At 68.1% G+C, this 54,258-nt stretch carries 59 protein-coding genes and 1 pseudogene (1 of these 60 only partly in view); 29 read left to right on the top strand and 31 right to left on the bottom strand.

Annotation, left to right across the window (positions count from 1 at the left end; all coding sequences use genetic code 11):
- On the top strand, positions 1-1,033 hold the 3' portion of the coding sequence (locus J0J01_RS28235) for a hypothetical protein (protein ID WP_296386938.1). It extends 668 nt beyond the left edge of the window; only the last 1,033 of its 1,701 coding nucleotides appear in the window; its start codon lies off the left edge, out of view; it ends in the stop codon at positions 1,031-1,033.
- 22 nt (positions 1,034-1,055) lie between these two features.
- Here J0J01_RS28235 and J0J01_RS28230 read toward each other — a convergent pair whose 3' ends face one another.
- Entirely contained in the window at positions 1,056-1,442 is a 387-nt protein-coding gene (locus J0J01_RS28230) for a hypothetical protein (RefSeq protein ID WP_296386936.1), read from the bottom strand.
- Positions 1,443-1,646: 204 nt separating this feature from the next.
- Positions 1,647-3,452: an ATP-binding cassette domain-containing protein gene (locus J0J01_RS28225; protein ID WP_296386972.1), complete on the bottom strand. Its 1,806-nt coding sequence runs from the start codon at positions 3,450-3,452 to the stop codon at positions 1,647-1,649.
- A 68-nt stretch (positions 3,453-3,520) separates the two neighbouring features.
- On the opposite strand from J0J01_RS28225, the gene J0J01_RS28220 reads away from it, so the two are divergent.
- Positions 3,521-4,429, top strand: coding sequence for a hypothetical protein (locus J0J01_RS28220; RefSeq protein WP_296386933.1), 909 nt, complete (start codon positions 3,521-3,523; stop codon positions 4,427-4,429).
- 15 nt (positions 4,430-4,444) lie between these two features.
- On the top strand, positions 4,445-4,783 hold the full coding sequence (locus J0J01_RS28215) for a DUF1491 family protein (protein ID WP_296386931.1): 339 nt from the start codon (positions 4,445-4,447) through the stop codon (positions 4,781-4,783).
- Between the two features lie 8 nt (positions 4,784-4,791).
- Here the strand turns inward: J0J01_RS28215 and J0J01_RS28210 are convergent, their stop codons facing one another.
- The 3 genes and pseudogenes from J0J01_RS28210 to J0J01_RS28200 form a co-directional block, all read right to left on the bottom strand.
- Positions 4,792-5,604: a M23 family metallopeptidase gene (locus J0J01_RS28210; RefSeq protein WP_296386929.1), complete on the bottom strand. Its 813-nt coding sequence runs from the start codon at positions 5,602-5,604 to the stop codon at positions 4,792-4,794.
- 157 nt (positions 5,605-5,761) lie between these two features.
- The gene (locus J0J01_RS28205) at positions 5,762-6,397 is read right to left on the bottom strand and encodes an NrsF family protein (protein ID WP_296386927.1); all 636 of its coding nucleotides are present in this window, start codon (positions 6,395-6,397) and stop codon (positions 5,762-5,764) included.
- A pseudogene (locus J0J01_RS28200) lies at positions 6,394-6,921 on the bottom strand (sigma-70 family RNA polymerase sigma factor); the annotation flags it as partial. The pseudogene J0J01_RS28200 and the gene J0J01_RS28205, both read right to left, overlap by 4 nt.
- A 177-nt stretch (positions 6,922-7,098) precedes the next feature.
- Here J0J01_RS28200 and J0J01_RS28195 point away from each other — a divergent pair.
- Both J0J01_RS28195 and J0J01_RS28190 read left to right on the top strand, forming a co-directional pair.
- A complete protein-coding gene (locus J0J01_RS28195; protein WP_296386926.1) occupies positions 7,099-7,332 on the top strand; it encodes a hypothetical protein in 234 nt (77 codons plus the stop codon).
- Between the two features lie 62 nt (positions 7,333-7,394).
- Positions 7,395-7,871: a DoxX family protein gene (locus J0J01_RS28190; RefSeq protein WP_296386923.1), complete on the top strand. Its 477-nt coding sequence runs from the start codon at positions 7,395-7,397 to the stop codon at positions 7,869-7,871.
- 192 nt (positions 7,872-8,063) lie between these two features.
- Here the strand turns inward: J0J01_RS28190 and J0J01_RS28185 are convergent, their stop codons facing one another.
- The gene (locus tag J0J01_RS28185) at positions 8,064-8,390 is read right to left on the bottom strand and encodes a TfoX/Sxy family protein (protein ID WP_296386921.1); all 327 of its coding nucleotides are present in this window, start codon (positions 8,388-8,390) and stop codon (positions 8,064-8,066) included.
- A gap of 79 nt (positions 8,391-8,469) precedes the next feature.
- On the opposite strand from J0J01_RS28185, the gene J0J01_RS28180 reads away from it, so the two are divergent.
- From J0J01_RS28180 to J0J01_RS28170, 3 genes are read left to right on the top strand one after another with little or no spacing between them, the layout of a single operon-like run.
- Entirely contained in the window at positions 8,470-9,096 is a 627-nt protein-coding gene (locus J0J01_RS28180; RefSeq protein WP_296386919.1) for a glutathione S-transferase family protein, read from the top strand.
- Positions 9,097-9,106: 10 nt separating this feature from the next.
- Complete coding sequence (locus J0J01_RS28175; protein WP_296386916.1) at positions 9,107-9,505, top strand: hypothetical protein; 399 nt, start codon at positions 9,107-9,109, stop codon at positions 9,503-9,505.
- Positions 9,502-10,167: a helix-turn-helix domain-containing protein gene (locus J0J01_RS28170; RefSeq protein WP_296386914.1), complete on the top strand. Its 666-nt coding sequence runs from the start codon at positions 9,502-9,504 to the stop codon at positions 10,165-10,167. The genes J0J01_RS28175 and J0J01_RS28170 overlap by 4 nt, the downstream gene beginning before the upstream one ends.
- A 31-nt stretch (positions 10,168-10,198) precedes the next feature.
- Here the strand turns inward: J0J01_RS28170 and J0J01_RS28165 are convergent, their stop codons facing one another.
- The 12 genes from J0J01_RS28165 to J0J01_RS28110 form a co-directional block, all read right to left on the bottom strand.
- Positions 10,199-10,846: a protein-L-isoaspartate(D-aspartate) O-methyltransferase gene (locus J0J01_RS28165; protein ID WP_296386912.1), complete on the bottom strand. Its 648-nt coding sequence runs from the start codon at positions 10,844-10,846 to the stop codon at positions 10,199-10,201.
- A gap of 17 nt (positions 10,847-10,863) precedes the next feature.
- Positions 10,864-11,631, bottom strand: coding sequence for a 5'/3'-nucleotidase SurE (gene surE, locus J0J01_RS28160; RefSeq protein ID WP_296386970.1), 768 nt, complete (start codon positions 11,629-11,631; stop codon positions 10,864-10,866).
- A gap of 25 nt (positions 11,632-11,656) precedes the next feature.
- Positions 11,657-12,955: a serine--tRNA ligase gene (serS, locus tag J0J01_RS28155; protein ID WP_296386911.1), complete on the bottom strand. Its 1,299-nt coding sequence runs from the start codon at positions 12,953-12,955 to the stop codon at positions 11,657-11,659.
- Between the two features lie 2 nt (positions 12,956-12,957).
- Positions 12,958-13,743: a twin-arginine translocase subunit TatC gene (gene tatC, locus J0J01_RS28150; protein ID WP_296386909.1), complete on the bottom strand. Its 786-nt coding sequence runs from the start codon at positions 13,741-13,743 to the stop codon at positions 12,958-12,960.
- Between the two features lie 67 nt (positions 13,744-13,810).
- Positions 13,811-14,308 carry a Sec-independent protein translocase protein TatB gene (gene tatB, locus J0J01_RS28145; RefSeq protein ID WP_296386907.1) on the bottom strand — a complete coding sequence of 166 codons (498 nt, stop codon included), beginning with the start codon at positions 14,306-14,308 and terminating at the stop codon, positions 13,811-13,813.
- Between the two features lie 24 nt (positions 14,309-14,332).
- Positions 14,333-14,593, bottom strand: coding sequence for a twin-arginine translocase TatA/TatE family subunit (locus J0J01_RS28140; RefSeq protein ID WP_365738582.1), 261 nt, complete (start codon positions 14,591-14,593; stop codon positions 14,333-14,335).
- Between the two features lie 112 nt (positions 14,594-14,705).
- Positions 14,706-15,716: an SMC-Scp complex subunit ScpB gene (scpB, locus tag J0J01_RS28135; RefSeq protein ID WP_296386905.1), complete on the bottom strand. Its 1,011-nt coding sequence runs from the start codon at positions 15,714-15,716 to the stop codon at positions 14,706-14,708.
- Positions 15,713-16,519 (bottom strand): ScpA family protein, encoded by an 807-nt coding sequence (locus J0J01_RS28130; RefSeq protein WP_296386904.1) that lies wholly within the window; start codon positions 16,517-16,519, stop codon positions 15,713-15,715. The genes scpB and J0J01_RS28130 overlap by 4 nt, the downstream gene beginning before the upstream one ends.
- Positions 16,520-16,574: 55 nt before the next feature.
- Positions 16,575-17,588 (bottom strand): beta-N-acetylhexosaminidase, encoded by a 1,014-nt coding sequence (nagZ, locus tag J0J01_RS28125; RefSeq protein WP_296386902.1) that lies wholly within the window; start codon positions 17,586-17,588, stop codon positions 16,575-16,577.
- Positions 17,585-18,445: an SPOR domain-containing protein gene (locus J0J01_RS28120; protein WP_296386901.1), complete on the bottom strand. Its 861-nt coding sequence runs from the start codon at positions 18,443-18,445 to the stop codon at positions 17,585-17,587. The genes nagZ and J0J01_RS28120 overlap by 4 nt, the downstream gene beginning before the upstream one ends.
- A gap of 79 nt (positions 18,446-18,524) precedes the next feature.
- Positions 18,525-20,216, bottom strand: coding sequence for an arginine--tRNA ligase (gene argS, locus J0J01_RS28115; protein WP_365738606.1), 1,692 nt, complete (start codon positions 20,214-20,216; stop codon positions 18,525-18,527).
- A 400-nt stretch (positions 20,217-20,616) separates the two neighbouring features.
- Positions 20,617-21,030: a nuclear transport factor 2 family protein gene (locus J0J01_RS28110; protein WP_296386896.1), complete on the bottom strand. Its 414-nt coding sequence runs from the start codon at positions 21,028-21,030 to the stop codon at positions 20,617-20,619.
- 114 nt (positions 21,031-21,144) lie between these two features.
- Here J0J01_RS28110 and J0J01_RS28105 point away from each other — a divergent pair, with 114 nt between their 5' ends.
- Positions 21,145-21,843, top strand: coding sequence for an SDR family NAD(P)-dependent oxidoreductase (locus J0J01_RS28105; protein ID WP_296386894.1), 699 nt, complete (start codon positions 21,145-21,147; stop codon positions 21,841-21,843).
- Between the two features lie 88 nt (positions 21,844-21,931).
- Here the strand turns inward: J0J01_RS28105 and J0J01_RS28100 are convergent, their stop codons facing one another.
- A complete protein-coding gene (locus J0J01_RS28100; protein ID WP_296386892.1) occupies positions 21,932-23,899 on the bottom strand; it encodes a serine hydrolase domain-containing protein in 1,968 nt (655 codons plus the stop codon).
- An 81-nt stretch (positions 23,900-23,980) separates the two neighbouring features.
- Here J0J01_RS28100 and J0J01_RS28095 point away from each other — a divergent pair, with 81 nt between their 5' ends.
- The 3 genes from J0J01_RS28095 (at position 23,981) to J0J01_RS28085 (ending at position 25,661) form a co-directional block, all read left to right on the top strand.
- Complete coding sequence (locus J0J01_RS28095; protein WP_296386891.1) at positions 23,981-24,343, top strand: hypothetical protein; 363 nt, start codon at positions 23,981-23,983, stop codon at positions 24,341-24,343.
- Positions 24,344-24,376: 33 nt separating this feature from the next.
- On the top strand, positions 24,377-25,270 hold the full coding sequence (locus tag J0J01_RS28090; RefSeq protein WP_296386889.1) for a TerC family protein: 894 nt from the start codon (positions 24,377-24,379) through the stop codon (positions 25,268-25,270).
- A 190-nt stretch (positions 25,271-25,460) separates the two neighbouring features.
- A complete protein-coding gene (locus tag J0J01_RS28085; protein ID WP_296386887.1) occupies positions 25,461-25,661 on the top strand; it encodes a cold-shock protein in 201 nt (66 codons plus the stop codon).
- Between the two features lie 36 nt (positions 25,662-25,697).
- Here J0J01_RS28085 and J0J01_RS28080 read toward each other — a convergent pair whose 3' ends face one another.
- The 4 genes from J0J01_RS28080 to J0J01_RS28065 are packed head-to-tail and all read right to left on the bottom strand — an operon-like array spanning position 25,698 to position 28,712.
- Positions 25,698-26,885 carry a deoxyguanosinetriphosphate triphosphohydrolase gene (locus J0J01_RS28080; RefSeq protein WP_296386885.1) on the bottom strand — a complete coding sequence of 396 codons (1,188 nt, stop codon included), beginning with the start codon at positions 26,883-26,885 and terminating at the stop codon, positions 25,698-25,700.
- Positions 26,886-26,896: 11 nt separating this feature from the next.
- Positions 26,897-27,514 (bottom strand): YjbE family putative metal transport protein, encoded by a 618-nt coding sequence (locus tag J0J01_RS28075; RefSeq protein WP_296386883.1) that lies wholly within the window; start codon positions 27,512-27,514, stop codon positions 26,897-26,899.
- Between the two features lie 27 nt (positions 27,515-27,541).
- Positions 27,542-27,973 carry a universal stress protein gene (locus J0J01_RS28070; RefSeq protein ID WP_296386882.1) on the bottom strand — a complete coding sequence of 144 codons (432 nt, stop codon included), beginning with the start codon at positions 27,971-27,973 and terminating at the stop codon, positions 27,542-27,544.
- A 4-nt stretch (positions 27,974-27,977) separates the two neighbouring features.
- A complete protein-coding gene (locus J0J01_RS28065) occupies positions 27,978-28,712 on the bottom strand; it encodes a TerC family protein (protein ID WP_296386880.1) in 735 nt (244 codons plus the stop codon).
- Between the two features lie 115 nt (positions 28,713-28,827).
- On the opposite strand from J0J01_RS28065, the gene gpt reads away from it, so the two are divergent.
- The 9 genes from gpt to J0J01_RS28020 all read left to right on the top strand — a co-directional run bounded on the left by gpt (position 28,828) and on the right by J0J01_RS28020 (position 39,822).
- Positions 28,828-29,331 (top strand): xanthine phosphoribosyltransferase, encoded by a 504-nt coding sequence (gene gpt / locus J0J01_RS28060; protein ID WP_296386878.1) that lies wholly within the window; start codon positions 28,828-28,830, stop codon positions 29,329-29,331.
- Positions 29,331-30,344: an NAD(P)-dependent alcohol dehydrogenase gene (locus J0J01_RS28055; protein WP_296386876.1), complete on the top strand. Its 1,014-nt coding sequence runs from the start codon at positions 29,331-29,333 to the stop codon at positions 30,342-30,344. Before gpt ends, J0J01_RS28055 begins: the two co-directional genes overlap by 1 nt.
- Positions 30,345-30,353: 9 nt before the next feature.
- The gene (locus J0J01_RS28050; protein ID WP_296386874.1) at positions 30,354-32,390 is read left to right on the top strand and encodes a bifunctional aldolase/short-chain dehydrogenase; all 2,037 of its coding nucleotides are present in this window, start codon (positions 30,354-30,356) and stop codon (positions 32,388-32,390) included.
- A gap of 10 nt (positions 32,391-32,400) precedes the next feature.
- Complete coding sequence (locus tag J0J01_RS28045; protein ID WP_296386872.1) at positions 32,401-33,285, top strand: TauD/TfdA family dioxygenase; 885 nt, start codon at positions 32,401-32,403, stop codon at positions 33,283-33,285.
- Positions 33,282-33,413 (top strand): hypothetical protein, encoded by a 132-nt coding sequence (locus J0J01_RS28040; protein WP_296386870.1) that lies wholly within the window; start codon positions 33,282-33,284, stop codon positions 33,411-33,413. Before J0J01_RS28045 ends, J0J01_RS28040 begins: the two co-directional genes overlap by 4 nt.
- A 237-nt stretch (positions 33,414-33,650) precedes the next feature.
- Entirely contained in the window at positions 33,651-35,615 is a 1,965-nt protein-coding gene (locus J0J01_RS28035) for a carbohydrate porin (RefSeq protein WP_296386868.1), read from the top strand.
- A gap of 18 nt (positions 35,616-35,633) precedes the next feature.
- Positions 35,634-37,382, top strand: coding sequence for an ABC transporter permease subunit (locus tag J0J01_RS28030; protein ID WP_296386867.1), 1,749 nt, complete (start codon positions 35,634-35,636; stop codon positions 37,380-37,382).
- 12 nt (positions 37,383-37,394) lie between these two features.
- Positions 37,395-38,693: a nitrate/sulfonate/bicarbonate ABC transporter ATP-binding protein gene (locus tag J0J01_RS28025; RefSeq protein ID WP_296386865.1), complete on the top strand. Its 1,299-nt coding sequence runs from the start codon at positions 37,395-37,397 to the stop codon at positions 38,691-38,693.
- 103 nt (positions 38,694-38,796) lie between these two features.
- Positions 38,797-39,822 carry an aldo/keto reductase gene (locus J0J01_RS28020; protein ID WP_296386863.1) on the top strand — a complete coding sequence of 342 codons (1,026 nt, stop codon included), beginning with the start codon at positions 38,797-38,799 and terminating at the stop codon, positions 39,820-39,822.
- Positions 39,823-39,824: 2 nt separating this feature from the next.
- Here J0J01_RS28020 and J0J01_RS28015 read toward each other — a convergent pair whose 3' ends face one another.
- Positions 39,825-40,451, bottom strand: coding sequence for a hypothetical protein (locus J0J01_RS28015; protein WP_296386861.1), 627 nt, complete (start codon positions 40,449-40,451; stop codon positions 39,825-39,827).
- A gap of 14 nt (positions 40,452-40,465) precedes the next feature.
- Between J0J01_RS28015 and J0J01_RS28010 the strand changes: the two genes are divergently transcribed.
- Both J0J01_RS28010 and J0J01_RS28005 read left to right on the top strand, forming a co-directional pair.
- Entirely contained in the window at positions 40,466-41,293 is an 828-nt protein-coding gene (locus J0J01_RS28010; protein ID WP_296386859.1) for an amidohydrolase family protein, read from the top strand.
- Entirely contained in the window at positions 41,290-42,114 is an 825-nt protein-coding gene (locus J0J01_RS28005; RefSeq protein ID WP_296386857.1) for an amidohydrolase family protein, read from the top strand. The genes J0J01_RS28010 and J0J01_RS28005 overlap by 4 nt, the downstream gene beginning before the upstream one ends.
- Positions 42,115-42,260: 146 nt before the next feature.
- Here J0J01_RS28005 and J0J01_RS28000 read toward each other — a convergent pair whose 3' ends face one another.
- Together J0J01_RS28000 and J0J01_RS27995 are read right to left on the bottom strand one after the other, a co-directional pair.
- Complete coding sequence (locus J0J01_RS28000; protein ID WP_296386856.1) at positions 42,261-42,686, bottom strand: CHRD domain-containing protein; 426 nt, start codon at positions 42,684-42,686, stop codon at positions 42,261-42,263.
- Positions 42,683-44,425: an NAD(P)/FAD-dependent oxidoreductase gene (locus tag J0J01_RS27995; protein ID WP_296386854.1), complete on the bottom strand. Its 1,743-nt coding sequence runs from the start codon at positions 44,423-44,425 to the stop codon at positions 42,683-42,685. The genes J0J01_RS28000 and J0J01_RS27995 overlap by 4 nt, the downstream gene beginning before the upstream one ends.
- A gap of 57 nt (positions 44,426-44,482) precedes the next feature.
- On the opposite strand from J0J01_RS27995, the gene J0J01_RS27990 reads away from it, so the two are divergent.
- On the top strand, positions 44,483-45,316 hold the full coding sequence (locus J0J01_RS27990) for a DMT family transporter (RefSeq protein ID WP_296386853.1): 834 nt from the start codon (positions 44,483-44,485) through the stop codon (positions 45,314-45,316).
- A 32-nt stretch (positions 45,317-45,348) separates the two neighbouring features.
- Positions 45,349-46,488: an amidohydrolase family protein gene (locus tag J0J01_RS27985; protein WP_296386851.1), complete on the top strand. Its 1,140-nt coding sequence runs from the start codon at positions 45,349-45,351 to the stop codon at positions 46,486-46,488.
- Here the strand turns inward: J0J01_RS27985 and J0J01_RS27980 are convergent.
- Positions 46,470-46,637 carry a hypothetical protein gene (locus J0J01_RS27980; RefSeq protein WP_296386849.1) on the bottom strand — a complete coding sequence of 56 codons (168 nt, stop codon included), beginning with the start codon at positions 46,635-46,637 and terminating at the stop codon, positions 46,470-46,472. The genes J0J01_RS27985 and J0J01_RS27980 overlap by 19 nt on opposite strands.
- Here J0J01_RS27980 and J0J01_RS27975 point away from each other — a divergent pair.
- On the top strand, positions 46,624-47,034 hold the full coding sequence (locus tag J0J01_RS27975; RefSeq protein ID WP_365738603.1) for an Ldh family oxidoreductase: 411 nt from the start codon (positions 46,624-46,626) through the stop codon (positions 47,032-47,034). The genes J0J01_RS27980 and J0J01_RS27975 overlap by 14 nt on opposite strands.
- 68 nt (positions 47,035-47,102) lie before the next feature.
- Here J0J01_RS27975 and J0J01_RS27970 read toward each other — a convergent pair whose 3' ends face one another.
- From J0J01_RS27970 to puuE, 3 genes are all read right to left on the bottom strand, one after another.
- Positions 47,103-47,501, bottom strand: coding sequence for a hypothetical protein (locus J0J01_RS27970; protein WP_296386848.1), 399 nt, complete (start codon positions 47,499-47,501; stop codon positions 47,103-47,105).
- Between the two features lie 36 nt (positions 47,502-47,537).
- A complete protein-coding gene (locus J0J01_RS27965; protein WP_296386847.1) occupies positions 47,538-48,002 on the bottom strand; it encodes a hypothetical protein in 465 nt (154 codons plus the stop codon).
- A gap of 109 nt (positions 48,003-48,111) precedes the next feature.
- Positions 48,112-49,020, bottom strand: coding sequence for an allantoinase PuuE (puuE, locus tag J0J01_RS27960; RefSeq protein ID WP_296386846.1), 909 nt, complete (start codon positions 49,018-49,020; stop codon positions 48,112-48,114).
- A gap of 40 nt (positions 49,021-49,060) precedes the next feature.
- Here puuE and J0J01_RS27955 point away from each other — a divergent pair, with 40 nt between their 5' ends.
- Positions 49,061-50,299, top strand: a complete 1,239-nt coding sequence (locus J0J01_RS27955; protein ID WP_296386844.1) for a Zn-dependent hydrolase — start codon at positions 49,061-49,063, stop codon at positions 50,297-50,299.
- A gap of 126 nt (positions 50,300-50,425) precedes the next feature.
- The gene (locus J0J01_RS27950; protein ID WP_296386843.1) at positions 50,426-51,577 is read left to right on the top strand and encodes a M20 family metallopeptidase; all 1,152 of its coding nucleotides are present in this window, start codon (positions 50,426-50,428) and stop codon (positions 51,575-51,577) included.
- A gap of 565 nt (positions 51,578-52,142) precedes the next feature.
- Here the strand turns inward: J0J01_RS27950 and J0J01_RS27945 are convergent.
- Entirely contained in the window at positions 52,143-52,271 is a 129-nt protein-coding gene (locus J0J01_RS27945; protein ID WP_296386841.1) for a hypothetical protein, read from the bottom strand.
- A gap of 210 nt (positions 52,272-52,481) precedes the next feature.
- Here J0J01_RS27945 and J0J01_RS27940 point away from each other — a divergent pair, with 210 nt between their 5' ends.
- Entirely contained in the window at positions 52,482-54,089 is a 1,608-nt protein-coding gene (locus J0J01_RS27940) for an NAD(P)/FAD-dependent oxidoreductase (RefSeq protein ID WP_296386839.1), read from the top strand.
- The last annotated feature ends 169 nt before the right edge of the window (positions 54,090-54,258 follow it).

The raw sequence follows: 54,258 nt of genomic DNA, 5'->3' as shown, positions 1-54,258 counted from the left end.
GGTCGGCTTCGCGCTGCTGTTCCATCCGCACGTGCGGCGTCGCTGGCCGGCCTGGCTGGCGCTGATGGTGCTGCTGGCGGTCAATGCGGTCGCGCCCTGGAACCGCGCCTATCTCGGCGACATCTTCGCCTGGGCGACGACCGGCGCCATCCGCCACGGCCTCGCGCTGCACATCAACAACTTCGTCGCCGCGATCGGCCTCTACGTGCCATACCTCGCGGCGATCGCCGTCGCCGGCTGGATGTGGGTGTTCGGCCGCGCCTCGTTCCGCTTTCCCCTGACGCTGGCCTTCGTCTTCGTGGCGTCGCTGGCGCTGCTGTCGCAGAACTCGCAGGCGGTCGGGCTGCCGTCCGGCATCGTCATGCTGCTGATCCTGTACGACCGGTTGCGCCGCCACTTCACGCGGGTGCGCAATCGCGATATCGCGCCCCTGCTGCTGACCTTGCTCTTCTTCCCGTTCTTCGAGGCGAGCCGCTTCGCCGCCAGCATCGCCGGCTACCATGCCAGTGCCGGCAGCAGCAGCGGCCTCTACGTCGTCGACCACACCAACCTGCGCACCCTCGCGGTGCCCGAGGGGCGGCACGGCACCTTCCTCAGCTTCTCGCGCACCTTCGACTATCCGGCTCGGCCGACCAGTGCGGCGACGCCGCCGCGCTACCAGCTCACCGAATACGAATACATGCTGACCCTGCTGCAGGCGGCCGACCTGCTCGAGCAGGAACCGGGCGGCATCGCCCTGTTCGACAGCATCAACCCGCTGCCCTTCATGCTCGGCCGCGAGGCGCCGCGCGGCGCCAACCTGTGGTCGACCTGGAACGCCCCGCCGCGACCGGCCGAGAAGTACCTGGCCGACGTGCGCTACGTCCTGATCCCAAAGTTCTCGCTCAACCCGCGCTGGACCGAAGACCTGGTGCACCTCTACGGCAGCTACCTGCAGGCGCACTTCGCGACGACCGTCGATGCGCCGTGCTGGATCCTGCTGATCCGCACCGACCACGGCCCGTCGGTGAGCGAGCGGCCGGACGCGCTGTAGGCGCCCGACCGCCCGGCACGGTTCAGTGGCGCGGCGGCAAGGCGACCCGGGCGTCCTTGAGCGCGCGCTCGAGGTCGGCGATGCCGCTCACGTCGCCGGTACGGCACTTGGCGGCGGCGACGTTGGCGGCATTGTTGGTCGACTGCATGCCGCCGCTCTTGCCGCCCTTGTTCAGGAAGGTGTCGTAACGGGCGACCAGCACGGCGCAGTACTGGGCGTCGGTCGTCACCGAGGCCTGCTGCTGCGTTGCCGTCGGACCGTCGGCGCAGGGCACACCGACATAGGCCATCTTCTCGGTGGACCAGGTCTCCGTTCCGCAGGTGGCAGTCTTGCTCTGGGCAAAGGCCAGCGACGACAGGCCCAGCAGGGCCAAGGCTGACAGGGTGGACAGGGAAAGTGTACGAGTCATGGCGGAGGTCCTTTCTACTCTACTCCCCGTTCTCCCCGCCGCCGATTAGACGCCGCTCGCCTGACATCTGTCTGACACAGGAATGTTTTTTCCGCCCAAGCCGACCACTCCTCCGCCGTCGCCTTCACGCGGGCGGGGCACATGCCGTGGGCGCTCGGCACGCCCTGTGTGATCGACAGCCAACCGCGACATCTCAAGGCTGCTTCAGCCGCCCAGCTCCTCCTTCAGCATCTCGAGTTCCAGCCATTCCGTCTCGGCCGCGTCGAGCTCGGCCTGTGCTGCCGCGAGTCGGTTCGACTTGGCGGCGAAGGTCTTGGGATCGCGGCTGTAGAGCGTGGCGTCGGCAAGCGCTTCGTGGATCGTCGCCATCTCGGCCTGCAGCGCCTCGATCTTCTTCGGCAGCTCCGCGAGCGCGCGCTCACGCTTGTACCCGAGGCGCTGCTTCTGCTCGCGCGACGGCGCAGCGGCGGCCTTCTCCTTGCGCGGTGCCGGTGCGGCCGACGGTTCCTCGCGCGGGCCGCGCTGCGCGAGATAGTCGCTGTAGCCGCCGGCATACTCGGTCGCGGTGCCGTCGCCCTCCAGCGCGATGGTCGATGTCACCAGGCGATCGAGGAAGTCGCGATCGTGGCTGACCAGCAGCACGGTGCCGTCGTAGTCGCCGAGCGCCTCCTGCAGGAGGTCGAGCGTATCGGCATCGAGGTCGTTGGTCGGCTCGTCGAGCACCAGCAGGTTCGACGGCGCGGCCAGCGCCTTGGCCAGCAGCAGGCGGTTGCGCTCGCCGCCCGACAAGGTGCGCACCGGCTGGCGCGCCTGCTCGTCCTTGAACAGATATTCGCGCAGGTAGGTCATGACATGCTTGAGCTGGTCGCGTACCAGCACGTGGTCGCCGCGCTCGGCCAGGATCTCCCACGGCGTCTTGTCGGGATCGAGCGCGGTGCGGCGCTGGTCGATCACCACCGGCAGCAGGTTGGCGCCGAGCCTCACCGAGCCGGTGTCCGGCTCGAGCTCGCCGATCAGCATGCGCAGCAGGGTCGTCTTGCCGGCGCCGTTGGGCCCGATCAGGCCGATGCGATCCCGGCGGAAGATGCGCGTGGAGAAATCCTTCACGATCGCCGTGTCGCCGAAGCGCTTGGAGACGTTGCGCGCGGTGATGGCGAGCGCGCCCGACTGCTGCGCCTCGCCGACCTCGATGGTGGCGCGGCCGACCGGGCCGATCTGCTGGCGGCGCTGCTTGCGCAGATCGGCCAGCGCGCGCAGCCGGCCCTCGTTGCGGGTGCGGCGGGCGCGGATGCTCTTGCCGGCCCATTCGGTCTCGCGCTCGATCAGCCGGTCGAGCTTGTGCCGCTCGGTCGCCTCGCGCTCGAGGATGTCGGTCGACCATTGCTCGAACGCCTCGTAGCCCTTGTCGAGCCGGCGCACGATGCCGCGGTCGAGCCACAGCACCGCGCGCGTGAGGTTGCTGAGGAACCGCCGGTCGTGGCTCACCAGCACGTAGGCGCCGCGCCACGCAGCGAGTCTCGCCTCCAGCCATTCGATGGTCGGCAGGTCGAGATGGTTGGTCGGCTCGTCGAGCAGCATGACGTCCGGCTCGGCCACCAGCACGCGCGCGAGCGCCGCACGGCGCGCCTCGCCGCCCGACAGCGCCGACGGCGCGCGATGGCCGTCGAGCTTGACCTCGTCGAGCAGCGCCTCGACCCGATAGTCGGTGTGGCCGTGATGGCTGTCGTGCAAGGCCCCGGCGACGTAGTGCGCCACCGTGCCGTGGCCGGTGAAGTCCGGCTCCTGCGGCAGTGTCGCCACCGTCGTGCCGGGCTGCACGAAGCGCGTGCCACCGTCGGCGATCGGCGCACCGGCCAGGATGCGCAGCAGGGTCGATTTGCCCGCGCCGTTGCGGCCGACCAGCGACACCCGCTCGCCGGGCTCGATCGACAGGTCGACGCCGTCCAGGATGGTCTGGTCGCCGAGGTGGAAGCGGATTCCGGCGAGAGTCAGGAGCGGTGCTGCGGCCATCGAGCGGACGGTTTGGCCGAACCTGTCCACAGGGGCAAGGATAACTATGCCGCTATGTTGGGGTCGCAATGCTCACGGTCGTGGGGGACCCCAAGCGCATCGATCGCGCCATCAAGCGGCTGCATGGCGGCCTCGAGGGCGTTCCTGCGCGCGGTGTGCGCCTGACCTGGCGCGGCGGCGAGTTGCGCACCACCATCCACTGGGTGCGCGACGACGCCTTCTGGTGGGCGGTCGAGCCGCGCCATCAGCGCGATGCCCTGGTGTTGGGCCATGCGCCCGATCCGCCGGCGCGGCGCGAGAGCATCACCTGCGAGATCAACCTGCCGCGCGCCGGCGCCGACCGGAAAGTCGCGGGCATCGTCGCCGCCGACGACGCAGGCGCGCTCTACCTCGCCCACTCCGGTCGCCTCAGCAAGTCGGGCTTCCGCGAGTTCCTCGCCGACGGCGTGTGGCGGAGCGTGCAGTGGCCCGACGGCGAGGAGACCGAGGCGCTGATCATTGCGCCGTTCGGCAGCCCGCGGCTGACCCGTCTGCTCGGCCGCTTCGTCGATTCGGTGCGCCGCTTCAAGGAAGGCGGGACGCCGGCCAGCCAGCCGACGCTCTGTGTCGAGCCGTCGGTACACGGCTCGGCCGGGGCGGCGTGCGATCGCTCGCTGGTCGACTTGTCGCTGCACGAGGAGCTTTCCAAGCGCGGCCTGTTCGGCGGCACGCTCGATCTCTTCTCGCTGCGCGGCGAGCGCCCGCAGCCCCTGTTCGCGCTGATCGCCGACAACCAGCCCGAGGAGCTGGCGCTGGCCGTCGGCTCGCTGTCGCTGGCCGCGGCGCGCGGCGGCGCCGACGTGCGGCCAATTCTGGTTGCGCCGGCCGAATTGGCCGAGCGCGACGGCGCGCTGGGCTCGCTGCCCTTCGCCTGCGTGCGCTACCGCTGGCGCGGGGCGCGCGCGGTGTTCGACGGTCTCGACGACGCGCTCGCCTGACGCTAGAGCCTAGCCATGGCTATGGGCATCACGACCGGCATCTGGGTGATGGCGCAGGTGCGCATCTGCGACCGTGCCTTCATTCCGGCCACCGTCGTGCGGCGCGGCGATCCCGATGCCGGCACGGTGCTGTTGAAGCTCAACCGCTTCGAGCAGGGCGTCACCGTCTATGCGCAGACCAGCAGCAGCGGCGACGAGCCGGCCTGGAGCCGCGGCACCGGCCCCACCCCCGTGAGCGAGCCCGAGGCCGACGCCTATATCGAGCGCCAGGTGAAGTACGACCCCGACGTCTGGATCCTTGAGATCGAGGACCGCAAGGGTCAGTACAAATTGGACGGCAAGGTCGTCGGTTAGCTGGGAGCTCAGCTCGGCGGCAGGACCGTCATCGGGTCGATGGTCTTGGCGCCGCCGCGGCGGACCTCGAAGTGCAGCCGCGGGCTGGCAGCACCTCCGCTCGAGCCGGCGCGAGCGATCGTCTGTCCCTTCTTGACCGTGTCACCCTTCTTGACCAACGCCGCATCGGTGTTGCCGTAGGCGGTGATGTAGCCGCCCTCGTGCTTGATCAGGACGACGTTACCCAGACGGGTCACCTCGCCCACATAGACCACCTCACCGCCGTCCGCGGCCTTTACCGGGGCGCCGTTGTCGGCGGCGATGTCGATACCGTCGTTGGTCTGGCCGTTGCTCGTGCCGTAGGGGGCGATGACCTTGCCGTGCAGCGGCCAGGCGAAGCGCGGCTTGGGCGGCTCCGGTGTGGCCGCAGGGGTATGGGGAGCCAGCGGCACCGGTGCCCCCGAGGCGGCGGGACCGGGCGCCGTGGAGGCGGTCTTTTCCGACGAACCCGGCGGCGGCAGCGATTCACGCTTCACCGGGCCGGGCGGGCCGCTCGCCGGCGCACCGCCGGATGGCGGCGCCGAGGAGGCCGTCTCGACCGGCTCGGACGGCGGCACGTACCGGGCGCCGGGCACCTGCAGGGTCTGGCCCGGCCGCAACGAATAGGGCTCTTTCAGCTTGTTGCGCTCGGCGATGCTCTGGCTGCTGACGCCGTAGCGGCTGGCGATGCCGTCGAGCGTGTCCTTGTTCTTGACGACATAGGTCGGCACGGCGTTGGGACCGGCGCCGGAGCCGGGATACTCCATGGTGCCCTCGCGGGCGCCATAGAGGACGTTGTCCACGGAGGTACAAGCGCCGAGCGCAGCCGTCAGTGTCGCCGTTATGGTCAGCGATCGCGTCCAGCCGGCCCATCGCGAGAGGGAGCGAGGGGCTCTTTTCATAGGGTGATTCTACTGCATCGCGATTCCGGCGGGAATACGACCGGGCCGGTTTTCTTTGCTACCAGCGCAGCAGGCGGCGACCGGCCAAAGTGCCGATAGCCACCATGGGCGCCGCCGCCAGCGTGTACCATGTCGCCACGAACAGCGGCGAATCGTCGAAGCAATGGAAGGCGTAGAGGCTGGCGCCGCAGAGTGCAGCCAACAGCCCGGCCGCGGCACCGGCCAGGGCCGGCGAGGCTGGCGCGCCACGCCGCAGGATGAGCAGCGCCGCAGCCAGCGGCGCCAGCGACAGGATCGGCACCATCGGCAGGCAGATCATCGCGTTGGTGCCGACCAGCCTGCCCTGCCAGGCCGACCGCGGCACCGACACCAGCTCGATTGCGACCGCCGCCGCGAGGACCGCCAGAAGCGGCAGCAGGCGTCGCAGCGGATGGCGCGGCATGTCGGGCCGCGAGCAGTCGAGGCAGACGCCGAAGGCCAGCACCAGCCCGAGCAGGACCATCGCGACCTTGAGGTCGAAGCGCCAGGTCGCGAGGGCGGGCCCGATATCGGGGCGTATTCCCAGCTCGAGGAAGAAGACGGCGAGCGACACCACGCCGCCTGCGGCCAGTGCCCACCCGAGCGACCGCGCGAGTGGCCGTCGTGCCGCCGGCCGATCGGCGACCAGTGCCTCGACGAGTTGCTCGGTCTTCATGGCCGCTCCCGTCGATAGAAGGCGGCGAGCGCCTTGAGCGCCCGATGCAGCGCAACGCGCACGGCGCCCTCGCTCATGCCGAGCTCGGAGCAGACATCGGCGGCACTGCGGCCCTCGTGCGAGATCCGCTGCACGATCACCCGCTGGCGCTCCGGCAAGCTCTCGAGCAGCCGGCGCGAATCAATGGCGGCCGGCGCCTCGACCTCGACCGAGACCTCGAGCGCATTGGACCAGTCGTCGATGTCGACATGGTCATGGAAGCCGCGCCGGCGCAGGTGATCGGCGAGCTTGTGGCGGGCGATGGCGCGCAGCCATGGCACGATCGGCTGCTGCTCGTTCCAGCTGTCCTGCTTCAGATGCATCGCAAGCAAAGTCTCCTGCACGATGTCCTCGCTCTCCGCCGGACCGCGTCCGGCCGATACCAGGCCCCGCCGAACGACCATCCTTAGCCAGACCGCGACCTTGCCGAGCAGCCGCCGATAGGCCTCGTCGTCGCCCTGCCTTGCCGACCGCATCAAAGCGGCGAGATCGTCGAGGTCGGCTAACGAAGCTGTCTTTCACATATTCGTGTGCGGAGGCCCTGACATTACAGCCCGGCGGGACGAGCGTCCGAAATTTTTCGGGCGTCGCGTAACGTCGCAGCTTTCGGCTCCGAACAACCCGGTACGAGCCACGATGCTCGTTCACTCGGGAGACTTCTCATGACCAAGCGTCAGTTGATCACCACCGCCGCCGCGATCTTCGCCGCCGGCACCTTCGTCACCGCCGCGCACGCCGAGGGCGTGAAGTGCGGCGGTACCAATGCGTGCAAGGGACAGAGCGCCTGCAAGGGCGCCAACAATGCCTGCAAGGGCCAGAACGCCTGCAAGGGCCAGGGCTTCACCGAGACCTCGAACGCGCAGGACTGCACCGCCAAGGGCGGCAAGGTGATGTGAGGCGCCGCCGGCGGGCCATCCTCGTCGATGCGCCCGCCGGCTACTTCTTCAGGAGATCGCAGATGAATGCCTTCGCGACCGTCTTCTACGACTGGTCCCGCGTGGTCGCGGGTTATTTCACCTGGGCGGGACCGCTCGCCGTCCGCATCGTCGTCGGCTGGGTGTTCCTGTGGTCGGGCTTGGGCAAGCTGCACATCCTGCCGCGCATGATCGAGAACTTCCGCGGCTGGGGCATTCCGGCGCCCGAAGTTCTGGCGCCGTTCGTGTCCGGCATGGAATTCGTTGGCGGGCTGTTGCTGCTGGTCGGCTTGCTGACCCGCTTCATCGCGGTGCCGATGATGATCATCATGGTCGTGGCGATCGCCTCGGCCAAATGGGCCGACGTCGATTCGCTGGAAACGCTGCTGGGCTTCGAGGAGGTTTCGTACTTCGTGATGTTCGCCTGGCTCGGCATCGCCGGGCCTGGCCCCGTGTCACTCGATCACTTCGTGCTGCGGCTGCTGCGTCCGAACCGCAAGCCGGCGGAGTACGGCGCCTAGAGCATATTCCGTTCGGCTGGAATCAGCCGAACGGAATATGCCTGCTGCAACAACAACCCCCGTGCGCGCATTTCCGGGCAGATGGAACCGCGAGCGGTTCCATCTGCCCGGAAATCGCTCTAGAGAAATGATCTTCCGGCCCGTCGGAGCCGAAGTGACGATGGGGTAGCGCCCCTGCAGAATGTTCGTCCGCTACTTCGGCGGCAGCGTGCCGACGAAACGCGAGGCGAGTTCGATCCAGCTGGCGAGTCCGCGGCCTCGGCAGGCTCTCTCATCGACCCAGACGAAGCCGCCCATCCGCCGCCCGTTGAAGACGATGGGCACCGCGCCGGGCTTTGCCAGCGCCTTGGCCTCCAGCTCCTTGCCGATCCGGAACATGAAGCGGCCGACCTCGACGCCGCACAGCATGTTGCCGTTCAGCATCCAGCAGAAGCCCCCGAACATTGCCCGCTCGCCGATGCCGCGGCGATGCGCGAGGGCCGCGCGCATGCGGTCAGCCAAGTGGGGATCGTAGGGCACGTATGGGCCTCCTGGACCGGCGGAGCCGCCTTGACTCCATTTTTAGGACTATATACTACATTTTCAGGAGGAAAAACGCATGGCTAGCCCGAAGCTCGTATATTTCGATATCGACGGCGCACGAGGCGAGGCCGCGCGGCTGGCCATGGTCATCGGTGGGGTGCCGTTCGAGGATGATCGGGTGAAGTTCGCCGACTGGGAGGGCCGCAAGCCCGGCACGCCATTCGGCGCCCTTCCGGTGCTCGAGCTGGATGGCCAGACGGTGGCGCAGTCCAACGGCATCAATCGGTATGTTGGCAAGCTTGCCGGGCTCTATCCGAGCGATGCCTGGCAGGCGGCTCTCTGCGACGAAGCAATGGACGCGGTCGAGGAAATCGCCACCAAGCTCTGGAGCACCATGTCCCTGCCGGCGGCCGAGAAGAAGGCGCAGCGCGAAAGTCTCGCCGCAGGGCCGCTTTCCTATTCGCTCGACCGCCTGCAGCGCCGGCTCGTCGCCCATGGCGGACAGTACTTCTCGGACGGCCGGCTCACTGTCGCGGACCTCAAGGTCTTCGTCTGGATTCGCCATCTGAGGTCCGGACAGCTCGATCACGTGCCGGTCGATCTGCCCGACCGCGTCGCCCCGCGGCTCGTCGAGCACCATGATCGCGTGAAGGCACATCCGGCCGTCAAAGCCTACTACGCCGAGCGCAAGGTTGCGCTCTGAGGACACCACCATGTCACGCGCCTTCTGGCTCGGCGTCTTCGCCTATGTCGTGCCGAGCTTCGTCATCGCCTATCCCTGGCATCTGACGGTCTTCGCGCCGGCTTACCGCGAGCTCGCGATGTATCGCGACGACATCATCGTGCCGTTCGGCCTGTTGTCGATGTTGATCCAGGGCGTCGCCTTCTCCTGGGTCTATCCTCGCGTCTTCACCGAGCGTCGGTCGATCCTGAGGAACGGCCTCGCCTACGGTCTCATGATCGGTCTGCTTTCATGGTCGTTCACGACGCTTGCCGTCGCTGCCAAGAACGTGATGACATCCGTGCCGATCTACCTCGCGCTGGAGACCGGTTTCACGCTCCTTCAGTTCGTCGTCGTCGGTCCCTTGATCGCCTTGGCCCACCGCAGTTGACGCAAACGCGCTATCCTCAGTTCTGTGCTCTTGCCCGCGCCGCTGAGATCGTCGGTGAGCGCTGGACCCTACTCATCGTGCGCGAATTGCTGCTCGGCCCCAAGCGCTTCAGCGACTTGGTCGAGCGGCTGAGCGGCGTCAGTCCGACCGTCCTGACCGGTCGCCTCAGCGCCCTGATCGAGAGCGGTATCGTGCGGCGCGCCACCCTGCCCGCGCCCTTCAACGCACAGACCTACGAGCTGACCCCGGTCGGACGGGCGCTGAAACCTGCGATTCGGGAGCTGATCCGGTGGGGCGGCCACTTTCTCTTTCCGCCGCGCCCGGACGACGCCTTTGAGCCCGACTGGGTGTTGCTCGGCCTCGACGCGATCACCCGCCAGACACCGACACCGGCGCGCACGATCGCGCTGCGCGTGACCCAGGGCGGCAAATCCGCCAGCTTCCTCGTGCAGGGTGGCCCGCATGGCACGACGCTCCGCCGCTGCGACGGCCCGGCCAGTGCTACGATCGAGACCCGCTTTGACACCCTGTTGCGCATTCTCTCGACCGAGCTGCCGCTCGAGCAGGCGGTGTCGGAAAAGCTGGCACGCATTGAAGGATCGGCCGCAGCCGCGCGCAGCCTGCCGCAGATGTTCGATCTCAGTGATCGGCGGCGCGCCTGACAAGACGTGCTCCTGCGCCTGGCCAGCCTCCTCAGCCCTGGCCCAGCACCGGCAGGGCACCGGTCACCAGGGGCACGAAGCGCACCGGCATCAGGGTGTCCCGCTGCAGCCCGTTCTCGCTCTTCACGATTCGCTCGACCACCTGGGAGGTCGGGTCCCGGCCGACCGGCACGATCAGGATGCCGCCCACCGCGAGCTGGTCGATCAGCGCCTGCGGCCGCTCCTCGGCGGCGGCGGTGACGATGATGCGGTCGAACGGCGCCTGGCCCGGCCAGCCCTTGCTGCCGTCGCCGACGTCGCAGACGACGTTGTAGATGCCGAGGCTGATCAGCAGCCGCTCGGCTTCCTTGGACAGCGGCTTGAAGCGCTCGATCGAGTAGACCCGGCGGGCGATCTTGGCCAGCACCGCGGCCTGGTAGCCCGAGCCTGTGCCGATCTCGAGCACCTTCATGCGCGAGCCGACCTTGAGCGCTTCGGTCATGGCCGCCACCACCAGCGGCTGACTGATGGTTTGGCCGAAGGATATGGGCAGCGCGGTGTTGTCCCAGGCGCGCTCGGCGAACGGCGCCGCCACGAAGCGCTCGCGGTCGACGCCGGCGATCGCGTTCAGCACGTTCTCGTCGCCGATGCCCGACTGGCGAAGCTCGGCGATCAGGCGCTGCATGGCGGGGACGTTCATCGCGCCCGCATCCTGCCTCAGGCGGCGGCGAAATGCGCGGCGAGCTTCCGTCGCGTCGGGTCGTGGGTGAGGTCGAGGTGCAGCGGCGTGACCGAAATGTAGCCGTTGCGCACGGCGTGGAGGTCCGACTCCTCGTCGACCTCGTGCTCGCCCGGCGAATAGCCGATCCAGTAGTAGGGATTGCCGCGCGGATCGGTGCGCTCGATCACCGTGCCGCCGAAGGCGCGCACGCCCTGGCGCGTCACCTTGGTGCCCTTGACCGAGGCCGTGACCACGTCCGGGAAATTCACGTTGATCAGCACGTTGCGCGGCCAGTCCATCTCCAGGATGCGGCGCGCCACGCTGGTGCCGTGGTGGGTGGCGGTGCCCCACTTCACCTGGTGCGGATGGCTGTAGGCCTGGCTGAAGGCGATCGACGGGATGCCGAGCAGGCAGCCTTCCATCGCGCCGGCGATGGTGCCCGAGTAGGTCACGTCGTCGGCCATGTTGCTGCCGCGGTTGACGCCGGACAGCACGATATCGGGCTTGCGGTCCTTCAGCAGATGCTTGACCGCGAACAGCACGCAATCGGTCGGCGTGCCCTCGATCGCGTACTTGGTCTCGCTGACTTCGCGGGCGCGGATCGGGTTGATGATCGACAGCGAATGGCCGGCACCGCTCTGGTTGAACTCCGGCGCGACGACCCAGACGTCGCTCGACAGCCCGGTCGCGATCTCGACCATCGCCTCCAGCCCAGGAGCGTGGATGCCGTCGTCGTTGGTGACGAGGATGCGCGTGCGCGCGATGTCCCTGAACTTCACGTCGCCCTATTCACTTGGAGGGACCGGGAATGACCGCGAGCCCGCCCATGTAAGGCCGCAGCGCCTCCGGCACGGTCACCGAGCCGTCCTCGTTCTGGTAGTTCTCCAGGATCGCGATCAGGGTGCGGCCGACGGCGAGGCCCGAGCCGTTCAACGTATGCACGAAGCGCGTGCCCCCCTTCCTACCATCAGGGCCTTCCTTCGGCCGGAAGCGCGCGTTCATGCGCCGCGCCTGGTAGTCGCCGCAGTTGGAGCAGCTCGAGATCTCGCGATAGCGTCCCTGCCCCGGCAGCCAGACTTCGATGTCGAAGGTCTTGCGCGAGGCCGGCCCCATGTCGCCGCCGCACAGGATGATGGTGCGATAGGGAATCTCCAGCCGCTTCAGCACTTCCTCGGCGCGCGCGGTCATGCGCTGGTGCTCGGCGTCCGACTGCTCGGGCGTGGTGATGGAGACCAGCTCGACCTTGGGGAACTGGTGCATGCGGATCATGCCGCGCGTGTCCTTGCCGGCCGCGCCCGCCTCGGAGCGGAAGCACGGCGTGAAGGCGGTGTAGCGCAGCGGCAGCACCTTCTCCTCCAGCACCAGCTCGGCCGCCAGGTTGGTCAGCGGCACCTCGGCCGTCGGCACCAGCCAGAAGCCGTTGTCGGTGTGGAACATGTCCTCGGCGAAGCGCGGCAACTGGCCGACGCCGTAGGCGGCGTTGTCGCGCACCAGCAGCGGCGGGTTGACCTCGGTGTAGCCGCCCTCCTCCGAAGTGTGCAGGTCGAGCATGAACTGGGCGATCGCCCGCTCCAGGCGCGCCAGCCTGCCCTTCATCACGACGAAGCGCGCGCCCGACATCCTGGTCGCGGCGGCGAAGTCCATCTCGCCGGTCGCCTCGCCCAGCGCCACGTGATCCCTGGGCGCGAAGGAGAAGTTGCGCTGGCTGCCGTGGCGGCGGATCTCGACGTTGGCGGTCTCGTCGGTGCCGTCCGGCACGTCGTCGAACGGCAGGTTGGGCAGGACCTCGAGGCGGCGGGTCAGCTCGGCATCGAGCTCGGCGGCCTCGGCCTCGCTCTTCTTCAGGGTCTCCTCGAGCGCCGCGACCTCGGCCATCAGCGCGTCGGCGGTCTCGCCCTTGCGCTTGGCCATGCCGATCTGCTGGCTGAGCTGCTTGCGCCTGGCCTGGATGCTCTCGCTCTCGGTGATCGCGGCGCGGCGGCGCTTGTCGACCTCGAGGATCTCCGACGACAGGGGGCTGAGGTTGCGCTTCTTGAGGCCGGCGTCGAACGCGGCGGGATTCTCGCGGATGAATCGGATGTCGTGCATGGCTAGCTGCTGCCGGAGTCGCCGGCTTCCTCGGCCTTCCTGTCCTCTTCGGCGCGCTTCTTCTCGATCCACGAGCCGACCAGGATGCTGATCTCGTAGAAGGCAAGCAGCGGAATCGCCAGCGCGATCTGGCTCACCACGTCGGGCGGCGCCAGCACGGCGGCCACGACGAAGCAGATGACGATGGCGTAGCGGCGCTTGGCGCGCAGGCCGTCGGCGGTGGCGATGCCGACCCGCACCAGCAGGATCAGCAGCACCGGCATCTCGAAGGCGAAGCCGAAGGCGAACACCAGTTGCAGCACGCGCTCGAGATAGTCCGAGGCGCGCAGGTTCTTCTCGACGTCCTGCGGCGCGTACTGCGTCAGCATGAAATTGATCACGTACGGCATCACGATGTAGTACATGACCGCGCAGCCGGCATAGAACATGAACGGCGTGGCGATCAGGAACGGCAGGAACGCCCGCTTCTCCTGGCGGTAAAGTCCCGGCGCCACGAACAGCCAGATCTGCGTCGCAATCAGCGGGAAGCCGACGATCAGCGACACGAAGGCCGACAGCTTCACCGTGACGAAGAAGAACTCGAAGATGTCGAGAACCTGCATCTTGTAGCCGTCGTGCAGCGCCGGCTGGATGAGGAACGAGAAGATCGGCTTGGCGAAATAGAAGGTGATGAAGAAGACCGCGAAGAAACTGATCAGCGCATAGATCAGCCGCCTGCGCAGCTCGATCAGGTGATCGAGCAGCGGCATCGGCTTGTCGTCTTCGGGTCCGTCGTGCGCCTGGGTCAAGTAAGGGTCGTCTCGGTCAGGCGCGGGTTATGCCGCCCTTTGGCCGGCAATTCAAAGCGCGAATTGGCTATTCAGCCGCAGCCTTGGTGGGTTTCTGCTCGATTTGCGGCGTCTCTGAAGGCGGCGCCGCGGGCTCGGCCGGCGGCGTCTCGGCCACAGCCGGCTCAGCGGTTGCCGCCGGCTCGGCGGCGATCTGCGGCGCGGGCGCCCCGACTTGCGGGGCTGACTCGGGCTCGGCCAGCGGATTGTCGAAGGTCGACTTGGCCTCGTTGAAGGCCTTCTCACCCTCGGCCATGCCTTCCTGGATGTGCTGCTTGATCTGCTTGGTCGGATCGAGCGACTGCAGGTCGAGCCCCGGCGAGCCTTCGAGCTGCTTCTTCACCTCGTCGAGCTCGGACTGGCGCACCATCTCGTCGACATGGCCGCGGAACTCCGACGCCATGCCGCGCATCTGCGCCATCCACTTGCCCCAGGTGCGCAGCAGGCCAGGCAGCTCCTTCGGACCGATGACGACGAGCGCCACGATCGCGATGACCAGCAGTTCAGGGCTGTCGATACCGAACATGGAACGCCGGCGCCGAAGCGTCGATCAGACCTTGGCGGTGCTGTCCTGGCGCGCCTGGTTCGGCGACGAGGTCGAGGTCTGCGCCTCGATCGGCTTCGCCGAATCGCCCGGCTGGCCGCTCTGCGCCTGATCCTTCTCGCTGCCGTCGCCGGCCACGCCCTTCTTGAAGGCCGACAGGCCCTTGCCGAAGTCGCCCATCAGGGTCGAGATCTTGCCGCGGCCGCCGAACAGCAGCAGCACGACCGCCAGCACGATCAGCCAGTGCCAAATGCTGAAGCTACCCATGTGAATTTGCTCCCAAAACCGAGGTCGTTCGCCGGTTGACCGATTATGGCACCCGGCCGGAAGCCCCGGCAACCTGTCGAATCAAGGTCTTATTGCGGCCCCAAGACGCGGGCTAGCGTCCCTGCTCTTCGGTGGTCAACGGCTCTTCCGCCTCATCTTCAGTGGGCTCGAGCGGCAGGTCCGGCTCCTCCGGCCTGAATATGGGGGGCTGCGCGCGCGGGTCCAAGAGGCCGGCGGCCTTCATTTCCTCGTGGCCCGGCAGGTCGTCGAGCGACGGCAGGCCGAAATGCTCGAGGAAGAAGTCGGTCGTGCCCCAGGTCACCGGCTTGCCGGGCGCCCGGCGGCGGCCCATCGGCTTGATCCAGTTCTGCTCGAACAGCAGGTCGAGGGTGCCCTTGCTGAGGCCGACGCCTCGGACCTGCTCGATCTCGGCCCGGGTCACCGGCTGGTGGTAGGCGATGATGGCCAGGGTCTCGATCGAGGCGCGCGACAGCTTGCGCGTCACCGGACGCTCGATCTTGAGCTTCTCGGAAAGGTCAGACGCCGTGCGGAAAGCGTAGCCGCCCGCCACCTTGACCAGGTTCACCCCCCGGCCGGCGTACATCTCGGCGAGGTCGGCCAGCAGGCGCGACACGTTGGCGTCGTTGGGTAGGCGCTCGGCCAGGTCCTTCTCGTCCAGCGCCTGGGTGCCGGCGAAGATCAGCGCCTCCAGCAGACGCAGGTGCTGGGCATGGTCGGGCGAAACCACGTCGGTGACCTCCGGCGCGGGCGCCGAGGCGACCGCGACCGGCGCCTCTACCGCCTCGGCCGAAAGCTCCTCGACCTCGGCCTGCTCGAGAACCTCCTCGGGCTCTTCGTCCTCATCCGACTCGTCGTCTTCGTCGTCCGACTCATCGTCTTCGTCGTCCGACTCGTCATCGTCATCGTCATCGGAATCGTCATCATCGTCGTCTGAATCGTCATCGTCCGAGCCGTCATCATCGTCGGAATCGTCGCCGTCCTCCGACTCCTCGACCTCGGCCTTCTCCTTCGCGGCCGAGAGTTCGGCCGCCGCCAGAAGCGCGATCAGCGCCTCCAGGTCTTCGACGGGAACGGGTGTTGTTGCTGACATGATGGACGTCACCGCGGTTCGGTACGTTTACGCAATTGAATGGGGCCGAAACGTTCGGTCTGGCGCAGCTCGATCTGGCCGTCCTTGGCGAGTTGCAGGCCGGCCACGAAGGTCGCGGCGATGGCCGAGCGCCGCCGCGTCGGATCGGTGAGACCGGCCGGCAGGAAGGCTTCCAGCGTCTGCCAGTCGATCGCGATGCCGAGCATGCGGCCCAGTCGCTCGGCCGCTTCCTCGACCGAGAAGAACTGCATCGGCTCGATCTGGTAGGTGTCGGCATCCTTGGGCCGCACCTGATGACCGTAGGCTTGCAGCAGGTCGTAGAGCTTGACGTCCCAGATCGCGCGGCGGACGACCACCACGCCTTCGGGCTGGCCGCGCGCGAAGATGTCCTTGCCGAGCTGCGGCCGCGCCATCAGGCGGGCACCGGCCTCCTGCATCGCCTCGAGCCGGCGGAGCTGCCACTGCAGCGCATCGGCCATCTCCTGGCCCGACGGCTCCTCGCCGGCCGGCGGCTCGGGCAGCAGCAGGCGGGACTTGAGGTAGGCCAGCCACGCCGCCATCACCAGATAGTCGGCGGCGAGCTCGAGCCGCAGCCGCTTGGCCTGCGCCACGTGGGCGAGATACTGGTCGACCAGCGCCACCATCGAGATCTTGCGCAGGTCGACCTTCTGGTCGCGCGCCAGGCTGAGCAGCAGGTCGAGCGGGCCCTCGAAGCCCTCGAGATTGACGATCAGCTCCCCTTCGCCCGGCGCGATCACGTCGGGTCCAGCGGCGGCGAATCCGTCGGCAGGAGTGGGCGCGGTTTGATCGCTCATTACAGCCCCGGTTTAATCCAGCGGGTCCGTTGGCCGCCACTGGATTCCCGGGGCTTTATCCCCATTCGGGCAGCAGTTCTGTGAGCCTTTTCCGGGTTTCGCGCGCCGCCTGCGGCTGGCGATGGCGGGCAACGTGAGCACGCCCCGCCTCGAAGCGGCGGACGGCGTCCCGGGTCATGGCGCCGGTGTTGGCGGCGACCTCGACCATCTCGGCCATCTGCCCATTGCAGTGCAGGGCGATGTCGCAGCCGGCGGCCAGCGACCGCGTCGCCCGCTCGCCCAGGCTCCCGCCCAGCGCCTGCATGGAGAGGTCGTCGGACAACAGCAGGCCGTCGAAACCGATATGGCCGCGCACGACATCCCTCACGCCGCGTGCCGATACCGTCAGCGCCGCCTCCGGGTCGATCGCCTCGTAGAGCACGTGCGCCGTCATCGCCCACGGCAGGTCGGCCAGCAGCCTGAACGGCACGAAGTCGGTGCGCTCCAGGGTGTCGCGCGAGACGTTCACCTGGGGCAACAGGTGGTGGGAGTCGACGGTGGCGCGGCCATGCCCGGGAATATGCTTGATCACCGGCATCACGCCCTCGGCCATCAGGCCCTCGGCGGCGGCGCGACCGATCGCGGCGACGGCCTCGGGCTGGGCGGCATAGGCGCGGTCGCCGATCACCGAATGGGCGTCGGGCAAGGCGATGTCGAGCACCGGCAGGCAATCGACGTCGCAGCCGATCGACGCGACATCGAGCGCCAGCAGCCGCGCATTGAGCCGGGTCGCCTCGAGGCCCGCCTCGGGATCGCGCGCATAGAGCTCGCCGAGCACGCGGCCCGGCGGGGCCCTGCGCCAGTACGGCGGCCTCAGCCGCGCGACCCGGCCGCCTTCCTGGTCGATCAGCACCGGCGCCTCGGCGCGGGCGACCGAGGAGCGCAGGTCTTCGGTGAGCCGCCGCGCCTGCTCCGGCGTCTCGACGTTGCGGGCGAACAGGATGAAGCCCAGCGGATCGGCGTCGCGGAAGAACGCGCGCTCCTCCGCCGACAGCACCATGCCGGCGCAACCGAAGATCGCCGCCTTCACCGTGCCGGCGGGACGACGACGCAGTCGGCCTTGCGGCTCTTCAGCGTGCCGCAAATGCTGTGCGCCTGCTTCTCGTCGAGGGGCCCCGCCTGCACGCGGTACCAGGTGCCCTTGTCGCCGAGATCGACCTTGGTCGGCTGCATGCGCAGGTTGGCGAGCACGTCGCCGTGCGCGGCCTGCAGCTTGGCCCAGGTCGACTTGGCGACGTCCTCGCTCTTGGCCGAGGCGAGCTGGATGCGCCAGCCGCCGACCGGGCCCGACATGCCCTCGATCAGGCTGGCGATCGAAGGCCCGCTCTCGGTCGTGGCCGGCGAAGTCTGGGTCGGCGCCTGCGTAACCGTCGGCGCATTGGGCGGCGGGCTCGGCTGAGTCGCCGGAGTCGATGTGCCGGCCGGCGCGGTCGCGTTGGCGTTCTGGATCGGCGTCGGGGTCTTGTTGGCCTCCGGCTCTTTGGGCGCGGTCGGCAGCGGCATGCCGCCGGGCGGCAGCTTGGGCGTGGTCGCGCCGGGTAGCAGCTTCTCGGGCTGGGTCGGCACGGCACCGGGGGAGATGCGGTTGTAGACTTCCTTGTCCTGGTCGGGCGGGACCAGGCCGCCGGCATTCTCGGGCTTCACCCGGGTCGGCGTGGTCGGCGCCGGGACGACCAGGGGCTCCAGCCCCTTGCCGCCGGCGCGGACATCCTGGTTATGCGCCCACCAGACCACCGAGCCGAAGCTCGCGATGGCGGCGATCGACACCATCATGGTGAGGATGGCGCCGCGGCGGCGGTTGACCTTGGCCAGCAGGGAATCCCTGGGCGGCGGCGGGATCGAATCGGGTTCGTACGCGACGGGCCGCGCCTGCGGTTCGAGCCGCATGGTCGCTACCGACTCGTTGGGCCGGTAGATCCTTGGACCGTCGCCGGAGGGGGACCGGCGGATGTGCATTGCGTCCTTTTTATCGCATCTCTTCGACGGGCGTGACGCCGAAGACCTTTAACCCTGATCCTATCACAAATCCGATGGCCTGTACCAATGCGAGCCGCGCCCGGGTGAGCTCGGTGTCTTCCTCGACGATGAAGCGCAGTGCCGGCTCGTCCCCACCGCGATTCCAATGGGCATGGAAGGCGGCCGCGAGATCGTAGAGATAGAAGGCGATGCGATGAGGCTCGTGGGCGGCGGCGGCGGCCTCGACCTGGCGCGGCCATTGCGCGATCTGGCGCACCAAGGAGAGTTCGCCGGCATCGCCCAGACGGTCGAGAGGGGCGCTGTCCAACCCATCGACCACGATGCCGGCGGCACTCGACTTCCGTAGAACGCTACGGATACGGGCATGCCCATACTGGACATACCATACCGGGTTGTCGCGTGACTGTTCTGTGGCCTTTGCCAGGTCGAAGTCGAACGGCGCGTCGTTCTTGCGGGTCAGCATGGTGAACCGCACCACGTCGGGCCCGACCTCGTCGAGCAGGTCGCGCAATGTAACAAATGTACCTGCGCGCTTGGACATGCGGACCAGCTCGCCGTTCCTCATCACGCGCACGAGCTGGCAGAGCTTCACGTCGAGCTCGCCGTCGCCGCCGGTGATCGCCTTCACCGCGGCCTTCATGCGCTTGACGTAGCCGCCATGATCGGCGCCCCAGACGTCGATCTGGTCGGCGAAGCCGCGCCGGAACTTGTCGTAGTGGTTGGCGATGTCGTTGGAGAAGTAGGTCCACGAGCCGTCCGACTTCTTGAGCGGCCGGTCGACCTCGTCGCCGAACTTCGTCGCGCGAAACAGCGTCTGCTCGCGGTCCTCCCAGTCGTCGGGCTTCTTGCCCTTGGGCGGCTCGAGCCGGCCGCTATAGATCAGGTCCTGCCGCGTCAGTTCCTGGAAAGCGCGGTCGACCGCGCCCGCCTCGACCAGCGCGCGCTCCGACGTATAGACGTCCATGCGGACGCCGAGCGTGTCGAGGTCGGCCTTGATCTCGTCCATCAGGAAGGCGATGGCGAAGGCGCGCATCTCGGGCAGCCAGTCGCGCTCGGGCTTGTCGATCCAGCGCGCGCCGTCGCGCCTGGCGATCGCAGCACCGACCTCCTTCAGGTACTCGCCGGGATAGAGGCCTTCGGGGATCGTGCCGATGTGATCGCCAAGCGCCTCCTTGTAGCGCAAGAACGTCGAGCGGCCGAGGATGTCGACCTGCGCGCCCGCGTCGTTGATGTAGTACTCCTTGGTGACGGCATAACCCGCCTTGAGCAGCAGGTTGGCGAGCGCATCGCCCACCACCGCGCCGCGCGCGTGCGCCACGTGCAGCGGGCCGGTCGGGTTGGCCGAGACGTACTCGACGTTCACCTTCCTGGCGCCCCCCATCGTCGAATCGCCGTAGGCGACGCCCTCCTTCAGGCACTCGCGCAGCCGCTCGCGCCAGAACGAATCGCTGAGCTTGAGATTGATGAAGCCCGGCCCCGCGACCGAGCCGTCGACCACGTCGGGATTGGCCTTCAGGCGCGGCAGCAGCGCGTCGGCGATGTCGCGCGGCTTCTTCTGCGCGGCCTTGGCCAGCACCATGGCGGCGTTGGTGGCGATGTCGCCATGCGCGGCATCGCGCGGCGGCTCGGCGGTCAGCGCGGAGAAATCGAGCCCGGCCGGCAATTCGCCGGCCGCCTGCATGGCGCCGAGAGCGGCCTCGATCACTCCGATGAAATGGCGATAGGGGTTCATGGCGGGCGGGTATTGCCTAATCCGAGGGCTTTGTCATCTGGCGCGGTCTCACGAGACTCATCGCTTGAGAATCGTTCGTTGCAGCAGGGCCAGCATTTCAGGGGCATCGGTCTCAAAGTCTCGCCGACGCCCCCTCCCCCTGAGATTGGTGTGGGCATGCTGTGGCAGGTGCGCGCACCCGCAACGAGGCCGCGAGAGGGTCGTTGTTCCGGTATGTCGGACCGCCTTCATTCTTTTCTTGTCCGCGCCGCAGGTGGCATCCTCGGTGCCGTCGTTCGGCTCCTGTCGCTCGGACGCTCCCGTGCGCCGGGCCGGTCGCGTTGGGAGACCTGGCCGCCGCTTCTGTGAGTCAGGTCCAGCCGAGCTCCTTCATCGCCCAGCCGGCGTTCCAGATCTTGGTCATGTGCCGGATCCTGGGGCCCTCGAACGCCATCGCGTACACATAGTCGGAGCGCGTGCTCTTGCCGGTGGGCGGCGGGCCGCCGGCGCCGGTATGCGTGCCGCTGAAGATGGCATAGGCCGTCACCACGCCGCGCTGCACGTCGGTCGCGAAGGACCTGATCTCGTAGCGGCCGTCCGGCATGATCTGCATCAGGCCCTTCATCCATTCGGCGTACTGCTCGAGCGTGCGAACCTCGGCGAGCGGCTCGGCCTGCGCGGAAAAAGTAGCGCCGTCGGCGCAGAAGGCCTTGCAGACCTCCCATCCTTTGCCCGCCTCGCAGGCTTCGAAGAACTGCAGCGCCGTGGTCTCGATGGACGACATGATCACCCCCTGTCTCGTCGCGAAATGCTGTTCCCTCCGGCCGCCGGCCGCAACAGCGACGATGGCTCGTCATCGGAATGTCTTGTAGCATCGGGCATTCGAGTGAGGGCTTGCATGCGGACGTTGAAGGACAGCCACGTTGTCATCACCGGCGGGACCGGAGCGCTCGGCTCGGCGGTGGCGAAGGCCCTGGTCGAGGCCGGGGCGCATTGTCATGTGCCGGCGATCGAGACGTCGGTGCCGGCGGACCGCTTCCCGAAGAACGGCGTATCGGTCACCACCAACGTCGACCTGTCGGACGAAGCCGCGGTCGAGGCTTTCTATGCCAAGCTGCCGGCGCTGCACGGCGTGGTGAACATCGCCGGCGGCTTCGCCTGGGCGCCGATCGCCGACAGCCCGTTCAAGGTGATGCAACAGCAGATGTCGATGAATTTCGTGTCCTGCGCGCTGAGCTGCCGCGCCGCGGTGGCCAACTTCCGCAAGGGCGGCAAGGGCGGGCACATCGTCAATATCACGGCGCGGCCGGCGCTCAATCCGCGCCAGGGCGCCAACATGACCGCCTACACCGCCTCGAAGGCCGCGGTCGCCGCCTTCACCGTGGCGCTCGCCGAGGAGCTCAAGGGCGACAACATCTCGGTGATCGCGCTCGCGCCCTCGACCATCGACACGCCGACCAACCGCAAGGACATGCCCAAGGCCGACCATGCGAGCTGGGTGACGCCCACATCGATCGCCGAGCTGATCGTGGCGCATCTCGGCCTCAGCGAGACGATCAACTCCGGCGCGCTGATCCCGGTCTACGGCAAGGCTTAAGCGCTGCGTCATACTCTTCCGGACCGCGGGCCTCCAGGCCCGCATCATGATTCATGAGCGGGCCTGGAGGCCCGCGGTCCAAAGGAGCCTACGGCGCCGACGACTCGATCAGCGGGTACTCGTGCTGGCTATCGCGGATGACCAGCGCCCGCTTGCCGTCGTGCTCGCCGACCACGAAGGTGAAGCCGTCGACCGTCGGATCGATGGTGATGAAGGACGTCGTCCCGTCGTCGTTGCGGCGCGAGGCGACCGCGCTGCGCCAGGTCCCGAAGTCGAAGATCGTCGCGTCGCCCTGCCGGCGGACGCTGAGCGTGCCGAGCGCCGGCGACGAATAACGGGCGGCCAGCTTCTCGACCTCGGCCGCCGCCGGCGGCACCACCAGCCGCTCGCGCCATTTGGCGCGGTTGGCGAGCCTCTGCTCGGCGGCCACCCTCGCCTGCTCGACCGCCTCGGGCTTGCCGTCGAACAGCACCTCGAGCAGGCGGCGGCGCAGCAGCCAGGTCAGGTTTCCGCCGCTGTCGGAATTCGTCAGGATCACCGCACCGACGCCGTGGTCGGGCAGGAAGATCATGTCGCTCTTGTAGCCAAACAGGCTGCCGCCGTGGCTGACGATCGGGATGCCGTATTGCGTGTTGATCCAGAGTCCCATGCCGTAGGCCTGGTCCTCGCCGGTCCGGATCTGGCTCTTGCGCCGCTCGAGCAGGCTCTCCTTGGAGACGAGCTGCGTGCCGTCGGGCAGGCGCCCGAGCGCCAACTCCATCTGCAGGTACTTCGCGAGCTCGCGGGGGCTGGTCCACATGCCGCCGGCCGGCCGTATCGGCACGACCGAGTAGTTGATGTCCATGCGCGCCGGCACGGTCTTGCCGTCGATGTCGAGGTCGTGGGGGCTGGCGGCGTTGCCCACGAGCACCTTCACGAAGTCGAAGGTGGTGTTGGTCATGCCGAGCGGCCCGAATACCTTGGATCGCATCGCCGCGTCATAGGCGGCCCCCAGCTCCTGCTGCGGATCGACGACGTGAGCGCCGACGTAACCCGCGGCGGCGGCCATCGGGTTGCTGTACTGGTAGGCCTCGCCGAAGCGGCTGGTCGGCTGCATGGTGGCGAGCGAGGCCAGCGACGACAGCGGCGTGGCCAATCCGAAATTGAACAGCCATTCGAAGTCCTGGCGTGGCAGGCCGGTGCAGGCGCAAACCAGATGCTTCACCAGCACTTGCCGCGTGGTCTCGGCATCGCCCAGCCGGAACGGCGGATAGAGCTCGGTGACCGGTTGATCCCAGCGCATCTTGCGCTCGTCGACCAGCTCGGCGAGCAGCAGCGTCGTCATCGCCTTGGTGTTGGAGGCCGCGAGAAAGAGCGTGTCGGCATCGACCGGGTCCGGCTTGCCGAGCGTCTTCACCCCGAAGCCGCCCTCGAAGACGACCTTGCCGTTGTCGATCAGGCTGAGACCGACGCCCGGAATGTCGAACTTCTCCATGACGTTCCGGACGAAGTCCTTGAGCACGGCGATGCGCTCGGCATCCAGCGGGTGGGCTTTGCGGTCGGCGAACTGCTCGCGCCGGTAGCCCTTGGGCCGCAGGCTCGCGGTGACCAGCGAGAAGGCGGCGTAGCGCTTCTCGAAAGTCGCGCGGCTGGCGTCGACGATGACGACCGTCCAGTCCTGGCCCGCGCGCCAGGCCATCGCGTAGACCACGGCCTTCTCATTGGGCGAGGTCTCGTAGGAGAAGATGCGCCGCTCTTCCCAGCCGTTGTACGGCGCCTGGGGCGTCGCAAGCCGAAGGGGCCGGTTGGCGTCGGCACGGTAGGCCGCCCAGCCTGCCGCCACCGCGGCGTCGGCGTTCGCGGCCTGGACGTCGACCAACGCGAGGCGCGAATCCGCTTCAGGCGGTTCGAGGATATTCTTGTTGCCGGCGGTCGCGACCTGCCAGCCCGTCGGCGCCGTGAAGGTCGCGCCGCTCGCCGTCGCGAGCGCGGTGTCCGCGGCCAGCGGCTCGCCGGCCGATGCCGGCGACGCAACACCGAGGACAAGCGCCAGGATCAGGACGCCGATATATCGCATGCCGCTCCCCGCCACCGACGCGCAAGGATACCCCCCCGCCCTTGAAATCCCGAAGACAAGGGGCGACATAGAGTGTGCAACATGCTGCTCGTCCATCGCTCGCGTCGCGCTGCCGACGCTGTCCGGACCGCGTCTCTGGGCGGCGAGCTGGTCGTCGCCTCGGTGGTCCTCGCCATGCTGCTCGCCGCCTTCGGCGATGCCGTCGATCCGGCCTGGACGGGCGAGGCGGGGCTCGAATTCGCCCTGTTCGATTTCGGCGGCGAACTCTCCCTGTTCGGCTTGCACAACTGGCATCTGCTGCAACTCCTGGCGGCAGGCGGCCTGATCGCGGCTGGCATCGCGATGTTCAAGGCGGCTGTCGGCCGTCTTTTCCGTCCGCTGCACCCGGCGCCCGCGCGCGTCATCGACAAGGTGCCGATCGAACTCCGACCGAAGACTTTCTAGCCCTTCTATCGTCTTTCTCGTCGGAGTCCTGTCATGCCCGAATTCCTGTCGGCCGGCTTCCTGTCGGCTTTGCTCACCATTGTCCTGATCGACCTCGTGCTGGCGGGCGACAACGCCCTGATCATCGGCCTGGTCGCCCGCAACCTGCCCAAGAACAAGCAACGCAGCGTGATCTTCTGGGGCACCTTCGGCGCCATCGCGGTGCGCGCCCTGATGGCCGTGCTGGTCGTCTACATCCTCGACGTGCCGGGCTTCCTGCTGGCCGGCGGCCTCGCCCTGATCTGGATCTCGCGCAAGCTTCTGCAGCCGGACGACAATGCTGCAAACCGCCACGCCGGCCCGGCGGCGGCGAGCTCGTTCGCCGGCGCGCTGCGTACCATCGTCGTCGCCGATGCCGTCATGGGCGTCGACAACGTGCTGGCGATCGGCGGCGCCGCCTCCGGCAGCATCGTGCTGATCGTCATGGGTCTCGCCATCAGCGTGCCGATCATCGTCTGGGGCAGCCACCTCGTGATCCGCCTGGTCGACCGCTACCCGTCGGTCATCCTGCTGGGCGGCGCGGTGCTGGCCTGGACCGGCTACTCGATGATCGTGCGCGAGCCGCTGCTGCAGCCGTGGCTGGTGGCGCACCCGCCGGCCCGCTTCGTGATCGCCGTGCTGGTGTTCTCGATCTCGCTCTCACCATGGTGGACCGCGCGCCTCTCCGAACGCACGCAGCCGCTGGTCGTGCTGCTGCCGTCGCTGCTGGTCTGGCTGCTCGCCTTCGAGATCGCCGACCCGCACATCGAGAAGCTCGGCGGCCTGTTCACGACCGAGATCGGCGACTATCTGGGCGAGGCGGTGCGCTGGCTGGGCTGGCTGCCACTGGCCGCAGGCTTCATCTGGCTGCGCGAACAGCAGCGCCCTCGCCGCGCGGCCCGCAGCTAGGACAAGAGCCGGAGTCTTCCCCTTGCCGAGCCCGGAAAGGGGAAGTGACCGCTGCCAGAGGCGTCCGGCGGGAATGACCCGTCCCGCAACAAATGCCGGCCGCAGGCGTAGACTTCCGGCGGCTGGGCGCGCACACCTACTGGCGGCGTTTCCGCGCGCTTCGCGGGCTTACTTACTAGGATACAAAAACATGGCTACAGGCACAGTGAAGTGGTTCAACGCCACCAAGGGATTCGGCTTCATTCAACCCGATTCCGGCGGCAAGGACGTGTTCGTCCATATCAGCGCCGTAGAACGCGCCGGACTGAACGGTCTGAACGAGGGTCAAAAGGTCACCTACGAGGTCCAGCAGGATCGCGGCAAGGACGCTGCCGTAAACCTGAAGGTCTAAGGCAGCCTCAAGAGCTTGCCGCCGACGGCGGCAAGCTCATGCCCACAGGTCGAACAGGCGGCGGTGCTCGTCGAGCGCGTACCGATCGGTCATGCCGGCGATGTAGTCGGCGACGATGCGGGCGCGGGCGGCGCGCTCGGCCGCCTCGGCGCGTTCGCGCCACGGCGGCGGCAGGCAGTTGGGCTCGGCGAACAGCAGGCCGAACAGGTCCATCACCACGCGCCGCGCCTTGGAGTGCGAGCGGTTGAGCAGCCAGTGCTCGTACATGCGCGCGTAGAGGAACTTCTTCACCGTCCGGTCGGTCGCCGCCATCGCCTCGGAGAAAGCGACCACCGGCCGGCCGAGCGCGCGGATCTCGGCGACGGACTTGGGGCTCGCCTCGACAAGTCGCCGGCGCGTCTCGGCCAGCACGTCCTCGACCATGGCGTTGATCATGCGCCGGATCGCCTCGTGGATCAGGCGCGGCTGGGCGATGCCGGGATACTGCCGCTCGACCTTGACGAACATCTCGCCGACCAGCGGCAGGCCGCGCAGATCGGCTATTTCGAACAGCCCGGCGCGCAGCCCGTCGTCGATGTCGTGATTGTTGTAGGCGATGTCGTCGCTCAGCGCCGCGACCTGCGCCTCCGGCCCGGCATGGCCCTCGAGCTCGAGATCGTGGTCGCGGCAGTATTCGACGATCGCCGCCGGCAGGTCGGCGAGCACGCGGCCGTCCTTGAGCAGCGGGCCGTTGTGCTTGACCGCGCCCTCCAGCGTCTCCCAGGTCAGGTTGAGGCCGTTGAACTCGGCGTAGCGCTCCTCGAGCTTGGTCAGGATGCGCAAGGTCTGGGCATTGTGGTCGAAGCCGCCGAACGGTTTCATCGCCGCGTGCAGCGCCTCCTCGCCGGCATGGCCGAACGGCGTGTGGCCGAGATCGTGGGCGAGCGCCACCGCCTCGCCGAGGTCCTCGTCGAGCCGCAAGGTCCGGCAGATGGTGCGGGCGATCTGCGCCACCTCGAGCGAATGGGTGAGCCGCGTCCGGTAGTGATCGCCCTCGTGATAGACGAAGACCTGCGTCTTGTGCTTCAGCCGCCGGAACGCCGTCGAATGGATGATGCGGTCGCGGTCGCGCTGGAAGGGGCTGCGGGTCGGCGCCTCGGGCTCGGCATGCAGCCGGCCGCGCGATTCCCACGGCAGGGTGGCATAGGGCGCAAGCGGGTGCGGATGCCAGGACTCGTCGGCCATCAGCCGACTGTCTACGATTTCCCCGTGGCGGCAACAACCTCGTGCGTGCCGTCCCAGATCATGTCGCCGGCGACATAGAGGACGATCAGGAAGCCGATCCACGCCACCCAGCGATGGCGGTCGAGGATGCGGGCGATGAAGTTCGACGCCACCGCCATCAGCACCACCGAGAGGCCGAGGCCGATCCACAGCACGACCTTGTGGTCGCGCGCGGCGCCGGCGACCGCCAGCACGTTGTCGAGCGACATCGAGATGTCGGCGACGACGATCTGGATCATCGCCTGGCGCGGCGTCTTGGACGCGGCCTGGCTTTCCGCCTGCGCGGTCTCCGAATGCCCCTTGGCGCGCAGCTCGCGATACATGCGCCAGGCGACCCACAGCAACAGCAGGCCGCCGGCCAGGGTCAGGCCGATGATCTGCAGCAGCTCGGTGGTGACCGCGGCGAAGGCCAGCCGCATCACGGTCGCGCCGGCAACGCCCCAGAAGATGATGCGGGTGCGGTTCTCGGCCGGCAGGCCGGCCACCGCCATGCCGATGATGATGGCGTTGTCGCCCGACATCACCAGGTCGATCAGCACGACCTGGATGAAGGCCGACACGACACCTTGGTCCAGACCCAGCGCGTCCATCGAGGCTCCTGCCGACGCGCCAGGCGTCTATTTCACGAGCGTGACCGGCACGTCGACGTGGGCGATGACGTCCTGCGCCACCGAACCCAGCAGCACGCCCGCGAGTCCGGTGTGGCCGCGGGTACCCATCACCACCTGGCCGGCGCCGAGCCTCTTGGCGAAGTCGCGCACGACCTCGCCGGTGCGGCCGACGCCGATATGGATCTTGGCCGCGACCGACGCCTTCTTGGCGAGCTCGACGGCCGAGGCGAGGTTCTTGTTGCCCTCCTCACGGCGGTAGGAATCGATCTGATCGCGGCTGACGAAGGAGGAGATCGCGCCGCCGAAGTTGGGCTGCACGTTCAGGAGGTGCAATTCGACCGACAGGCCGGTCCCGACCAGGTCGAGCGCGTGCTGCACCGCGCGGTCGGAGTTCTCGGAGCCGTCGACCGGCACCAGGATCGCCTTCATCTGGGCCATCTCGCTACTCCTTGCCCTGCGAGGCTTTTTCTTCGGCGAGGTCGACCGGCTCGGCGTGCTCGCGCCGCTTGGCGCGCCACTGCAGCGCGTAGCCGACCGCCACGACCAGCACCGCGCCGCCGATCTCGAAGATCGTCTTGGCGTTGGGCAGCCGCGCCGCGAGCCACTCGGCATAGGCCGGGTCGGTCGCCAGCACCTCGCCTGCGATCCAACCCAAGAGGCCGCCGCCGGCGACGACGATGATCGGGAAGCGGTTGAGCAGCAGCATGATCAGCGTGGCGCCGAAGATGATCAGCGGGATGCTGATGATCAAGCCGAGGACGATCAGCGTGGTGTCGCCATGGGCCGCCGCGGCGATGGCGATGGCATTGTCGAGGCTCATCACCGCGTCGGCGATGATGATGGTGCGCACCGCGGCCCACATCGAGCCCTCGCCCTTGACGCCGTCGCCGCCCTCTTCCTCGCCCTGCACCAGCTTGACGCCGATCCACACCAGCAGCAGGCCGCCGATCAGCTTCAGGTAGCCGATCTTCAGCAGCTGATCGACGATCAGCACGAAGATGATACGGAGGATGATGGCGCCCGCGCTGCCGATCAGGATGGCGGGCTTCTGGTGCTTCTTCGGCAGGTTGCGGCAGGCCAGCGCGATGACCAGGGCGTTGTCGCCCGACAGCACGACATTGACGATGATGATCTGGAGAAGGCCGCTCCAAAAGGCCGGTGTCAGCTCGAATCCCATGCGCCGCGGTCCCTACCCTGCTATTCGTGCGTCATCTTCATTGTGCCGGCCGAAGGTGTTAGTGCAGGCCTTGGAAAGGGGCAAGCCAAACCGGACAAACGGGAGGCGAAATCGCATGGCGGTCAGCACGGGCTACAACAAGATGTTCCCGGTCTCATGGACCGAATTGCACCGGGACGCGCGCGCCCTCGCGTGGCGGCTGGCCGATCTCGGACCGTTCAAGGGGCTGGTGGCGATCACCCGCGGCGGGCTGGTGCCGGCGGCCATCGTCGCCCGCGAGCTCAACCTGCGCCTGATCGACACGATCTGCGCCTCGACCTACGACCGCATGGAGCGCGGCGCCAAAGTCGAGATGCTGAAGGGCACCACGGCCGAGCACGAGAAGGGCAAGGGCTGGCTGATCGTCGACGACCTGGTCGACACCGGCGTCACCGCCCGGGCGGTCCGCGCCCTGCTGCCCGAGGCGCATTTCGCCACGGTCTATGCGAAACCCGCCGGCCGCCCGACCGTCGACAGCTACATCACCGAGGTCAGCCAGGACACCTGGATCCTGTTCCCCTGGGACCAGGAGGCAGTGATGGCCAAGACCATCCTGGAGATGAAGACGGCGGGTCAGTGATGCGCTGCTACATCCTCCCGGTGCCCGGCAGCATCGATGCGCTGACGCTGGTCGAGCGGCCGGATCCGACGCCCGGTCCGCGCCAGGTGCTGGTGCGCGTGCGCGCGACCGCGCTCAACTATCGCGACCTGATCACGGTCGAGGGCAAGTACGCGCGCTCGGCGCCCAAGCCCGACCTGATCCCGCTGTCCGACGGCGCCGGCGAGATCGTCGCGGTCGGGCCCGGCGTGTCGCGGCTCGAGGTCGGCGACCGGGTCGCCGGCTGCTTCATGCAGAAATGGACCGGCGGCGAGATCGATGCGGCGGCGCAGGCCTCGGCGATGGGCGGCGCGATCGACGGCATGCTGACCGAGCTCGCCGTGCTCGAGGAGGACGGCGCGGTGATCCTGCCGTCGGGGCTCAGCTTCGAAGAGGGCGCCACGCTGCCCTGCGCGGCAGTGACGGCGTGGCATGCGCTGGTCGAGATCGGCCAGCTCAAGGCCGGCGACACGGTGCTGGTCCAGGGTTCGGGCGGCGTCTCGATCTTCGCGCTGCAATTCGCGAAGACGATCGGCGCGCGGGTGATCGCGACCTCGAGCTCGGCGGCCAAGGCCGAGCGCCTCAGGAAAATGGGCGCCGAGGCGGTGATCGACTACAAGGCGACGCCCGACTGGGACCAGGAGGCGCTCAGGCTCACCAACGGGCGCGGCGCCGACCTCGTGGTCGAGGTCGGCGGCGCCGGCACCCTGCCCCGCTCGTTCCTGGCGGCGCGGCTGGGCGGCCGGATCGCGGTGATCGGCCTGCTGACCGGCCCGTCGCAGGTCGACCCGATGCCGATCCTGCGCCGGAACCTGCGCGTGCAGGGCCTCTATGTCGGCCACAAGCAGATGTTCGAGGCGATGAACCGGGCGATCGAGGCCAACGGCCTCAAACCCGTCATCGACAAGGTGTTGCCTTTCGCCGAGGCGAAAGAAGCGTACCGTCACCTCAAGAGCCAGAACCATTTCGGCAAGATCGTCATTGCGCATTCGTAAGGGACAGCGATGCAAAACCTCTGGTCCGACCAAGACGCCAAGGCCGCGATCGCGGCGCACGCCAAGAAGGGCATCGGCGAGGATCTCGCGCTGCGGGTCTACACGACGCGGCTGCTCGGCGGCGAGCCCAAGCTGGTGCTGCATGGCGGCGGCAACACCTCGGTGAAGACGCGCATGGTGGACATCACCGGCCAGACGATCGACGTGCTGTGCGTCAAGGGCAGCGGCTGGGACATGGGCACCATCGAGGCACCCGGCCTGCCCGCCGTGCGGCTGGCGCCGCTCAAGGAGCTGCACGGCCTGCAGGCGCTCAGCGACGAGGACATGGTCAACGTCCAGCGCAGCAACCTGCTCGACAGCAAGTCGCCGAACCCGTCGGTCGAGACGCTGCTGCACGCCTTCCTGCCGCACAAGTTCATCGACCACACCCATTCCAACGCCGTGCTGGCGCTGACCGACCAGCCCGATGGGGCGGCGCTCGCGGCCGACCTCTATGGCAAGCGTGCAGCGCTCGTGCCGTACGTCATGCCGGGCTTTGCGCTCGCCAGGAAGTGCAGCGAGGTCGGCCAGGCCAATCCTGACGTCGAAGGGCTGATCCTGCTGAAGCATGGCATCTTCACCATGGGCGAGACGGCGGAAGAGGCGTACGTCCGCATGATCGATCTCGTGACCCTGGCCGAGCAGCGGCTGGCCAGGGCGACGCGCAAGATCTTCCCGGGCGCCGATCTGCCGGCGACGCCTGCGAGCGTCGCGGAGATCGCGCCGATCCTGCGCGGCCTGATGTCGATTCCTGCCAAGAGCGGCGGCCGCGAGGCGGCGCAGCGCTTCGTGTTCGAGTTCTGCACCGGCCCCGAGATCATGGCCTTCGTGAACGGCAAGGAGATCGCGCGCTACAGCCAGCAGGGCCCGGTGACGCCCGACCACGCGATCCGCACCAAGAACCTGCCGTTCGTCGCGCCCGCGCCGGAAGCAGGCAAGCTCGATGCCTTCGAGAAGGCCACCAAGGCCGCGCTCGAGAAGTTCGCCGCCGACTATCACGCCTACTTCTCGCGCTACAACGGCCAGCAGATCGTGGCGAAGAAGGAGCTCGATCCGGTGCCGCGCGTCGTGCTGGTGCCGGGCGTCGGCCTGTTCGGCGTCGGCAACACCTCCAAGGACGCCAAGATCGCCGCCGATCTCGCCGAAACAACAGTTGCGGTGATCGCCGATGCCGAGCGGCTCGGCACCTACGAGTGCATCCCCGAGCCGGACATCTTCGACATCGAGTACTGGTCGCTCGAGCAGGCCAAGCTCAGCGGCGCCGCGGAGAAGCCTCTGGCGCGGCGCATCGCCGTCGTCACCGGCGGCGCCTCCGGCATCGGCGCGGCGACGGCTGCCGCCTTCGCCAAGGAAGGCGCCGAGGTCGTGGTGATCGATCGCGACGTCTCCACGGTGAAGGGCTTCGCCGTCGCCTGCGACGTCACCGATGCCGCGCAGGTGCGCGCCGCCTTCGACAAGATCGCGGCGACCTACGGCGGCGTCGACATCGTCGTCTCCAACGCGGGCGCGGCCTGGCAGGGCAAGATCGGCGACGTCGAGGACGCCACCCTGCGCCAGAGCTTCGAGCTCAATTTCTGGGCGCATCAGAGCGTGGCCCAGAACGCCGTGCGTATCCTGCGCGCCCAGGGCTTGGGCGGCTGCCTGCTGTTCAACACGTCGAAGCAGGCGGTGAACCCGGGGCCCGATTTCGGCCCCTACGGCCTGCCGAAGGCGGCGACCCTGTTCCTGATGCGCCAGTACGCGCTCGACCACGGCGCCGACGGCATCCGTTCGAACGCGGTCAACGCCGACCGCATCCGGTCGAACCTGCTGACCGATCAGATGATCGCCCAGCGGTCGAAGGCGCGCGGGCTGAGCGAGGCCGACTACATGGGCGGCAACCTGCTCGGCCTCGAAGTGACCGCCGACGACGTGGCACAATGCTTCGTCTCGCTGGCCAAGGCGCCCAAGACGACCGGCGCCGTGCTGACGGTCGACGGAGGCAATATCGCCGCCGCCTTGCGGTAACGGGGGAGCCATGGCCATCGAGGTCACGCCGCTGACGCCGGTCTTCGCCGGCCGCATGACCGGCATCGACGCGCGCCGCACGCTCGCGCCGGAGGAGGTCGCGGCGGTCGATGCCGGCATGGCCCGGTACGCCGTGCTGGTGCTGCCTGGCCAGGACATCACCGACGAGCAGCAGATCGCGTTCAGCCGCAACTTCGGCCCGCTGCAGAACGGCGCCAACGCGACCCAGCGCCGGCCGGAGCTCCGGCTCGATCCCGCCTTCGCCGACGTCTCCAACATCGGCAAGGACGGCACCAGGCTGGCGCGCGACGACCGCCGCCGCATGGCCTCGCTGGGCAACCGGCTGTGGCATTCCGATGCGAGCTTCCGCGTCATCCCGGCGCGCTATTCGCTGCTCTCCGGCCGCATCGTCGTGACCGACGGCGGCAACACCGAGTTCGCCGACATGCGCGCCGCCTACGACGCGCTCGACGCCAGGACCAAGGCCGAGATCGAGGACCTGATCTGCGAGCATTCGCAGATCTTCTCGCGCGAGCAGCTCGGCTTCACCGAGTACCTGCCCGATGAGCGCGCCATGATGGCGCCGGTCCGCCATCGCCTGGTGCGCACCCACCCGACCTCGCACGCCAAGTCGCTGTTCCTGTCGGCCCATATCGGCGGCATCGTCGGCTGGCCGGCGCCCGAGGCGCGCGCCTTCATCCGCGACCTCGCCGAGCACGCCACGCAGCCGCCGTTCGTCTACGCGCACAAGTGGACGCAGCACGACCTGGTGATCTGGGACAACCGGACCACCATGCACCGCGTGCGCCGCTACGACGACCTCAACACCATCCGCGATCTCCGCCGCACGACGACCAAGAGCGACGGCCCGACCGCCGAGCAGGTCGCCGCATGACCGCGCCGACGACGAAGGCCGAGAGCAAGTCGATGCCGCTCAGGATGACGATCGTGCGGGTCCGCGCGACGGACTTCGGCTCCAGCATCGGGATCGAGCTCGCCACCAGCACGCCCCGGCGGCGCTGAAGCGTAAAGCGCTTGACCCGATCTCGCGTCAGGCGTATCCGCCGCCACTCGCGATCGTCATTCCGGCGTCGCATGGATGATTCAAGATGGACAGCCACCCACGACGCGCCGCCCTCCGGGCGGCAGGACCCTATTCGAGATACCGCTCGACCGGTTGCGTCGGGTGAGCTGCGGGAATCCGGCCAAGCCCTGATCCTCCCGGTTCATCTGCCGCCCGATCGATCGGGGAGATGAACCATGACGACCAATTCGCGCGTCCGCTCCCTCGCGGCGCTCATCATTTTTTTCACCCCGTCTGCCGGACTGGCCACCGACAGGGCCAACGACGGCTTCTATTTCGGCGGCCATGTCGGCTACCTGTTCGGCACCGGCACGGCGACGCTGGGCGATCCCGCGGGCACGGCCTCGTCCGGCGGCAGCAACGCGATCGGCCAGACCTTCGGCGGCGTGCAGGCCGGATGGCAGACCACCCTGCCGTCGCGCTGGATGGTCGGCATCGAGCTCGATCTCTCCTTCATGGATGCCCGCGACGGCGGCGAGGTCCTGTCCTACCGCACGACCCAGGCGGGCTATGCCGACGATCAGCTCGAATATCTCGGCACGGCGCGCGGCCGGCTGGGCTATGCGATGGGCCCCTGGACGCCGTTCATCACCGGCGGCCTCGCCTTCGCCAGCACCCGCTGGGGCCGCACCGACCTCACCACCGGCAACCAGGATGCGACGCCGGGCCAATGGCGGCTGGGCTGGACGCTGGGCGCCGGCGTCGACTACGCGCTCGACCGCCGCTGGTCGGCTCGCGCCGAGTATCTCTACACGCAGTTGCCGCTCGCCGGCTTCTCCTTCGCATCGCCCGCGCGCTACGACTCGCTCTACGACATCCATCGCCTGCGGGTCGGGCTGAACTACCACTTCGGCGCATCCGATATCGACGCGACGGAGACGGCCGACGATCGCGGGCCGGGCACCTGGGAGCTGCACGGCCAGACGACCTTCATCTTCCAGGGCTATCCGCCGTTCAACTCGCCCTACGAGGGCACCAACAGCCTGCCGGGCGTCGGCCAGTCGCGCGAGACCTGGACGGTCTCGGCGTTCCTCGGTGTGCGGCTGTGGCCGGGCGGCGAGCTCTACTACAATCCCGAGCTGCTGCAGGGCTTCGGCGTCGCCAACACGGTGGGCGCCGCAGGCTTCCCCAACGGCGAGGCGCAGAAGTCGAGCTTCTCCTTCCCGCGCTACAATACCTCGCGCCTGTACCTGCGCCAGGAGTTCGGGCTGGGCGGGCCGACGGAAACGACCGAGAGCGACTACGGCCAGCTTGCCGGCGTGAAGGACGTCTCGCGGCTCACCGTCCAGGTCGGCAAGTTCGCCGTCCACGACCTGTTCGACGGCAACGACTATGCCGAGGACCCGCGCACCGACTTCCTCAACTGGTCGATCTGGGCGGCCGGCGCCTTCGACTATCCCGCCGACCGGCTGGGGCTCACCTACGGCGTCGCCGCCGAGCTGAACCAGGCGCGTTGGGCGGCACGGCTCGGCTATTTCCTGGTCGGCAACCAGCCCAACGCCAACGTCTTCGACATGAGCCTGTTCAGCCGCGGCGGCTATGTCGGCGAGCTCGAGATGCGCTACGCCCCCTGGGGCAAGAAGGGCGTCGCCAAGGTCGGCACCTGGCTCACCAGCACCTTCGCCGGCTCCTACAACGATGCCGCGGCGCTGGCTCTGGCCTTGGGCGTGCCGGCAGCGGACACCGTCGCGCAGACGCGCCAGGGCCGCACCAAGTACGGCTTCTATCTCAACCTGCAGCAGGACATCTCCGACACGCTCGGCCTGTTCGGCCGCTTCAGCTGGAACGACGGACGCAGCGAGATCAGCGCCTTCACCGACATCGACCAGAGCCTGTCGCTCGGCCTGCAGCTCAAGGGCGCCTCGTGGGGCCGTCCCGACGACCGCATCGGCCTCGCCGGCGCCTGGAACATGATCTCGCCCGACCACAGCCGCTTTCTCGCGGCCGGCGGCCTCGGCGTGCTGGTCGGCGATGGCCGGCTGACCTATGCGAGCGAGAACGTCATCGAAGCTTTTTATGCTTTGCAGATGACCAAGGGACTGACCGCGACGGTCGACTACCAGCTGCTGGCCAACCCGGCCTATAACGCCGACCGCGGACCCGTGCACGTGTTCAGCGGACGGCTGTCGGCGCGCTTCTGACGGATCGTGGAGCAGCACATGGCGCGCACCCGACGGATAGAGGTCGATCAGCCGCCGCTGGGCCTCGCCGGCTCGGGGCTGAAGCCGAACCTCTACGACCTCACGATCTTCATCCTGATCGCCGCGGGCTTCGTGGCGCTGGCCCATGGCGCGCGCGAGATCGCCGCCCCGGCCGAGCGGCTGGTCGGCCAGCCGATCGTGCTCGATCCCGCCTACCTGCCGGAATATGCGCTGCGCACCACCCTGCGCATGTTCGCGGCGATCATCGCCTCGCTGATCTTCACCTTCGTCATCGCCACGCTGGCCGCCAAGAGCCGCAAGGCCGAGCTGGTCATCCTGCCGGCGCTCGACATCCTGCAGTCGGTGCCGGTGCTGGGCTTCCTCACCTTCACCGTCGCCTATTTCCTGCGCCTGTTCCCGGGCAGCGAGCTCGGCGCAGAGTGCGCCGCGGTGTTCGCCATCTTCACCAGCCAGGCCTGGAACATGGCCTTCAGCTTCTATCAGTCGCTGCGGACCGTGCCGCGCGACCTGGTCGAGGTCGGCCGCCACTTCCGCCTCTCGCCGTGGCTGAGCTTCTGGCGGCTCGAGGCGCCGTTCGCCGCGCCCGGCCTGATCTGGAACACCATGATGTCGATGTCGGGCGGCTGGTTCTTCGTCGTCGCCTCGGAGGCGATCACGGTCGGCGACACGACGATCAAGCTGCCGGGCATCGGCTCGTGGCTCGCCGTCGCGATCGACGCCAAGGACATCCGCGCCGTCGTCCTGGCGGTGATCGCCATGGCGGTCGTGATCCTGCTCTACGACCAGCTGGTGTTCCGCCCGATCGTCGCCTGGGCCGACAAGTTCCGCTTCGAGCAGACCGCGGCGCGCGAGCGGCCGCAGTCCTGGGTCTACGACCTGTGGCGGCGCGCCCGGCTGGTCCGCCGCACGGCACAGGTCATGGGCTCGGCGGTGCGCCTGGTCGAGCGTCTGACACCACGCCCCGCGCCGCCGCCGGCGGAGTGCGACCGCACCGTCTCCGCCCGCCTGTTCGATGTCCTGTGGATCGCGCTGGTGCTGGCGCTGGTCGCCTACGCGCTGTGGCGCATCGTGCTCTTCACCCGCGCGACGCTGGGCTTCGACGACGTGGTCACCGCCTTCGGCCTCGGCCTGCTGACCTTCACCCGCGTCGCCGTGCTGATCGCGCTGGCGAGCGCCATCTGGGTGCCGATCGGCGTCTGGATCGGGCTCAGGCCGTGGGCCGCCACCCGGGTGCAGCCGGTGGCGCAGTTCCTCGCTGCCTTCCCGGCCAACGTGCTGTTCCCGATCGCCGTGGTCGCGATCGTCGCCTGGCGCCTCGACCCGAACATCTGGCTGAGCCCGCTGATGGTGCTGGGCACCCAGTGGTACATCCTGTTCAACGTCATCGCCGGCGCCTCGGCCTTCCCGACCGACCTGCGCGAGGCCTCGACCCTGTTCCGCCTGCGCCAGTGGCAGTGGTGGCGGCACGTCATCCTGCCCGGCATCCTGCCCTATTACGTCACTGGCGCGCTGACCGCGGCGGGCGGCTCGTGGAACGCCGCGATCGTCGCCGAGGTCGCGAGCTGGGGCGACACCAAGCTGCACGCCGCGGGCCTCGGCGCCTATATCGCCGACGCGACGACCGCCGGCGACTATGCCCGCGTCGTGCTCGGCATCGGCGTGATGTCGGTCCTGGTCGTGTCCTGCAACCGCCTGCTGTGGCGGCCGCTCTACCGGCTGGCCGAACGGCGCTTCCGTCTCGAGTGAGGAGCTCGCCCCATGATGGACAAGCTGGACGAACTGCTGATCGTCGACCATATCCGCCAGGCCTACCCGAAAGGCAGCGGCGAGGACCTGCTGGTGCTCGACGACGTCAATCTCCGCCTGCGCGACAACGAGATCGTCTCGCTGCTCGGCCGCTCGGGCTGCGGCAAGTCCTCGCTGCTGCGCATCATCGCCGGCCTGATGCCGTCGACCGGCGGCAACGTCTCGATCGGCGGCCGGCCGGTGAGCGGCCCGGCGCCCGAGGTGGCGATGGTGTTCCAGACCTTCGCCCTCTTCCCCTGGCTCACCGTGCTCGAGAACGTCGAGCTCGGGCTGGAGGCGCAGCGCGTGCCGGCGGCCGAGCGCCACAAGCGCGCGCTGGCCGCGATCGACCTGATCGGCCTCGACGGCTACGAGAGCGCCTATCCGAAGGAGCTGTCGGGCGGCATGCGCCAGCGGGTCGGGCTGGCCCGCGCGCTGGTCGTGCATCCGCGCATCCTGCTGATGGACGAGGCCTTCTCGGCGCTCGACGTGCTGACCGCCGAGACCCTGCGCACCGACCTGCTCGACCTGTGGAGCGAGGGCCGCATGCCGATCTCCTCGATCCTGCTGGTGACCCACAACATCGAGGAGGCGGTGCTGATGTCGGACCGTATCGTGGTGCTGGCCTCCAATCCCGGGCGCATCTCCGCCGAGATCAAGGTCGACCTGCCACAGCCGCGCAACCGGCTCGATCCCGCCTTCCGCCGCCTGGTCGACGACATCTATGCCCGCATGACCGCGCGCGCGGCCAAGCCGTCGCAAGGCCTCTTCCCCGGCACCGGCATCTCCATGCACCTGCCGCGCGTGTCGCCCAACTTGATGGCCGGCCTGATGGAGCAGGTGGCGGCCGAGCCCCATCGCGGCAAGGCCGACCTGCCGGCGCTGGCCGGGCCGCTGCAGATGGAGATCGACGACCTGTTCCCGGTGGCCGAGACGCTGCAGCTTCTGCGCTTCGCCGAGGTGGCCGAGGGCGACATCAAGCTGACCGACGCGGGCCGCCGCTTCGTCGATCTCGCTCCCGACGATCGCAAGCGGCTGTTCGCCCAGCAGGTGATGGCCTACGTGCCGCTGGTCGGCCACATCAAGCGGGTGCTCGACGAGCGCGAGAGCCACGCCGCCCCGGCCAGCCGCTTCCGCGACGAGCTCGAGGACCATATGTCGGTGCAGTTCGCCGACCAGACCCTGCGCACCGCGACGTCGTGGGGTCGCTTCGGCGAGGTCTTCGCCTACGACGAGGACACCGGCGTGTTCAGCCTCGACAACCCGGCGTAGCAAGCCTCGCCATTCCTATGGCATTCCGTCCGGCTGATTCCAGCCGGACGGAATGTGCTCTAGACTTGGCCGAACGACACCTGCGAACTCCCGAGGAAACGCCATGACTCTTCCCCGCCGCCGCGTCGGTAAGACGCGCCTCGAAGTCACCACGCTCGGCCTGGGCGGCGCGCCGATGGGCGGCTTTCGCGCCAACATCTCCGATGCCGAGGCGGTGGCGCTGACCGACGACGCCTACGAGCTCGGCGTGCGCTACTTCGACACCTCGCCGTTCTACGGCTACGGCCGCAGCGAATTGCGCATGGGCGCGGCGCTGCGCGAGAAGCCGCGCGACAGCTACGTGCTGTCGACCAAGATCGGCCGCATCATGCACGCCCTGAAGCCGGGCGAGAAACCGCCCGCCGACTTCCGCGAGAACGGCCTGCCGGGCTTCGCGCCGGCGTTCGACTACACCTACGACGGCGTGATGCGCTCGCTGGAGCATTCGCACTTCCGGCTCGGCATCTCCAGGATCGACATCGCGCTGGTGCACGACGTCGACTTCTGGACGATCAAGGACCGCGCGATCCTCGACCAGCGCTTCAAGACGGTGATGGACTCGGGCTTCAAGGCGCTCGACGAATTGCGCAAGGCCGGCGTGATCGGCGCGATCGGCGTCGGCATCAACGAGAGCGACACGTCGCTGCGCTTCATCCAGGCCGGCGATTTCGACTGCATGCTGCTGGCCGGCCGCTACACCCTGCTCGAGCAGGGCGGGCTCGAGGCGTTCCTGCCCGAGTGCGTGAAGCGCGGCGTGTCGGTTATCCTCGGCGGCCCGTACAACTCCGGCATCCTGACCGGCGGCGTGAAGGACAACACCACCCACGACTACGTCCAGGCCCCGGCGCCCCTGATCGACAAGGCGCGCAAGATCGAGGCGGTGTGCAAACGCCACGGCGTCGAGCTCGGCGCGGCGGCGATGCAGTTCCCGCTGTTCCATCCGGCGCTGTGCGCGGTGATCCCGGGCGCGCTCAGCGCCGTCGAGGTGAAGCAGAACGTCGAGCGCCTGTCGGTGAAGATCCCGACCGAGCTGTGGAGCGAGCTGAAGCGCGAGAAGCTGCTCGACGCGGCGGCGCCGACGCCGAACTGAAATCAGAGCTGCACGCTCGCGGTGCAGCTCTTCCAGGCTTCGTTCTCGACCAGCGTCGACTGGCTGACCTGCAGGCGGGTGCAGCCGTCGATCGCGCGAAGGCTCGTCTTCACCGAGTCGGCGAGCGCCTTGGGCACCCACGGGCTGAGCGTGATCCGGCGGATCCAGCCGAGCTTGATCGGGTAGTTCTTGAACTCGACGGCTTCCGTCGCGCTGACATAAACCAGCCTGAATTCCTTTTCATCGGCGTAGGGCGCCCGCTTCAGGAAGGGCAGTTCCTCGACATCGATGCGCTTGAGGCGTCGGGCGTCGGTGATCGTGCGGTACGTCATCAGCCCGCTCCGGACGTCCGGCTGGCCCTTGAACCCTGCGGTCAAGGCATCGCGATTGAACTCGAGGCGTACGCCGTCCGTGCCGTGGGAGAACACGCGCCAGTGATGATAGGTCTCGTTCTGCGCGGTGAAGCACAGCGCCAGGACGGTCTCCGCCTTCTTGTGGCGCTTGTATTCCGCCATGAAGTACGCGTCGTTGCGATCGTCCCAGGTTGCTGGATTCAGCAGGGTGATCTGCCTAGTCTGCAGCAGATGGATCGTGGCCGCGAGATTGGTGTAGCGGTGCAGGACGGGCATCTCGGAGGAATGAGATGAAGATCATCGACGCGCAAGTCCATATCTGGCGCCAGACCATCTCACCGCCGACCGGCAAGCACCGCAAGGTGAGCCAGGTCACCGCCGAGGAGATGCTGAAGGAGATGGACGAGGCCGGCGTCGATGCCGCGCTGATCCATCCGCCGATGAGCTGGGACCCGACCTCGCAGGACATGGCGCTGGAGGCGGCGAAGAAATACCCCGACCGCTACGCCGTGATGGGCAGTTTCGATCCCAAGAATCCGGCCAACAAGGCGCTGATCCCGACCTGGCGCAAGCAGCCCGGCATGATGGGCCTGCGCTGGGCGCTGCTGCACCCGCCGGAGCAGAAGCTGCTGCACGAAGGCGCGCTCGACTGGATCTGGCCGGAGGCCGAGAGGGCCGGCCTCGCGATCGGCATGATGGGCGGCATCTTCCTCAAGGAGTTCCGCGGCATCGCCGAGCGTTACCCGGGCCTCAAGCTGATCCTCGATCACTGCGGCCTCAACCGGCTCGGCCAGGATGCCGAGGCCTTCATCCATCTCGACGAGATGACGGCGCTCGCCAAGCTGCCCAACGTCGCGGTCAAGATGACCGGCGCGCCGCACTATTCGACCCAGCCTTATCCGTTCAAGAACATCCAGGACGGGCTGCATCGCATCTTCGACGCCTACGGGCCCGACCGTTTGTTCTGGGGCACCGACATCACCCGCATGCCCTGCACTTATCGGCAGTGCGTGACTTTCTTCACCGAGGAGCTGCCCTGGCTGAAGGGCCAGGACCTCGAGAAGGTGATGGGCCGCAGCCTCTGCAAGTGGATCGGCTGGGACTACAAATTCTCATGAAGATCATCGACGCCCAGGTTCACCTGTGGTCGCAGACCGTCATCCAGCCGGTCAGCGGACATCGCCAGGTCCAGAGCTTCACCGCCGAGGAGCTGCTCGCCGAGATGGCGGAAGCCGGTGTCGACGGTGCGCTGATCCATCCGCCGTTCAGTTGGGATCCGACCTCGAACGCTTTGGCGATCGAGGCGGCGAGGAAGCACCCGGATCGCTTCGCCATCATGGGCCAGTTCCCGCCGGGCGATCGGGCCAACGAGACGCTGATCCCCGGCTGGCGCCGGCAGCCCGGCATGATGGGCATGCGCTGGGTGATGATGTATGGCGACCAGCCCCGCCAGTTCCGGGAAGGGGTTTTCGACTGGATCTGGCCCGCAGTGGAGAAGGCGGGACTGCCGGTCGCTCTGCTGGGCGGCAACTACCTCGACAGGTTCCGCTGGATCGCCGAGACCCATCCGCGGCTCACGCTGATCCTCGACCATTGCGGGCTGAAGTCGGGCGCCAAGGATGAAGCGGCGCTGGAGCACCTCGACGAGGTAGTGGCCTTGGCCAAGCTGCCGAACGTGGCGCTGAAGGCGACCGGCGCGCCGGGCTACTCGACCGAGCCCTATCCGTTCCGCAATCTGCACGATCCGCTGCATCGTCTGTTCGACGCGTTCGGCCCGGACCGCTTCTTCTGGGGCACCGACATCACCCGCATGCCTTGCACGTACCGGCAGTGCGTCACCTTCTTCACCGAGGAGCTGCCGTGGCTGAAGGGCCAGGACCTCGAGAAGGTCATGGGCCGCGGCCTCGCGAAGTGGATCGGCTGGGACTTCAAGTTCTAAGCGTTTCCTCCCCTTCGCGGAGTCCGCGAAGGGGAGGTGCCCGCGTCTTCGCGGGCGGAGGGGTCATAAGCCGCACACTTGTGGCCCATGACCCCTCCGTCGGCGTAAGACGCCGACACCTCCCCATCTGAATGGGGAGGAAAAGATCAGCGACTCGGCACGACCGGACCGCGCACCTCGCCGCCGGGGAACCTCTCGGTCTTGAGCACGACGTACCAGCGGCCGGCCTCGAGGTCGGCCGCCTGCCGGTCGGTCAAGGTCGCCGCGCCGGGATGCGGATTGCCTTCGAGCGGCAGGTTGATCGGCACGATCGCCGAATCGGTGCCCTCGATGTCGGGTCCGCGGAACTCGGCCCAGGTGATCGGGCCGCTCAAGCCGCGATAGTCGAGGCTCCAGGTCAGGATGCGACGCGCCGGCGAGTAGCTTGCCCGCAACGTCGCCCAGCCGGAGGTCTCGCCTTGCAGCGTGGCCGTGAAGCGCGGCTTCTTCTCGAGCGGATCGCCCGGATAGAAGCTGCCGCAGCCGGCGAGCAGCAGCGCCGAAACCAGAAGCGTCGCGATCCTCATGCTCATGCCTTGTGATGCACCGGAGCGCGAGCGTAGACCGGCGTCGCGATCCCCTCCAGCCGCGCCTTGAGTTGCAGCGCGAGGAAGCGCGAATAGTGCCGCGACTGGGCGAGGTTGCCGCCGTGGAACCACAATCCTTCCTGCGCCGTCGGCTTCCACATGTTGCGCAATTCGCCTTCCCACGGGCCGGGGTCCTTGGCAGTGCCGGAGCCCAGGCCCCACACCTTGCCGACCTTGTCGGCGACCTCGGACGAGATCAGCGCCGCCGCCCACTGGTTCATCGAGCCGTAGCCCGTCGCATAGACGATGAGGTCGGCCGGCAGCACGGTGCCGTCCTTCAGCACCACGCCGCTCTCGGTGAGCCGATCGATCTCCGAGGTCCCGAGCTTGATGTCGCCGGAGGCGATCAGGTCGGACGCGCCGACATCGATGTAGTAGCCCGAGCCGCGGCGCATATACATCGTGCCGATGCCGCTCTCGTCCGCGCCGAAGGTGAGCTTGAATCCAGCCTTCTCGAGCCGCGCATAGAAGTCGGCATCCTCCTGGCGGATGCGCGCCGTCATCGGCTGCGACGCCGCAGGCTGCAGGGCGTAGGGCAACGAAGCGACGGTGAAGTCGGCTTTCTCCGTGGTGATGCCCTTGGCGACCGCCTCTTCCGAGTAGAGCGGCCGGTTGCGCGCCAGCGAGTCGGACCGCATCACCAAAGTCGGCGAACGCTGCAGCATGGTGACGTCGGCGCCGTGCTCCCACAGGTCGGCCGCGATGTCGTGCGCCGAGTTGTTCGAACCGACGACGATGCAGCGCTTGCCCGCCCAATTCTCGCCGCCGCCGTGCTGGCTCGAATGATGCTGCTTGCCCTTGAACGTGTCGGCGCCCGGAAACGTCGGGATCTCCGGGAAGCCCGACATGCCGGTGGCGAGCACGAGGTGTTTGGGCCGCACGGTCAGCGTCTTGCCATTGCGCTCGACCTCGACGGTCCATTCGCGCTTCTGCTCGTCCCAGGCCGCGCGCTTGCACGGCGACGACGACCAGTAATCGAGCTCCATGATCTTGGTATAGGACTCGAGCCAGTCGCCCATCTTGTCCTTGGGCGTATAGATCGGCCAATGGTCGGGGAACGGCAGGTACGGCAGATGGTCGTACCAGACCGGATCGTGCAGGCAGAGCGACTTGTAGCGCTTGCGCCAGGCATCGCCCGGCCGCCCGTGCGCATCGACGACCAGCGCCGGCACGCCGATCCGCTTCAGCCGCGCCGCCAGGCCGATGCCGCCCTGGCCGCCACCGACGATCAGCACGAACGGCTGGCGCGTGACACCGAGCTCGTCGGCATCGGCGCGCCGGCGATCGCCCCAGGTGACGCGGTCCCTGAGCGCACCGTGCTCGGTGCCGAACGGGCGGGTCGGGCCGGCCTGCTCCTCGAAGCCCTTCAGCTCCATCAGCGCGGTGAAGAGCGTCGAGGCCTTGCCGTCCTTCAGCCGGACATGACCGCGGCCGCGGCCGACTGAGGTCTCGAAGGCGAACCAGCCCTCGTCGCCGTCCGTCGCGAAGCCCGACGGCCTCGCGTCGGCCAACCGGGCCTTCAGCATGTCCGCAATCGCCGGCCGGCCTTCGAAGGTGACGATGTTCCAGGTGAAGGCGACGAGGTCGCGCCAGTAGCTGTCGTCGATGAACAGCGCGGCCGCATCGCCGTCGCCGCGTTCGAGGGCCGCCGCGAAGCGCGCCAGCCAGGATTGGGTTTCGCTCACTGCCTGTTGGTAACGCGCGGCAATCCCCCTCGCAACGTGATAGGACCTCACGTCGAAATGCCGCGCCTGATCCTGATCATCACGCTGGCGATGCTGGCCTTCGCCGGCAACTCGCTGCTCTGCCGCGTGGCGCTGCGCGACACGGCGATCGATGCCGCGAGCTTCACCTCGATCCGGCTCGCCGCAGGCGCGCTGATGCTGATGGTGATCGTGCGCGTCCGCGGCGGCCGGCCCGCCGACGCCGGAAGCTGGCCGGCGGCCTTCTGCCTGTTCGCCTATGCCGCCGCCTTCTCCTTCGCCTACCGCCAGCTCACCGCGGCGACCGGGGCGCTGCTGCTGTTCGGCGCGGTGCAGACGGCGATGCTCTCCTGGGGGCTGGCGAAAGGCGAGCGGCTGCGGCAGCTGCAGATCGTCGGCCTGCTCGTCGCGGTCGGCGGCCTGGTCTACATGCTGCTGCCCGGCCTCAGCGCGCCGCCGCTCGCAGGCGCTGCCTTCATGATCGCGGCCGGCATCGCCTGGGCGGGCTACTCCCTGCTCGGCCGCGGCGTGAAGGACCCGACCAGCGCCACCGCCGGCAACTTCCTGCGCGCGGTGCCGTTCGCTGCGGCGCTCAGCCTCGCGATGTCCATGCATACGACGGTCGACCCTACCGGCGCGCTCTACGCCGTCGTTTCGGGCGCCATCACGTCGGGCCTCGGTTACGTCCTGTGGTACGCGGCGCTGCCGGCACTGACGGCGGCGTCGGCGGCGGTGATCCAGCTCAGCGTGCCGGCGATCGCAGCGCTCGGCGGCGTCGTCCTGCTCGCCGAGCCGTTGTCGAGCCGCCTAGTGATTGCATCGGTCACGATCTTGGGCGGGATTGCGTTGACGATCTTGCGTCCGCGCACCTGACGGGCGGATGATCGGTCCCAGGAGGACCGGTTATGAAGTACGACGTCATTTCCGCCGATGGCCATGTCGACCTGATCTGGCTGCCGCCCGACCTCTTCACCAAGAATGCCTCGGCCCAGTTCAAGGACCGCATGCCCCACGTCGTCGATGGCCCGAAGGGTCGCGAGTGGGTGAGCGCCAAGGGCGCCAAGTTCGGGCTGATGAACGGCATGGGCTCGGCCGGCCGCGAATACGTGCCGGGCGTCATCCATCGCTCCGACCGCATGGCCTCGACCGGCCTCTATGACGACGGCAAGAAGGGCATCCGCCGCCTGACCGAGGTCGATCTGCGGCTGAAGGACCAGGACCGCGACGGCGTGCAGGCCGAGATCCTCTACGGCGTGCTGGGCTCGAGCGGCCGGCTGAACGACCCCGAGGCGGCGCTGGAGATGCTGCGCATCTACAACGACTGGCTCCACGATTTCTGCCAGGCCGCGCCCGACCGGCTGGTCGGCCTGGCCAACATCCCGAACTACAACATGGAAGAGTCGGTCGCCGAGGCGATGCGCTGCGCCAAGCGCGGGGTGCGCGGCCTCGACATCGCCAACCGGCCCGACATGGTGCCGCTGTGGGACGAGCACTGGGAGCCCTTGTGGAAGTTCGGCCACGAGACCGGCATTCCGCTCCACTTCCACACGATCGGCGGCCGCTCGCCGGACTACACGAAGTTCCCGCAGCATGTCGTGCGGCGCATCCAGGCCGTGCACATCACCGGCTTCCAGATGCACATGAGCACCATGCTGATGGGCCTGATCTTCTCCGGGGCGCCGGCGCGCTACCCGAACCTCAAGATCGTGATCGGCGAGGCCGGGCTGGGCTGGATCCCCTACGTGCTGCAGCACATGGACCTCGAATGGGAGGACCAGTTCCAGGACCTCGACCTCAAGATGAAGCCCAGCGAGTACTGGTACCGGCAGTTCTACGCGACCTACCAGACCGATCCGGTCGGCGTGGAGCTGCTGCACCGCCTCGGCGAGGACAACGTGATGTGGGGCTCGGACTTCCCGCATCCCGACGGCATCTGGCCCGACAGCCAGGAGTTCCTGGGCCGCGAGCTCACCGGCGTCTCGGCCGAGGCGCGGCGCAAGATCGTCCGCGACAATGCCCTGAAGCTCTACCGGCTGGGCAACTGACCTCTCCCGCTCTCCAGCCCGAACGACTGATCGCCTTCGCCGCGGCCGTCTACCAGACGGCCGGCATGCCGCCGGCGGACGCCCGGCTGGTCGCCGACACGCTGGTGCGCCCCGACCACCGACGCCGCGGCGGCGATCGATGGCATCATCCTGCCGATGGCGGGACACAAGGGCTACGCGATCGCCGCCATGATGGACATGCTGTCGGGCGTGCTGACCGGCAGCGCCTTCGGCACCGGCGTGGCCGGCCCCTACCAGACCGAGCGCAAGAGCGGCGCCGGCCAGATGATGATCGTGCTCGACATCGCAGCCTTCCAGCCGCTCACCGAGTTCGAGATGCGGATGGAGCGGATGATCGCGGAGCTGAAGGCCGTGCCGCTCGCCGTCGGCCACCAGGAGATCTTCTATCCCGGCGAAATCGAGGCCCGGAACGAGGCGCGGCACCGGCGCGAGGGCCTGGTGCTGCCGCCCGACACGATCCGCGACCTGGAGAAGGTCGCCGCCGCGTGCGGCGTGCCGCCGCCTACGGCCGCTCGATCCGGCTGACCTGGCGGGCGAGGCCGTTGCGGCATCGATGCAGCATCGCCGAAAGAAGGAGCCAACGCGCCATCGGCCTACGACCCCGCCCTGATGTCGGCCACCTGCTGGGCCAGCCCGATCTTGCGGCTGCAGGCCGGCCAGTGCGAAGCGCCGCCGCGCTCGAAGATGATGTACTTGGCCAGCGCCGAGGCCTGCGCGTAGTCGTTGGCGACGATCGCCGCTTCCTGGAGGGAGAGGGTGCGGCCATCGCGCTCGCGGACGAAGCCGATCACGGTGCGCGGCTCGAATTGGAAGCGGCCGACATAGCGGCCATGGCCGGCCCCCTGCCCGCTCTCGCAGTCGGCGAGCTGGGCGACCAGCGCATCCTTGCGCTGCTCGAGCAGCAGGGCGCGGTCGGGTTGGGACGGCGGCGGTTTGTGGCAGCCGGCCAGCAGCAGAAGCGGGGCAAGGAGAAATAGGCGGCGGACGGGCATGGCCCAATAACCACGCCGCCTGCGAATAGTTTCCGGCTACTGCGCCTGCGCCGACTGGATCTCGGAGACCTGCTGGTACAGGCCGAGCTTGCGGGCGCAGGCCGGCCAGGCGCTCACCTGGCCCTGCTCGAAGATCATGTACTTGGCGAGGTCCTTGGCCCGCTCGTAGTCGTGGGCGAGGTCGGTCGCCTCGCGCAGGCTCAGCACCATGCCGTCGCGCTGCTGCACCATGGCCCGCACCGTGGTCGGCATGAACTGGAAGCGGCCGACGAACATCCCGCGGAAGCCGTAGATCGGCCGGTCGGACTCGCCATGGCCGCCGCTCTCGCAGGTCGCGAGCTCGCGCATCATCTCGTCCTTGCGGCTCTCCACGGCAGCGGCCTTGGCCTCCGCAATGGACATGGCCGGGCCCGGCATCTGCCTGGGCTGCTGGGCGGTTTGGTGGACGCAGGCCCCCAAGGCCAGCGACGAAAGCCCGAAGGCGAGGACTGTTGCTTTCATGCAACAGTCCCCTAGCGGCCCTATCGGGGGGCTGTAAACCCCAGTTATCCACAGGTCCGGATAAGGTTGCGATTCCGATTGTGATGTTTCGACCAAAGTCAAGCCGCAATCACGCCGCCGGATGGACCGTCATCCAGTGCTCCGCGATCTGTTTGCGAGTCGCCACCCACACTTTCGGCTTCGAAAGCACGTAGTCGAGGAAGCGCGCCAGGGTGAGCGCCCGGCTCGGCCGCCCGGCCAGCCGGCAATGGATGCCGACCGACATCATCTTCGGGCTGCGCGCGCCCTCGGCATAGAGCAGGTCGAAGGAGTCCTTCATCGCCTGCAGCCAGCCGTCGGCGATCGCGAAGCCCGGCGCCACCGCGAACTTCATGTCGTTGACCTCCAGCGTGTAGGGGATGACCAGGTGCGGTCGGCCCTCCACCCTGACCCAGTAGGGCAGGTCGTCGTTGTAGGAATCGCTCGAATAAAGGAAGCCGCCGTGCCGGATCACGGCCTGCAGCGAGTGCTTGCCGAAGCGGCCGGTGTACCAGCCGACCGGCGGGATGCCGGCCGAGTCGGCGATCGCCTTCACCGCCCTGGCGACATGGTCGAGCTCCTGCTCCAGCGTGAAGTCGCGGTAGTTGATCCAGCGCCAGCCGTGGCTCGCCACCTCGTGGCCGGAGGTCGCCATCGCCTTGCCGGCGGCGGGGTTCAGCTCCAGCGCCCGGCCGACCGCCCAGGAGGTGAACTTCAGGCCGCGCTCGTCGAAGGTCCTGAGGATGCGCCAGAAGCCCGCCCGGCTGCCGTACTCGTACATCGACTCGGTCGAGTAATCGCGCTCGCCGACCAGCGGCGTGCCGCCCGGCGTCTCGGTCAGGAAGACCTCCGAGCCCGCATCGCCGTTCAGGATGGTGTTCTCGCCGCCCTCCTCGTAGTTCAGCACGAAGCTGACGGCGATCCGGGCATCGCCCGGCCATTGCGGATCGGGCGGGTTGGGGCCGTAGCCGATCAGGTTCCGGTCGAGATGGTTGTGCATCGCTCACTCCGCTCGGTATAGACCCGCCGAAGGAGCTAGCATGAGTGGGGCCGAATCCGTCAACCAACAGCGCCTGTGGCAGCGCCATGCCGACATGGCGAAACTGGGCGGCACGCCGAAGGGCGGGGTGAACCGCCAGGCGCTGTCGCCGGAGGATGCGGCGGCGCGCAACCAGCTGATGGCCTGGGCGAAGGTGCGTGGCTTCGAGGTCTTCACCGACGCCATCGGCAACCTGTTCGTCCGCCGGGCGGGCAGCGACACCGCCGCCGCGCCGGTGGTGAGCGGCAGCCACATGGACAGCCAGCCGACCGGCGGCCGGTTCGACGGCATGTACGGCGTGCTCGCCGCCTTCGAGGCGCTCGAGGCGCTGGAGGATGCCGGCGTCGCGACCAAACGCCCGGTGATGGCCGTCGCCTGGACCAACGAGGAGGGCTCGCGCTTCCAGCCGGGCGCCATGGGCTCGGCGGTGTTCGCGGGCCACTACAAGCTCGACGACATGCTGCAGCAGAAGGACTGGAAGGGCGTCCTGCTGAAGGATGCGCTGGCCGAGACCCTGCAGACCGCCCCCGCCCCGGCGCGCCCGGGCACCGGCTTCGCGCTCGATTCCTATGTCGAGGCGCATATCGAGCAGGGCCCGCGGCTGGAGAACGAGCGCAAGACCATCGGCGTGGTGACGGCGATCCAGGGCAGCCGGCGCTACATCGTCACGATCGACGGCGAGGAGGCGCATGCCGGCACCACGCCGCGCGCCGCCCGCAAGGACGCCTACGCCGCCGCGACCCGCATCGCCGCCGCCATGTACGAGGCGACGACCGACGCCGACGACACGCTGCGCTTCACCATCGGCCGGGTCGAGGTGGCACCGGGCTCGCCCAACACGGTGCCGGGCAAGGTCGTCTTCACCATCGACATGCGCCATCCGCGCAACGACGTGCTGGAGGCCCACGAGAAGACGCTCGAGGCCATCGTCGCCGCCAAAGCCGCCCCTTGCCCCGCCGGCATCGAGCGGGTGACCAACGTGGCGCCGACCGACTTCGACCCCAAGGTGATCGGGCTGGTGCGGGACAAGGCGCAGGCCCTCGGCCTCGCCAACATGGACATGCCCTCGGGCGCCGGCCACGACGCCATGCACATCGCCCGGCTCTGCCCGACCGGCATGATCTTCGTGCCCTGCGAGCGCGGCATCAGCCACAACGAGATCGAGAACGCGACGCCCCAGGACCTCGCCGCCGGCACGAGGGTGCTGGTCGAGGTGCTGGAGGCGCTGGCCAATCGGTAGACCAACCAACCGTGTCATCCCGAGACCCCGTGTCATCCCGAGCGGAGCGAGGGATCCATGAAGCCATGAGCATAGATCCCTCGCTCCGCTCGGGATGACACAGACGACGGGAATGAAGGAACGATCATGAAAAAAGACCTCGTCTCCCTCCTGTCCGACCTGATCGCGCTGCCGAGCCCCTACCCGCCCGGCACGTCGGTCGAGATCTGCGCCTATGCCGCCAAGCGCCTGCGGAAGGCCGGCTACAAGGTCGAGATCGCCACCCACAAGAAAGGCGTCGACAACGTCGTCGCCCGCCGGAAGGCGCCAGGAAAGCAAGGGGCCAAAGGCCCGGTCATCGCCTTCAACGCCCATGTCGACACGGTGGGCGTGGGCGAGAGGACCAACTGGAAGAGCGATCCCTTCAAGGCCCTGGTGAAGGGCGGCCTCGTCTACGGGCTGGGCGCCGGCAACTGCAAGGGCAGCATGGCGGTGCAGCTCTGGCTCGCCGAGGAGATCGCCCGCCGCGGCGGCCCGGCGAAGGGTGAGCTGATCTTCACCTTCGTCGCCGATGAAGAGAATCTCGGCCCGGAAGGCATGGAATACCTGCGCAAGAGCGGCAAGGTGCGGCCCGACGCGCTGATCCTGGGGGCGCAGACCGAGAACAACCTGATCGTCGCCGAGCGCGGCGTGATGTGGGCCCGCCTCACCACCAGGGGCAAGGCGGCGCATGCCGGCAACCCGGACGCCGGCGACAACGCCATCCTGCGCATGATGCGGCTGGTCGGCGCCCTCTCCTCTTACTACGACAAGGCGCTGCCCAACCGCCGCTCGGGCGCCATGAAGTCGACGGTCAACATCGGCATGTTCCATGGCGGCCACAACACCAACGTCGTGCCGTCGGCCTGCACCGTCGAGATCGACCGCCGCCTGCTGCCCGACGAGAAAGTGAAGGACGCCTTCGCCGAGCTGAAGAAGGTGGTCGACGGCGCGGGCGAACCGAAGAGCCAGTACACGGTCGAGTTCCTGACCGGCACCAACGGCTTCGCAGCCCCGGCGAACGGCCAGGCGGTCGCGGCTTTCGAGGCGGCGGTGAAGCAAACCGGGCGCAAGGTGAAGTTCCTCAACGCCACCGGCGTCTCGGACGGCCGCTACTACGCCGACGACGGGATCGAGATCATCAACTTCGGTCCCGGCTCGGGCGCCCAGGGCCACGCCGCCAACGAGAGCGTGCCGATAGACGAGATGGTCGAGGCGGCGGAGATCCAGCTCGACGTGGTGCAGCGGCTGCTGTCCTGAGAGGGGCCGGCAGTCCACGAAAGTCCACAGGAGTCCACACTTGTGTGGACCGGTTCGATGCCGATGGCGTCGGCGTTTTCGGCTCGGAGTCCACGAATCCACCGACTCCGGGGGCCCCTGCAAAAACACTCTATCCGCCGTCCGGGAATGCCGTCCGGGAATATTCGTAACGTGGCGCATCATCATGCGCGCCACCCTGCCTCACGGCGCGTCGAACACCTATTATGGGCAATGGAACGCGCGCATCCTGAGGCAACACAGGGCAAATCGACCGTTCCATTGCCCATAATGAACTCGCCGCGCGCGCGAAATCTGCGGCCGTGGAGAGGCGCGGGCGCGGTTTGCCCGGAAATCGAGGATCGGCCTGCGGGAAATTTACGCCGGCCGGAAAAAGAAATTTCGGACGATCGTTTCAACTGTATCCGCGGCGCTGTGTAAGGCCCCGGCTTGATCACACCCGCGACGCGCCGGCCGGGGGCAAGCTTGCCCCGATGATAAAGGTCGATCAGCTCATCCTTGCGGCGGTGGCGTGCCTGGTGGCAGTCCACCTGCTGGGCGGCGCCGGCTAGGTTACGGGCGGCGCGGAGAACTGCAGGAAGCTGACCTGCAGGGCGGCGAGACCGAGCAGGGCGGCGATCAGCATGTATTCCAGGGCCGTGGCGGCCCGCTCGCACTTCATCAAGCGACGGAACATGGACGGACTATAGGGGGCACGGCGGTTGAGGCCGCAGGACCCAAGGGTTTCAATTGTCTTCTTCCTCCCCATTCAAATGGGGAGGTACCGGCGTCTGACGCCGGCGGAGGGGTCATAGGCCCCATCCGCAGTGCGGCTCATGACCCCTCCGTCGCGGATTACCGCGCCACCTCCCCATATGAATGGGGAGGAATTTGCTATCCTGACCTCATGCAATTCGACGCGATCATCATCGGGGCGGGCATCTCCGGCCTCTACCAGCTCCACTGCCTGCGCAAGCTCGGGCTCAAGGCCCACATCTTCGAGTCAGGGACCGGCGTGGGCGGCACCTGGTACTGGAACCGCTATCCCGGCGCGCGCTTCGATTCGGAGAGCTATTCCTACGGCTACTCCTTCTCCCAGGAGCTGCTCGACGAATGGGACTGGACCGAGCATTTCTCGCCGCAGCCCAAGACGCTGGAATACCTGAACTTCGTCGCCGACAAGCTCGACCTGCGCCGCGACATCACCTTCTCGGCCCGCGTGACCGCAGCTCATTGGCAAGAGGCGACGCGCGACTGGCACGTCACGCTGGAGGACGGCAGCCGCCACGACGCGCGCTTCCTGATCACCGCCATCGGCCCCCTCTCCGCCCCGACCATGCCGAAGATCGAGGGGATCGACAGCTTCCGGGGCCTCTCCTGCCACACCGCGCGCTTCCCGAAGGAGCCGATCGACTTCACGGGCAAGCGGGTCGCGGTGATCGGCACCGGCGCCACGGGCGTGCAGACCATCCAGGAGGTGGCGAAGACGGCCAGGACGCTGACGATCTTCCAGCGCACGCCCAACTGGTGCGCGCCGCTGCACAACGGGCCGATCACCAAGCAAGAGATGGCGGAGATCCGCCCGCGCTATCCGGAGATCTTCGCGCGCTGCCAGGAGACCTTCTCCTGCTTCCTGCATTCGCCCGACCCGCGCGGCACCTTCGAGGTCACCCAAGAGGAGCGCGAAGCCAAGTGGGAGCAGCTCTACGGCTCCAAGGGCTTCGGCATGTGGCAGGGCAACTTCCGCGACATACTCACCGACCGCAAGGCCAACGCGGCGCTCTCCGACTTCGTGGCGCGCAAGATCCGCCAGCGGGTGAAGGACCAGGCGACGGCGACCCGGCTGATCCCGACCAACCACGGCTTCGGCACGCGGCGGGTGCCGCTCGAGACCAGGTACTACGAGGTCTACAACCAGCCGAACGTGCGGCTGGTCGACATCAAGCAGACGCCGATCGAGCGGATCACGGAGAATGGCATCCGAGTTGGCGGCCTCAAGACCACGGCGGAGCAATTCGACTTCGACATCATCATCTACGCCACGGGCTTCGACGCCATTACCGGCAGCTTCGACCGCATCGATCTCCGGGGCGCCGACGGCCTCAGGCTGAAGGACAAGTGGAAGGGCGGCCCGCAGACCTGGTTGGGCGTGCAGGTCGAGGGCTTCCCCAACATGTTCATGGTGATGGGCCCGCACACCGCGCTGGGCAACATCCCAAGATCGATCGAATACAACGTCGACTGGGTCACCGGCGTGATCCGCCACATGCGCGACCACGGCCTGACCCGCGGCGAATGCACGCCGGCGGGCGTGCAGGACTGGACCGATCACGTGAAGGCGCTGGGCGAAGGCCTGCTCTCCAACGAGGTCGATAGCTGGATGACCGGCATCAACCGCAACGTCGAGGGCAAGACCGAACGGATCGTGGCGCGGTACTCGGGCAGCGCGCCGGCGTATCGCGCACGGTGCGATGCGGTGGCGGAGGGTGGGTATCGGGAGATGCGGTTGGCCTAGCTCGTGCGGGACGATCTTCCGTTAGGGAAGGTCTGACCAAGTCACGCAATGACGGCGTCGCCGGTCCTTGGTCTCGTAGTCGGCTCTTTTCCGTCGGAAGCCGTCACGAATGGGCGCAGAAGGCTCCGTATTTGCGGTGAGGTGCCGGCGTTCTCGCTGTCTCGCCCCT

The sequence above is a fragment of the Reyranella sp. genome (assembly GCF_017305915.1).
In the GTDB taxonomy this organism is placed as follows: Bacteria; Pseudomonadota; Alphaproteobacteria; order Reyranellales; family Reyranellaceae; genus Reyranella.
Note: the sequence above shows the minus strand (reverse complement) of the source record. Positions and strands in the feature narration are given on the sequence as shown.

Excerpts from the sequence above, each read along its gene's own strand:
- J0J01_RS28230 (WP_296386936.1), bottom strand. The coding sequence starts at position 1,442 with ATGACTCGTACACTTTCCCTGTCCACCCTGTCAGCCTTGGCCCTGCTG.
- J0J01_RS28225 (WP_296386972.1), bottom strand. The coding sequence starts at position 3,452 with ATGGCCGCAGCACCGCTCCTGACTCTCGCCGGAATCCGCTTCCACCTC.
- J0J01_RS28220 (WP_296386933.1), top strand. The coding sequence starts at position 3,521 with ATGCTCACGGTCGTGGGGGACCCCAAGCGCATCGATCGCGCCATCAAG.
- J0J01_RS28215 (WP_296386931.1), top strand. The coding sequence starts at position 4,445 with ATGGCTATGGGCATCACGACCGGCATCTGGGTGATGGCGCAGGTGCGC.
- J0J01_RS28205 (WP_296386927.1), bottom strand. The coding sequence starts at position 6,397 with ATGAAGACCGAGCAACTCGTCGAGGCACTGGTCGCCGATCGGCCGGCG.
- J0J01_RS28195 (WP_296386926.1), top strand. The coding sequence starts at position 7,099 with ATGACCAAGCGTCAGTTGATCACCACCGCCGCCGCGATCTTCGCCGCC.
- J0J01_RS28190 (WP_296386923.1), top strand. The coding sequence starts at position 7,395 with ATGAATGCCTTCGCGACCGTCTTCTACGACTGGTCCCGCGTGGTCGCG.
- J0J01_RS28180 (WP_296386919.1), top strand. The coding sequence starts at position 8,470 with ATGGCTAGCCCGAAGCTCGTATATTTCGATATCGACGGCGCACGAGGC.
- J0J01_RS28175 (WP_296386916.1), top strand. The coding sequence starts at position 9,107 with ATGTCACGCGCCTTCTGGCTCGGCGTCTTCGCCTATGTCGTGCCGAGC.
- J0J01_RS28165 (WP_296386912.1), bottom strand. The coding sequence starts at position 10,846 with ATGAACGTCCCCGCCATGCAGCGCCTGATCGCCGAGCTTCGCCAGTCG.
- serS (WP_296386911.1), bottom strand. The coding sequence starts at position 12,955 with ATGCACGACATCCGATTCATCCGCGAGAATCCCGCCGCGTTCGACGCC.
- tatB (WP_296386907.1), bottom strand. The coding sequence starts at position 14,308 with ATGTTCGGTATCGACAGCCCTGAACTGCTGGTCATCGCGATCGTGGCG.
- J0J01_RS28140 (WP_365738582.1), bottom strand. The coding sequence starts at position 14,593 with ATGGGTAGCTTCAGCATTTGGCACTGGCTGATCGTGCTGGCGGTCGTG.
- J0J01_RS28130 (WP_296386904.1), bottom strand. The coding sequence starts at position 16,519 with ATGAGCGATCAAACCGCGCCCACTCCTGCCGACGGATTCGCCGCCGCT.
- J0J01_RS28120 (WP_296386901.1), bottom strand. The coding sequence starts at position 18,445 with ATGCGGCTCGAACCGCAGGCGCGGCCCGTCGCGTACGAACCCGATTCG.
- argS (WP_365738606.1), bottom strand. The coding sequence starts at position 20,216 with ATGCAGGCGGCCGGCGAATTGCCGGCCGGGCTCGATTTCTCCGCGCTG.
- J0J01_RS28110 (WP_296386896.1), bottom strand. The coding sequence starts at position 21,030 with ATGTCGTCCATCGAGACCACGGCGCTGCAGTTCTTCGAAGCCTGCGAG.
- J0J01_RS28105 (WP_296386894.1), top strand. The coding sequence starts at position 21,145 with ATGCGGACGTTGAAGGACAGCCACGTTGTCATCACCGGCGGGACCGGA.
- J0J01_RS28100 (WP_296386892.1), bottom strand. The coding sequence starts at position 23,899 with ATGCGATATATCGGCGTCCTGATCCTGGCGCTTGTCCTCGGTGTTGCG.
- J0J01_RS28095 (WP_296386891.1), top strand. The coding sequence starts at position 23,981 with ATGCTGCTCGTCCATCGCTCGCGTCGCGCTGCCGACGCTGTCCGGACC.
- J0J01_RS28090 (WP_296386889.1), top strand. The coding sequence starts at position 24,377 with ATGCCCGAATTCCTGTCGGCCGGCTTCCTGTCGGCTTTGCTCACCATT.
- J0J01_RS28085 (WP_296386887.1), top strand. The coding sequence starts at position 25,461 with ATGGCTACAGGCACAGTGAAGTGGTTCAACGCCACCAAGGGATTCGGC.
- J0J01_RS28080 (WP_296386885.1), bottom strand. The coding sequence starts at position 26,885 with ATGGCCGACGAGTCCTGGCATCCGCACCCGCTTGCGCCCTATGCCACC.
- J0J01_RS28075 (WP_296386883.1), bottom strand. The coding sequence starts at position 27,514 with ATGGACGCGCTGGGTCTGGACCAAGGTGTCGTGTCGGCCTTCATCCAG.
- J0J01_RS28070 (WP_296386882.1), bottom strand. The coding sequence starts at position 27,973 with ATGGCCCAGATGAAGGCGATCCTGGTGCCGGTCGACGGCTCCGAGAAC.
- J0J01_RS28065 (WP_296386880.1), bottom strand. The coding sequence starts at position 28,712 with ATGGGATTCGAGCTGACACCGGCCTTTTGGAGCGGCCTTCTCCAGATC.
- gpt (WP_296386878.1), top strand. The coding sequence starts at position 28,828 with ATGGCGGTCAGCACGGGCTACAACAAGATGTTCCCGGTCTCATGGACC.
- J0J01_RS28055 (WP_296386876.1), top strand. The coding sequence starts at position 29,331 with ATGCGCTGCTACATCCTCCCGGTGCCCGGCAGCATCGATGCGCTGACG.
- J0J01_RS28050 (WP_296386874.1), top strand. The coding sequence starts at position 30,354 with ATGCAAAACCTCTGGTCCGACCAAGACGCCAAGGCCGCGATCGCGGCG.
- J0J01_RS28045 (WP_296386872.1), top strand. The coding sequence starts at position 32,401 with ATGGCCATCGAGGTCACGCCGCTGACGCCGGTCTTCGCCGGCCGCATG.
- J0J01_RS28040 (WP_296386870.1), top strand. The coding sequence starts at position 33,282 with ATGACCGCGCCGACGACGAAGGCCGAGAGCAAGTCGATGCCGCTCAGG.
- J0J01_RS28035 (WP_296386868.1), top strand. The coding sequence starts at position 33,651 with ATGACGACCAATTCGCGCGTCCGCTCCCTCGCGGCGCTCATCATTTTT.
- J0J01_RS28030 (WP_296386867.1), top strand. The coding sequence starts at position 35,634 with ATGGCGCGCACCCGACGGATAGAGGTCGATCAGCCGCCGCTGGGCCTC.
- J0J01_RS28025 (WP_296386865.1), top strand. The coding sequence starts at position 37,395 with ATGATGGACAAGCTGGACGAACTGCTGATCGTCGACCATATCCGCCAG.
- J0J01_RS28020 (WP_296386863.1), top strand. The coding sequence starts at position 38,797 with ATGACTCTTCCCCGCCGCCGCGTCGGTAAGACGCGCCTCGAAGTCACC.
- J0J01_RS28015 (WP_296386861.1), bottom strand. The coding sequence starts at position 40,451 with ATGCCCGTCCTGCACCGCTACACCAATCTCGCGGCCACGATCCATCTG.
- J0J01_RS28010 (WP_296386859.1), top strand. The coding sequence starts at position 40,466 with ATGAAGATCATCGACGCGCAAGTCCATATCTGGCGCCAGACCATCTCA.
- J0J01_RS28005 (WP_296386857.1), top strand. The coding sequence starts at position 41,290 with ATGAAGATCATCGACGCCCAGGTTCACCTGTGGTCGCAGACCGTCATC.
- J0J01_RS28000 (WP_296386856.1), bottom strand. The coding sequence starts at position 42,686 with ATGAGCATGAGGATCGCGACGCTTCTGGTTTCGGCGCTGCTGCTCGCC.
- J0J01_RS27990 (WP_296386853.1), top strand. The coding sequence starts at position 44,483 with ATGCCGCGCCTGATCCTGATCATCACGCTGGCGATGCTGGCCTTCGCC.
- J0J01_RS27985 (WP_296386851.1), top strand. The coding sequence starts at position 45,349 with ATGAAGTACGACGTCATTTCCGCCGATGGCCATGTCGACCTGATCTGG.
- J0J01_RS27980 (WP_296386849.1), bottom strand. The coding sequence starts at position 46,637 with ATGATGCCATCGATCGCCGCCGCGGCGTCGGTGGTCGGGGCGCACCAG.
- J0J01_RS27970 (WP_296386848.1), bottom strand. The coding sequence starts at position 47,501 with ATGCCCGTCCGCCGCCTATTTCTCCTTGCCCCGCTTCTGCTGCTGGCC.
- J0J01_RS27965 (WP_296386847.1), bottom strand. The coding sequence starts at position 48,002 with ATGAAAGCAACAGTCCTCGCCTTCGGGCTTTCGTCGCTGGCCTTGGGG.
- puuE (WP_296386846.1), bottom strand. The coding sequence starts at position 49,020 with ATGCACAACCATCTCGACCGGAACCTGATCGGCTACGGCCCCAACCCG.
- J0J01_RS27955 (WP_296386844.1), top strand. The coding sequence starts at position 49,061 with ATGAGTGGGGCCGAATCCGTCAACCAACAGCGCCTGTGGCAGCGCCAT.
- J0J01_RS27950 (WP_296386843.1), top strand. The coding sequence starts at position 50,426 with ATGAAAAAAGACCTCGTCTCCCTCCTGTCCGACCTGATCGCGCTGCCG.
- J0J01_RS27945 (WP_296386841.1), bottom strand. The coding sequence starts at position 52,271 with ATGTTCCGTCGCTTGATGAAGTGCGAGCGGGCCGCCACGGCCCTGGAA.
- J0J01_RS27940 (WP_296386839.1), top strand. The coding sequence starts at position 52,482 with ATGCAATTCGACGCGATCATCATCGGGGCGGGCATCTCCGGCCTCTAC.